This window comes from Sphingobacterium siyangense, assembly GCF_007830445.1.
Taxonomy (GTDB): domain Bacteria; phylum Bacteroidota; class Bacteroidia; order Sphingobacteriales; family Sphingobacteriaceae; genus Sphingobacterium; species Sphingobacterium siyangense.
The window spans coordinates 1-57,671 of the sequence record NZ_VLKR01000029.1 but is presented as its reverse complement, the minus strand read 5'-3'; the positions used below and the strand labels follow the sequence as shown (position 1 = coordinate 57,671).

General features: G+C 39.7%; 52 protein-coding genes and 1 tRNA gene. 19 read left to right on the top strand and 34 right to left on the bottom strand.

What is annotated here, in order from left to right; genetic code table 11:
• The first annotated feature begins 8 nt into the window (after positions 1–8).
• The gene (locus IQ31_RS21130; protein WP_145329929.1) at positions 9–1,523 is read left to right on the top strand and encodes a GH3 auxin-responsive promoter family protein; all 1,515 of its coding nucleotides are present in this window, start codon (positions 9–11) and stop codon (positions 1,521–1,523) included.
• Between the two features lie 192 nt (positions 1,524–1,715).
• Here IQ31_RS21130 and IQ31_RS27410 read toward each other — a convergent pair whose 3' ends face one another.
• Positions 1,716–1,874 (bottom strand): hypothetical protein, encoded by a 159-nt coding sequence (locus IQ31_RS27410; protein ID WP_157698580.1) that lies wholly within the window; start codon positions 1,872–1,874, stop codon positions 1,716–1,718.
• 324 nt (positions 1,875–2,198) lie between these two features.
• Here IQ31_RS27410 and IQ31_RS21125 point away from each other — a divergent pair, with 324 nt between their 5' ends.
• Entirely contained in the window at positions 2,199–3,269 is a 1,071-nt protein-coding gene (locus tag IQ31_RS21125) for a branched-chain amino acid aminotransferase (RefSeq protein WP_145329927.1), read from the top strand.
• A 153-nt stretch (positions 3,270–3,422) separates the two neighbouring features.
• Here IQ31_RS21125 and miaA read toward each other — a convergent pair whose 3' ends face one another.
• Genes miaA through pdxA form a run of 4 tightly spaced genes read right to left on the bottom strand, consistent with a single transcriptional unit; the run spans position 3,423 to position 7,573 of the window.
• Entirely contained in the window at positions 3,423–4,343 is a 921-nt protein-coding gene (miaA, locus tag IQ31_RS21120) for a tRNA (adenosine(37)-N6)-dimethylallyltransferase MiaA (RefSeq protein ID WP_145329925.1), read from the bottom strand.
• 46 nt (positions 4,344–4,389) lie between these two features.
• Positions 4,390–4,983, bottom strand: coding sequence for an IS1096 element passenger TnpR family protein (locus IQ31_RS21115; RefSeq protein ID WP_088163027.1), 594 nt, complete (start codon positions 4,981–4,983; stop codon positions 4,390–4,392).
• A 45-nt stretch (positions 4,984–5,028) separates the two neighbouring features.
• Positions 5,029–6,462, bottom strand: a complete 1,434-nt coding sequence (locus tag IQ31_RS21110) for a CCA tRNA nucleotidyltransferase (RefSeq protein ID WP_145329923.1) — start codon at positions 6,460–6,462, stop codon at positions 5,029–5,031.
• A gap of 55 nt (positions 6,463–6,517) precedes the next feature.
• The gene (gene pdxA, locus IQ31_RS21105; protein WP_070560760.1) at positions 6,518–7,573 is read right to left on the bottom strand and encodes a 4-hydroxythreonine-4-phosphate dehydrogenase PdxA; all 1,056 of its coding nucleotides are present in this window, start codon (positions 7,571–7,573) and stop codon (positions 6,518–6,520) included.
• 81 nt (positions 7,574–7,654) lie between these two features.
• On the opposite strand from pdxA, the gene rsmA reads away from it, so the two are divergent.
• From rsmA to IQ31_RS21090, 3 genes are read left to right on the top strand one after another with little or no spacing between them, the layout of a single operon-like run.
• Positions 7,655–8,434 carry a 16S rRNA (adenine(1518)-N(6)/adenine(1519)-N(6))-dimethyltransferase RsmA gene (gene rsmA / locus IQ31_RS21100; protein ID WP_070560762.1) on the top strand — a complete coding sequence of 260 codons (780 nt, stop codon included), beginning with the start codon at positions 7,655–7,657 and terminating at the stop codon, positions 8,432–8,434.
• Between the two features lies 1 nt (position 8,435).
• A complete protein-coding gene (locus IQ31_RS21095) occupies positions 8,436–9,620 on the top strand; it encodes an FAD-dependent monooxygenase (RefSeq protein WP_070560763.1) in 1,185 nt (394 codons plus the stop codon).
• A gap of 59 nt (positions 9,621–9,679) precedes the next feature.
• Complete coding sequence (locus IQ31_RS21090) at positions 9,680–10,612, top strand: NAD(P)-dependent oxidoreductase (RefSeq protein ID WP_070560765.1); 933 nt, start codon at positions 9,680–9,682, stop codon at positions 10,610–10,612.
• Positions 10,613–10,782: 170 nt separating this feature from the next.
• Here the strand turns inward: IQ31_RS21090 and IQ31_RS21085 are convergent, their stop codons facing one another.
• On the bottom strand, positions 10,783–11,661 hold the full coding sequence (locus tag IQ31_RS21085) for a UbiA prenyltransferase family protein (RefSeq protein ID WP_145329921.1): 879 nt from the start codon (positions 11,659–11,661) through the stop codon (positions 10,783–10,785).
• A 184-nt stretch (positions 11,662–11,845) separates the two neighbouring features.
• Here IQ31_RS21085 and acs point away from each other — a divergent pair, with 184 nt between their 5' ends.
• Complete coding sequence (acs, locus tag IQ31_RS21080) at positions 11,846–13,762, top strand: acetate--CoA ligase (protein ID WP_145329919.1); 1,917 nt, start codon at positions 11,846–11,848, stop codon at positions 13,760–13,762.
• A 48-nt stretch (positions 13,763–13,810) separates the two neighbouring features.
• Here acs and IQ31_RS21075 read toward each other — a convergent pair whose 3' ends face one another.
• The 4 genes from IQ31_RS21075 to IQ31_RS21060 all read right to left on the bottom strand — a co-directional run bounded on the left by IQ31_RS21075 (position 13,811) and on the right by IQ31_RS21060 (position 17,039).
• Positions 13,811–14,809 carry an energy transducer TonB gene (locus tag IQ31_RS21075; RefSeq protein WP_145329917.1) on the bottom strand — a complete coding sequence of 333 codons (999 nt, stop codon included), beginning with the start codon at positions 14,807–14,809 and terminating at the stop codon, positions 13,811–13,813.
• 258 nt (positions 14,810–15,067) lie between these two features.
• Positions 15,068–15,373 (bottom strand): hypothetical protein, encoded by a 306-nt coding sequence (locus tag IQ31_RS21070; protein ID WP_208734343.1) that lies wholly within the window; start codon positions 15,371–15,373, stop codon positions 15,068–15,070.
• 220 nt (positions 15,374–15,593) lie between these two features.
• Entirely contained in the window at positions 15,594–16,025 is a 432-nt protein-coding gene (locus IQ31_RS21065; RefSeq protein ID WP_145329900.1) for a nuclear transport factor 2 family protein, read from the bottom strand.
• Positions 16,026–16,256: 231 nt separating this feature from the next.
• The gene (locus tag IQ31_RS21060) at positions 16,257–17,039 is read right to left on the bottom strand and encodes a hypothetical protein (RefSeq protein ID WP_145329898.1); all 783 of its coding nucleotides are present in this window, start codon (positions 17,037–17,039) and stop codon (positions 16,257–16,259) included.
• 220 nt (positions 17,040–17,259) lie between these two features.
• Between IQ31_RS21060 and IQ31_RS27405 the strand changes: the two genes are divergently transcribed.
• Entirely contained in the window at positions 17,260–17,400 is a 141-nt protein-coding gene (locus IQ31_RS27405; RefSeq protein WP_158638946.1) for a hypothetical protein, read from the top strand.
• 240 nt (positions 17,401–17,640) lie between these two features.
• Here IQ31_RS27405 and IQ31_RS21055 read toward each other — a convergent pair whose 3' ends face one another.
• Positions 17,641–18,558 (bottom strand): hypothetical protein, encoded by a 918-nt coding sequence (locus IQ31_RS21055; RefSeq protein ID WP_145329896.1) that lies wholly within the window; start codon positions 18,556–18,558, stop codon positions 17,641–17,643.
• 248 nt (positions 18,559–18,806) lie between these two features.
• On the opposite strand from IQ31_RS21055, the gene IQ31_RS21050 reads away from it, so the two are divergent.
• From IQ31_RS21050 to IQ31_RS21040, 3 genes are all read left to right on the top strand, one after another.
• A complete protein-coding gene (locus IQ31_RS21050) occupies positions 18,807–19,028 on the top strand; it encodes a hypothetical protein (RefSeq protein ID WP_145329894.1) in 222 nt (73 codons plus the stop codon).
• 15 nt (positions 19,029–19,043) lie between these two features.
• Entirely contained in the window at positions 19,044–19,319 is a 276-nt protein-coding gene (locus IQ31_RS21045) for a hypothetical protein (protein ID WP_145329892.1), read from the top strand.
• 81 nt (positions 19,320–19,400) lie between these two features.
• Positions 19,401–19,742 carry a hypothetical protein gene (locus IQ31_RS21040; protein WP_145329890.1) on the top strand — a complete coding sequence of 114 codons (342 nt, stop codon included), beginning with the start codon at positions 19,401–19,403 and terminating at the stop codon, positions 19,740–19,742.
• A 71-nt stretch (positions 19,743–19,813) separates the two neighbouring features.
• Here the strand turns inward: IQ31_RS21040 and IQ31_RS21035 are convergent, their stop codons facing one another.
• From IQ31_RS21035 to IQ31_RS21020, 4 genes are all read right to left on the bottom strand, one after another.
• The gene (locus IQ31_RS21035; RefSeq protein WP_145329888.1) at positions 19,814–21,184 is read right to left on the bottom strand and encodes a RagB/SusD family nutrient uptake outer membrane protein; all 1,371 of its coding nucleotides are present in this window, start codon (positions 21,182–21,184) and stop codon (positions 19,814–19,816) included.
• A gap of 11 nt (positions 21,185–21,195) precedes the next feature.
• The gene (locus IQ31_RS21030) at positions 21,196–24,369 is read right to left on the bottom strand and encodes a SusC/RagA family TonB-linked outer membrane protein (RefSeq protein WP_145329886.1); all 3,174 of its coding nucleotides are present in this window, start codon (positions 24,367–24,369) and stop codon (positions 21,196–21,198) included.
• Position 24,370: 1 nt separating this feature from the next.
• On the bottom strand, positions 24,371–25,111 hold the full coding sequence (locus IQ31_RS21025) for a TlpA family protein disulfide reductase (RefSeq protein ID WP_208734341.1): 741 nt from the start codon (positions 25,109–25,111) through the stop codon (positions 24,371–24,373).
• A gap of 123 nt (positions 25,112–25,234) precedes the next feature.
• Positions 25,235–25,609 (bottom strand): hypothetical protein, encoded by a 375-nt coding sequence (locus tag IQ31_RS21020; protein WP_145329882.1) that lies wholly within the window; start codon positions 25,607–25,609, stop codon positions 25,235–25,237.
• Between the two features lie 626 nt (positions 25,610–26,235).
• On the opposite strand from IQ31_RS21020, the gene IQ31_RS21015 reads away from it, so the two are divergent.
• The gene (locus IQ31_RS21015; protein ID WP_145329880.1) at positions 26,236–26,481 is read left to right on the top strand and encodes a helix-turn-helix domain-containing protein; all 246 of its coding nucleotides are present in this window, start codon (positions 26,236–26,238) and stop codon (positions 26,479–26,481) included.
• A gap of 311 nt (positions 26,482–26,792) precedes the next feature.
• On the opposite strand, the gene IQ31_RS27400 is transcribed toward IQ31_RS21015, so the two are convergent.
• The 11 genes from IQ31_RS27400 to IQ31_RS20965 form a co-directional block, all read right to left on the bottom strand.
• On the bottom strand, positions 26,793–26,939 hold the full coding sequence (locus tag IQ31_RS27400; RefSeq protein WP_158638944.1) for a hypothetical protein: 147 nt from the start codon (positions 26,937–26,939) through the stop codon (positions 26,793–26,795).
• A gap of 510 nt (positions 26,940–27,449) precedes the next feature.
• Positions 27,450–27,707 carry a Txe/YoeB family addiction module toxin gene (locus IQ31_RS21010; RefSeq protein ID WP_145329878.1) on the bottom strand — a complete coding sequence of 86 codons (258 nt, stop codon included), beginning with the start codon at positions 27,705–27,707 and terminating at the stop codon, positions 27,450–27,452.
• Position 27,708: 1 nt separating this feature from the next.
• Positions 27,709–27,963 (bottom strand): type II toxin-antitoxin system Phd/YefM family antitoxin, encoded by a 255-nt coding sequence (locus IQ31_RS21005; RefSeq protein ID WP_145329876.1) that lies wholly within the window; start codon positions 27,961–27,963, stop codon positions 27,709–27,711.
• Between the two features lie 47 nt (positions 27,964–28,010).
• Entirely contained in the window at positions 28,011–28,598 is a 588-nt protein-coding gene (locus tag IQ31_RS21000) for a hypothetical protein (RefSeq protein ID WP_145329874.1), read from the bottom strand.
• Positions 28,599–28,904: 306 nt separating this feature from the next.
• A complete protein-coding gene (locus tag IQ31_RS20995) occupies positions 28,905–29,345 on the bottom strand; it encodes a hypothetical protein (protein WP_145329872.1) in 441 nt (146 codons plus the stop codon).
• Between the two features lie 93 nt (positions 29,346–29,438).
• The gene (locus tag IQ31_RS20990) at positions 29,439–30,758 is read right to left on the bottom strand and encodes a DUF4302 domain-containing protein (protein ID WP_145329870.1); all 1,320 of its coding nucleotides are present in this window, start codon (positions 30,756–30,758) and stop codon (positions 29,439–29,441) included.
• A 3-nt stretch (positions 30,759–30,761) separates the two neighbouring features.
• Positions 30,762–32,153, bottom strand: a complete 1,392-nt coding sequence (locus IQ31_RS20985) for a substrate import-associated zinc metallohydrolase lipoprotein (protein ID WP_145329868.1) — start codon at positions 32,151–32,153, stop codon at positions 30,762–30,764.
• Between the two features lie 5 nt (positions 32,154–32,158).
• A complete protein-coding gene (locus IQ31_RS20980) occupies positions 32,159–33,646 on the bottom strand; it encodes a RagB/SusD family nutrient uptake outer membrane protein (protein ID WP_145329866.1) in 1,488 nt (495 codons plus the stop codon).
• Positions 33,647–33,657: 11 nt separating this feature from the next.
• On the bottom strand, positions 33,658–37,284 hold the full coding sequence (locus tag IQ31_RS20975) for a SusC/RagA family TonB-linked outer membrane protein (RefSeq protein WP_208734339.1): 3,627 nt from the start codon (positions 37,282–37,284) through the stop codon (positions 33,658–33,660).
• Positions 37,285–37,538: 254 nt separating this feature from the next.
• A complete protein-coding gene (locus tag IQ31_RS20970) occupies positions 37,539–38,696 on the bottom strand; it encodes a FecR family protein (protein WP_145329864.1) in 1,158 nt (385 codons plus the stop codon).
• Positions 38,697–38,742: 46 nt separating this feature from the next.
• Positions 38,743–39,270, bottom strand: a complete 528-nt coding sequence (locus IQ31_RS20965; protein ID WP_070569139.1) for an RNA polymerase sigma factor — start codon at positions 39,268–39,270, stop codon at positions 38,743–38,745.
• A 363-nt stretch (positions 39,271–39,633) separates the two neighbouring features.
• Here IQ31_RS20965 and IQ31_RS20960 point away from each other — a divergent pair, with 363 nt between their 5' ends.
• The 7 genes from IQ31_RS20960 to mnhG are packed head-to-tail and all read left to right on the top strand — an operon-like array spanning position 39,634 to position 45,376.
• Positions 39,634–41,943 carry a putative monovalent cation/H+ antiporter subunit A gene (locus tag IQ31_RS20960; protein WP_145329861.1) on the top strand — a complete coding sequence of 770 codons (2,310 nt, stop codon included), beginning with the start codon at positions 39,634–39,636 and terminating at the stop codon, positions 41,941–41,943.
• Positions 41,944–41,999: 56 nt separating this feature from the next.
• Complete coding sequence (locus IQ31_RS20955; RefSeq protein ID WP_046671608.1) at positions 42,000–42,422, top strand: Na+/H+ antiporter subunit B; 423 nt, start codon at positions 42,000–42,002, stop codon at positions 42,420–42,422.
• Positions 42,422–42,778: a Na+/H+ antiporter subunit C gene (locus IQ31_RS20950; RefSeq protein ID WP_028072046.1), complete on the top strand. Its 357-nt coding sequence runs from the start codon at positions 42,422–42,424 to the stop codon at positions 42,776–42,778. The genes IQ31_RS20955 and IQ31_RS20950 overlap by 1 nt, the downstream gene beginning before the upstream one ends.
• Positions 42,775–44,283, top strand: a complete 1,509-nt coding sequence (locus tag IQ31_RS20945; RefSeq protein WP_145329859.1) for a proton-conducting transporter transmembrane domain-containing protein — start codon at positions 42,775–42,777, stop codon at positions 44,281–44,283. The genes IQ31_RS20950 and IQ31_RS20945 overlap by 4 nt, the downstream gene beginning before the upstream one ends.
• A gap of 1 nt (position 44,284) precedes the next feature.
• A complete protein-coding gene (locus IQ31_RS20940; protein WP_046671611.1) occupies positions 44,285–44,761 on the top strand; it encodes a Na+/H+ antiporter subunit E in 477 nt (158 codons plus the stop codon).
• Positions 44,758–45,033 carry a monovalent cation/H+ antiporter complex subunit F gene (locus IQ31_RS20935; RefSeq protein WP_046671612.1) on the top strand — a complete coding sequence of 92 codons (276 nt, stop codon included), beginning with the start codon at positions 44,758–44,760 and terminating at the stop codon, positions 45,031–45,033. The genes IQ31_RS20940 and IQ31_RS20935 overlap by 4 nt, the downstream gene beginning before the upstream one ends.
• A complete protein-coding gene (mnhG, locus tag IQ31_RS20930; protein WP_145329857.1) occupies positions 45,026–45,376 on the top strand; it encodes a monovalent cation/H(+) antiporter subunit G in 351 nt (116 codons plus the stop codon). The genes IQ31_RS20935 and mnhG overlap by 8 nt, the downstream gene beginning before the upstream one ends.
• A 61-nt stretch (positions 45,377–45,437) precedes the next feature.
• On the opposite strand, the gene IQ31_RS20925 is transcribed toward mnhG, so the two are convergent.
• Positions 45,438–46,529 (bottom strand): lactonase family protein, encoded by a 1,092-nt coding sequence (locus IQ31_RS20925; RefSeq protein WP_158638943.1) that lies wholly within the window; start codon positions 46,527–46,529, stop codon positions 45,438–45,440.
• Positions 46,530–47,011: 482 nt separating this feature from the next.
• On the opposite strand from IQ31_RS20925, the gene IQ31_RS20920 reads away from it, so the two are divergent.
• Positions 47,012–48,361, top strand: coding sequence for a peptidylprolyl isomerase (locus tag IQ31_RS20920; RefSeq protein ID WP_145329853.1), 1,350 nt, complete (start codon positions 47,012–47,014; stop codon positions 48,359–48,361).
• 77 nt (positions 48,362–48,438) lie between these two features.
• Here IQ31_RS20920 and IQ31_RS20915 read toward each other — a convergent pair whose 3' ends face one another.
• From IQ31_RS20915 to IQ31_RS20890, 7 genes are all read right to left on the bottom strand, one after another.
• On the bottom strand, positions 48,439–49,323 hold the full coding sequence (locus tag IQ31_RS20915; protein WP_070569123.1) for a DUF4440 domain-containing protein: 885 nt from the start codon (positions 49,321–49,323) through the stop codon (positions 48,439–48,441).
• 120 nt (positions 49,324–49,443) lie between these two features.
• Positions 49,444–50,910, bottom strand: coding sequence for a cysteine--tRNA ligase (gene cysS, locus IQ31_RS20910; RefSeq protein ID WP_075994298.1), 1,467 nt, complete (start codon positions 50,908–50,910; stop codon positions 49,444–49,446).
• A 21-nt stretch (positions 50,911–50,931) separates the two neighbouring features.
• Positions 50,932–52,233, bottom strand: a complete 1,302-nt coding sequence (der, locus tag IQ31_RS20905; protein WP_070569188.1) for a ribosome biogenesis GTPase Der — start codon at positions 52,231–52,233, stop codon at positions 50,932–50,934.
• A 169-nt stretch (positions 52,234–52,402) separates the two neighbouring features.
• Complete coding sequence (locus IQ31_RS20900; RefSeq protein WP_145329851.1) at positions 52,403–54,124, bottom strand: RagB/SusD family nutrient uptake outer membrane protein; 1,722 nt, start codon at positions 54,122–54,124, stop codon at positions 52,403–52,405.
• Between the two features lie 23 nt (positions 54,125–54,147).
• Positions 54,148–56,577, bottom strand: coding sequence for a SusC/RagA family TonB-linked outer membrane protein (locus tag IQ31_RS20895; protein WP_244294552.1), 2,430 nt, complete (start codon positions 56,575–56,577; stop codon positions 54,148–54,150).
• The gene (locus IQ31_RS27710; RefSeq protein WP_208734337.1) at positions 56,565–57,236 is read right to left on the bottom strand and encodes a carboxypeptidase-like regulatory domain-containing protein; all 672 of its coding nucleotides are present in this window, start codon (positions 57,234–57,236) and stop codon (positions 56,565–56,567) included. Before IQ31_RS27710 ends, IQ31_RS20895 begins: the two co-directional genes overlap by 13 nt.
• A 350-nt stretch (positions 57,237–57,586) precedes the next feature.
• A tRNA-Met gene (locus tag IQ31_RS20890) sits at positions 57,587–57,659 on the bottom strand.
• Between the last annotated feature and the right edge of the window lie 12 nt (positions 57,660–57,671).

The following is a 57,671-nucleotide window of genomic DNA, read 5'->3' as shown; positions in this document are numbered from 1 at the left end:
CTCCCCCTATGGCCTTATTAAACTCCATTTTTACTTGGTTCATGAAAAAAAGAATTCACCAGATTGAACTTTTCATGAAATACCCACACGATGTACAAGAAGAATGGTTTCAGAGTTTAATTGCCACTGCTGAAGCTACTGAATGGGGAAAAAAATACGATTATACAAGTATATTAACGCCCGAAATCTTCAAAGAACGTGTCCCTATACAGGACTATGATGATATTAAGGGCTACGTTGATCGCATGATAAAAGGCGAACAGAATATCTTGTGGCCTTCTGATATCAAATGGTTTGCCAAGTCCTCAGGCACCACATCTGACCGTAGCAAATTTATTCCCGTTAGTGAGGAAGCACTCGAAGAGTGTCACTTCCAGGGCGGTAAAGATATGCTTACAATCTATTGTCATAATAGACCCGAAAACCGCGTATTTACGGGAAAATCTGTTGTTATTGGTGGTTCTTCACAAATCAACAATTTCAGTCCGGATTCCTACTACGGCGATCTTTCATCAATCCTCATCCGTAACCTTCCTTTCTGGGCAGAATTTAAGCGAACGCCCAATATGGAGGTTACTTTAAACCCAAACTTTGAAGAGAAAATTGAGCAGATTGCCCAAATTACACTCAAAGAAAACGTAACGAGCCTAGCTGGCGTACCGACATGGAATATTGTTATGGCCAAGCGTATTCTTGAGATTACAGGCAAAGACAACCTCTTGGAGGTATGGCCAAATCTAGAGTTTTATGGGCATGGCGGAGTGAGCTTCAAACCTTATCGCGAGCAATTCCAAAAATTGATCCCTTCTGACAACATGTATTATCTAGAGAATTATAATGCCTCAGAAGGATATTTTGGTTTACAAGATCAATCGGATTCGGAAGATCTTCTGCTTATGCTAGATTATGGTATTTATTACGAATTCTTACCTACTGAGCGAATGCACGAAGAAAATCCGTCAACCTTACGTTTGGATCAGGTGGAGCTTGGCAAAAACTATGCATTGATCATTTCAACGAATGCTGGTTTGTGGCGTTATAAAATCGGAGATACCATCAAGTTTACATCATTATCCCCTTATCGTTTTCAGATCTCCGGACGTACCAAACAATACATTAACACCTTTGGCGAAGAGGTTATTGTTGACAACGCCGAACAGGCCCTGGCCGAAGCGAGCAAGTTGACACAGGCACGTATAAAAGATTATACCGCTGGACCTGTCTATTTTAAAGATTCCGAAGCCGGAGCACATGAATGGGTGATCGAATTTGAACAACAACCCAATGATTTTAGGCGTTTTTGTGAAATATTGGATGCTAAACTCCGTGAAATCAATTCGGATTATGACGCCAAACGTTTTAAGAATATGGCCCTACGACCACCTATTGTACACAATGCGCCCGAAGATACGTTCTATAAATGGATGAAATCAAGAGGTAAGCTAGGTGGACAAAATAAGGTTCCAAGATTGAGCAATAGTCGCGAATATCTCGACCCGCTGTTGAAAATACTAGCCGAATAATACGGCATACAGACTAAAATATTCCGCACATTGACCGAATAATAGGGGGTCTCCGGCTGGAGATTAGCCAAAATTTTTTGGATTCCCTTATTTTGGCTAATCTCGTATTGCTGAATTTTGTTGTTTTAAAGAACCGCTGTGCGTTCGTCTAATTGGTAAGCTCAAGAAAGCTTAGACTTTAATGGAGGTTTGTTAAGGTTTAATTGCCGTTTTATATAAAAAAACAAAAAAACCAAGGATAAAATTCATAGAAATACCTTTCTTCTGAACTTCAACTTCACCCTGTAACACTGAGCGATTGTCGCCTGATGTTACTTCACTACTTTTGTTAAGACTGTGAGTCAATTCCATACTAAGTTTATTTTTATGATAAGTGATTTTATAGCGTTACTGCGGACCAAAAAGCCCATCTATAGGACCGCATTCTTTATGGCCAAACTTTATGCCATAATATGGAATCACGGTATTAATTAATAAATACTTAACACATTTAATTATTAATACAGTATAGTCGAGAAATATGAAGTAAAATTCTTCCATTTCAAAAAAAGTGTAGTAAAATAGGGAACAACTGTCCGAAATAAAAGGCATATCAACGCGGGTAAATTATCCGGATACACGTGCAACTTATATTTCATTTTTTTCCTAACTTAGCCTAAGTAATTAAAAAATAAGATGAACGCGACAGAGAACTATTCAATTCGCGTAGAGCCAACTCAAAATTCAAGACTCTCGCAAGTAGATTTCGACAATCTAAAATTCGGAAAGATTTTATCCGACCACATGCTGGTCGCAAACTATGATGACGGTGAATGGAAAGATGTCAGCATCGTCCCTTATGGAGATATCAGTATTAGTCCTTCGATGTCCGCTTTACATTATGGTCAAGCGATCTTTGAAGGAATCAAAGCTTATAAATTTGCAGATGGAGCAGTGAGTATCTTCCGTCCGGACAGAAACTGGGAAAGATTCAACAAATCTGCCGCACGGCTTCAAATGCCGGAGGTACCTGAGGAGATTTTTATGGATGGCCTAAGCAAACTATTGGACATCGATCGTAACTGGATCCCGGCAAAAGAAGGTTCATCATTGTACATCCGTCCTTTTATGTTCGCAACAGAAGCAGCATTAGGTGTACACCCTTCAAAGTCATACAAATTTATCATTATCACTGGCCCTGTAGGCGCATATTACAGCAAAGCAATCAGCTTAAAAGTTGAGACCTACTATACGCGTGCAGCAGAAGGTGGTGTTGGCTTTTCTAAAAATGCAGGTAACTATGCATTATCGCTTTACCCTACACAATTGGCCAATGATGAAGGTTATGACCAAATTATGTGGACAGATGCTTCTGAACATAAATATATTGAAGAAGCAGGTACGGCAAACCTTATTTTCCGCATTGGAGATACGATTATTACACCACATGGTGATACAATCTTACACGGTGTAACACGACGTACAATTATGGAATTGGCCGAGAAATGGGGTTATAAAGCCGAGCAGAGAAAGGTATCTATTCAAGAACTAATTGACGGTATTAAAGCCGGTACAGTAACTGAAGCTTTCGCAGCTGGTACTGCAGCCACAATTACGGATATCAGCCGTATCGGTTTTGAAGGAGAAGATTACCACTTGCCACCAGTAGAGGGCCGCGAGTTTTCAAATCGTGTTTTGAATTACCTCAACGACTTGCGCTATGGCAAAGTAGAAGATCCATTCGGATGGAACTATTTAGTAAAGTAGTTTCCAAAATGAAATAGAAAAGCCTTTGTTATTAATAACAAAGGCTTTTTTTATGGTCTATATACGTTATGCACGTTATGCACACCTTGAAAAGCGGTCTATAAACCTCGTTTGAACCTTTGCGGATAACGTCTAGTGTCTACTGCTAGATCCTTAGGAATGCTCTCCTGTCAGCTCCTTTTGAATAAAATCAATTATAGTAGCTGTCTCCTGGGACTGAAACCAATGCGTATTGCCATATTTTTTAAACCATGTAATCTGTCGCTTGGCATAACGTCTCGAATTTTGTTTGATTTTCTCGGTCGCTTCCGTCAAAGACTGCTTGCCATCGAGATAATCAAACAACTCAGCGTAGCCAACAGTGAGCAATGCAGGCTTCGTTCTGAAAGGAAGTAAAGCTTTCACTTCGTCCAGTAAGCCATTTTTCATCATCAAATCTACACGTAAATTGATCCTTTCATACAAGTTCGCCCGATCCATATTCAAGCCAATGGTAAGGATATCAAAAGGTCTTTTCTCGACATCTTTCTTATGGTAAAATGACATCGGTTTACCAGTCGCCTCAAAAACTTCAAGCGCCCGTACGACACGTTGCGGATTATCGATGTCTGCCGTTTCAAAATATGCAGGGTCAATACTTTTCAATCGATCTTTTAAGACCTCCAATCCCAATACTGCAAGTTCATGATTAAGTCGCTCGCGCACTTCATCCCCCGCCTTGGGCAGATCATCCAATCCTTCGCACAGGGCCCGAACAAACAGGCCCGATCCACCTACCATAATTACGACATCATGCAATTGAAATAGTTCTTCTAGTTTCAGTAAGGCCTCACGTTCAAAATCGCCTGCAGAATAATCCTGCGTGATGGAGTGTGAATCAATGAAATAATGAGGAGCAGCAGCAAGTTCCGCTGGATCTGGTTTAGCTGTACCAATAGACATTTCCCGATAGAACTGACGAGAATCAGCAGAAATTATCGCTGTTTTAAAATATTGCGCCAATGAAATAGCCATTGTGGTCTTACCAACAGCAGTTGGCCCCACAATGGCTATCAATGTTTTTTTATTTGCCATAATATAGCACTTCACAGGCTGAAAAAAACCTGTAAAGTCTTGTTAATTAATATTCGTCTTCGTAGCCGTTGGATTCTTCACGCTCTTCACCTTCTTCGCCCTCTTCCTCATCGTCACCATCGCTGTCGAAGCCATCCAATTCGTCTTCATCATCGACGCCATATTGCGTATCGTCTTCCTCCACATAATCGTCCTCTTCAACCGCATCAGACACGGGGAAATTAGCCGCAGTCATAGTTTTGGGAACCTGACCCATAGACTTAAACAGCGCCGGATAGTCTTTTCCATCCTCTTCCTTCAAGATCTTGATCAATTCAACCTGGAAATCATAAGGACGATCAAAATTGTAAACGTAGTAAAATTTCTGATGTGGATCATCAATAAACTTACTTAAACGGATATTCTCCATCAACAATACCTCAGCATCTTTTTTACGTTGTGTAGGCTTGAATGCAATCTCCGTTCCCTTTTTCCACTGATCATTGCTCACATAGAACGAGGAAGATGCATCCGCAGCATAACCTGTTGATTTATGGATTTCCTCATGCAGGTCTATAAATGTACTTTTAGAAGGCATGTCGATCTCACGATATACATCTTCATAATCCTCAAAAGTAACTCTAAATCTATAAATTGCCATCTCTGCTATTTTCTTCTTTTAACCCTCTAAAATTAATACTATATTTTAAGAATTGGAAATTTCCAATGGGATTTCTTGTTTGATCGTCAGGTTCATTTCCCCTGCTTTTTTCACCAAGAATTGATAAGCTTCTACTCTGGAATTTGGAATATCGCCCTCCAGAATAGCCTCACGAATCAAATTTTTCAGCTGGCCTACAGTACGCCCTGGTGCTAAGCCAAATAGGATCATGATATCCTCTCCACTGATCGGCGGCTGCCAGTTTCGAACCTTGTCCCGCTCTTCGACATCCTTCAATTTTTGTTTGACAAGTTCAAAATTCTGACGATATTTTTTCTTTTTAAACTCATTTTTTGTGGTCACATCCGCATGGCATAGCATCATAAGGGCTTCAATATCATCCCCCGCCTCAAACAAGAGACGACGTACAGCAGAATCCGTTACGATATCCTGCGCCAAGACAATAGGCCGAAGATGCAATTGTACCAGCTTCTGAACAAATTTCATTTTCTCATGGAGCGGCAGCTTCAATTCAGCAAAAAGCTTTGGTACCATACGTGCACCACGATCTTCGTGGCCATGAAACGTCCAGCCGAGCTTTTTATCGAAACGTTTTGTTGCCGGTTTAGCAATATCATGCATAATCGCTGCCCAACGTAACCAGAGGTCTTCAGACAATTCACATACATTATCCAGCACTTCCAACGTATGGTAGAAATTATCTTTATGGCCTTTGCCATCAATGACATCAACTCCGTGTAAATTATACATGGCCGGAAATATCAATTCCAGGAGACCGGTATCAAAAAGATATTTAAAACCGACTGACGGCTTAGGTGAGAGAATAATCTTATTGATTTCATCGATAATACGTTCTTTCGAGATAATCTTTATTCGCTCTTTGGTATCGCTAATCGCTTTGATCGCATCAATCGTGATTTTAAAATTTAGCTGTGTCGCAAAACGGATAGCCCGCATCATACGCAGTGGATCATCGGAAAACGTTTCTATCGGATCCAACGGTGTTCGAATAACGCGCTGTTCAAGATCCTGCACGCCGTCAAATGGATCCACTAAAGTACCATAATCCGCTTTATTCAAAGAAAACGCCATCGCGTTGATCGTAAAATCACGTCGATTTTGATCATCGGATAAGGTACCGTCTTCCACAATAGGCTTACGTGAATTGGCACGATAAGATTCCCTTCGGGCACCGACAAACTCCACATTGAGTCCTTCATAAACCAACATTGCTGTACCAAAATTCTTGTAGACAGCAACTTTAGTATGTAGCCTATCACCCAATAAAGTCGCAAATTCAATGCCGCTGCCGACGACAACAATATCCACATCATTCTTAAAAGGCCGCTTCATAATATAGTCGCGAACATACCCCCCAATGACATAACATTCTGTATTTGTTATCTCGGCGAGTTCCTTAATGATTGAAAAGATTGGATGTTGTAAATTATCGTACATAGTCAAAACAGCAGGTAAAAAACCAAACAGTTTGCAAAAGTAACAATTTTTTTCCCTAATCCCTATCTTTGGACAACTTACGGAAAGCAAGTGGATTTTTAAGTAATTCGGCTTGTTCACGACGGCGTTTTACAATATGTAAAGCCGAGAAAATTGCCTCTACAAAAGAGCTTTCAGAAGCTAAGTTTTTTCCAGCAATATCATAGCCTGTACCATGATCTGGCGAAGTACGTACGATAGGTAAACCGGCTGTAAAGTTTACACCGGCACCTTTGGCAATATGCTTAAAAGGGATTAACCCCTGGTCATGGTACATCGCGAGTACCGCATCGAATTTCTCATAAGCACCTTTTGCGAAGAATCCATCGGCAGGATATGGACCAAAGCAGAAGATCCCCTGTTCGTTTGCTTTTTCTACGGTAGGTCTAATGATCTGATCATCTTCGGTGCCAATAATCCCATGATCGCCAGCATGTGGATTTAGTCCCAAAACTGCGATCTTAGGCTTTTCAATCCAAAAATCTTTCTTCAACGAGTCATTCATCAGGGCTAGCTTTTTAAGAATAGCTTCTTCGGTAATATTAGCCGCAACCTCATGCAGTGGAATATGACCTGTTACCACACCAATACGCAATTCATCACAAACCATAAACATCAATACATCATCAGCCTCTACTTTGGCCTGCAGGTATTCGGTATGGCCCGGAAATTGAAATCCCTCCTGTTGAATATTATGCTTATTAATTGGGGCAGTCACTAAAGCATCAATTTTGCCGGCTTTCAGGTCCTCAACAGCTTTCTCCAACGAAAGGAAGGCATATTTACCGCCAATTTCGTTTTCTTCACCCAACGAAATCTTGACGTCTTCCTGCCAGCAATTGATCATATTTGCTCTTTTGGAATGCGCCTGCTCAGCATCATTGATCACGTTAAAACTAAAATCATTTACACCGATCGCTTTACGGTGAAAAGAAGCAACCTTTGTATTTCCGTAAACCACTGGCGTAAAGAAATCGCACATACGCTGATCTACCAAAGATTTAATGATGACTTCAAGTCCAATGCCGTTAATATCGCCTACGGTAATTCCGATTTTTAATTTATCGCTCATTCTATTTAAATGCTTTGATTCAAAAATAGGGATTTTTTTCTTAGAATGACTTTTCACTTATTTATTTTTTACTTTTGCAACATGAGCACAGTAAGAGCAAAAAAACATTTAGGACAGCATTTCTTGAACGATAAAAATGCTGCACAAAAGATTGTGGAAGCATTGGATCCTAAATTGGGTTTTAGCCAAGTGCTTGAAGTAGGTCCAGGAATGGGTGTACTTTCTGATTTTCTCTTGCAAAAAGAGGAATATGAAACCTATTTGATCGATGTGGATGACGAATCCATTGCTTATTTGGACGATAAATATCCCCAATTGGGTAAGCGATTGATCCACGGTGATTTCCTAAACCTTGACTTTTCACAGTATTTTGGTGAGAAAATGGCTGTCATTGGCAATTTCCCTTACAACATCTCCTCCCAGATTCTCTTTAAAATTTTGGATGAACGCCAACGTGTCGTTCAAATGACGGGTATGTTCCAGAAAGAAGTAGCCGAACGTTGTACAGCTAAGGCTGGCAGCAAGGAATATGGTATCTTGAGTGTCTTTTTACAGGCCTATTATAAAGTAGAATACCTTTTTACTGTAAAAGCAGGAGCTTTTAATCCACCGCCAAAAGTATTGTCGGGCGTTATCCGCATGACGCGCAATGACCGTGAACAATTGAATTGTGATGAAAAACTATTTTGGCGTGTTGTTAAAGCGGGCTTCAATCAACGTCGTAAAACCCTCCGTAACTCACTTTCGGGCGTTGTTCCCAAAGATAAAATGTCCGACAATCCACTGTACGAGCTACGCGCAGAACGATTGACGGTAGATGATTTTGTCGGTTTAACAAACGAGATAGCAAACAGTCTTTAATATGCATTCGACGGACAGCACATTTATTATCGTAGGCGGAGGTATCGCTGGATTATGTGCTGCAATAGGGCTTGCAAAAGTAGGTATTGAAGCACATGTCTATGAAAGCGCCATTGAACTCAAAGGCATAGGTGCTGGATTCGGGCTCGCAGCCAACGCCATGCAAGCTTTGGAACATCTCGGATTGAAGGATGAAATCGTTCCGATTGGGCATTACCTTGCATCTTATAATGTCTTGGATCAAAAGGGAAATATTCTTGTTGAACCAGACACCAGGTCAATCAGTCAAAAATATCAACAGGACAATTTCGCTATCCATCGGGCAGATCTGCATCAGTTTCTCTTATCCAAAATCCCCAATGGACAAGTTCATCTCGGCAAACGTGCCGTTTCCTTTGAACGGGAGGGAGAAGATATTCAAGTTTATTTCGCAGACGGAAGCCATGTACGCGGCCAAGCCCTTTTGATTGCCGATGGCGTACACTCAGCATTACGACAACAACTCATACCGGGTTCGGCACCTCGCTATTCAGGCTATACCTGTTGGCGGGCCACCATCGATAATAGCAGTATACAGCTCAGTAAGGGGACAGAAACCTGGGGCAGCAAAGGCCGCTTTGGGATGACCCCACTTGTCAATAACCGCATCTATTGGTACGCATGCATCAATACTGAGGCACAAAATCCGGTCTTAAAAAACTGGAAAACAAAGGAGCTCCTCGAAAATTTTAAAGATTATCATGCCCCTATTCCAACGATTCTTTCGGAAACAAAGGATAGCGAGCTAATTGCAAATGACATCATTGACATCGAACCACTTCAGCAACTCGCTTTTGACAATATCCTATTATTGGGTGACGCTGGACATGCAACGACTCCCAACTTGGGCCAGGGAGCCTGTCAGGCTATTGAAGATGTTGCTGTTCTCGTGGATGAACTCCAGACCGCAGCTTCCGTTAGTTTGGCTTTTCAAGGATTCGAAAAAAGAAGATTGGATCGGGTAAATTACATCTGTAATACTTCCTGGAGGATAGGAAAAATCGCACAATGGGAGAATCCATTCCTGATAAGAATGCGAAATTTTGGCATGAAAATAATGCCTAACCGCATGAAACAACAACAATTAAACAAATTATTATCTGTAGATTTTATGCAGATCAACCATAATCATGACGCTGGGATCTAAATCATCGTACTACACCACAACAGTATTCACTGATCAGTCCCACATAAAAAAATAACTGAATGAAAACTACCATTTTGATCGTCGACGACATTCATGAAATCATGCTTGAGAAATTTGAAGAAGCGGGTATTGCCTACCATTATCAACCGGATATCAGCCGAGAAGAAGCTGAAAAAATCATCTCCAATTACTCGGGGATGGTTATCCGTTCCAAATTTCAGGTAGATAAGGCTTTTTTTGACCTGGCACCAAACCTCCGCTTTATCGCCCGTGCTGGTGCAGGTATGGACAATATCGACGATACAGTTGCTGCGCAAAGAGATGTGCTGTTAATTCCGGCCAATGAAGGCAATCGGGATGCTGTAGGTGAACATATGATCGGTATGTTGCTCAGTCTAATGAACAATCTGAATCGGGGTGACCAACAAATACGATCTGGCCAGTGGTTGCGTGAAGCCAATCGTGGATACGAACTTAAGGGACGTACTGTAGGCTTGATCGGCTATGGGCACAATGGTATGGCCATGGCAAAAAAACTATCCGGTTTTGATGTACAGGTGCTTGCCTATGATAAATATCGAATCGACTACGCCGATCAATATGCATCAGCAGCAGACATGGAAAAGATCTGCAAAGAAGCCGATGTGATCAGTTTCCATATCCCCTTAACGGATGAAACAAAGGGGATGATTGATGTGGATTATCTGGCTAAATTTGAAAAACCTATTTTCTTTTTACTGGGGGCACGAGGCGGTATTGTACAAGTACCCGCAGTGCTTAGCGGCCTTGATTCAGGTTCCATTATCGGAGCAGCATTCGATGTGTTGCCCGTAGAAAAGTTCCCAAAACTCGCTGAACAGAACTGGTATGCAGATCTTATCCGTAGAGACAATGTGATCTTATCTCCACATGTTGCCGGATGGACATTCGAAAGTTATTATAAATTATCGGAAGTGGCTGCCGATAAGATCATCGCCTTTCTGACATCTTAATTTTTACAAAGAGCTATTTGCCAAAATCTCCAATCAATCAATCAATCAATCAATCAATCAATCAATCAATCTAGCAATCTAGCAATCTAGCAATCAATCTAGCAATCTCCTCCTATCCATACACGCTTAGGAGGTTAAAGTAACCTATTGCTCTTGAAACGTATAAAAAATCAGGTTCCGGCACTAAAGATACCGATAACAACAACAATCAGAAACTGAAGCACCAAGCTACCGTCAAGTAGATAAGCATAGTGATAATGATCTTTTGTTTTGAAAACGGCCAATTTTAGCAATGCAAATATGAGCACGTTGGTCAGAATCAATCCAATTTTAATAGGTATCGTATAAGGTACCGTCAAGATCAAAACACAATGGAGGCCCAACAGCCCATAAGTTAGATTTTTAGCTTTTTGTTCGCCCAGCATATTGGGCAAAGTCCGCAGGTGATAATAGGAATCCTGTTGGATATCCCGAATATCAAAAGGCAGGGTACAGATAATCAAAAATATGAACTTCAATCCGCAGAGCGCAATAAAAACCCACTGATCTATTTTGACACCGACGTTGGCCAGTTCCACATAGGGAAGCACCACACTGCTGCAGACCCAGACCAGGGCAATATGAAAAATCTTGGCCCCGGGTATCTGTCTAAGGCCCACTTTGCGGTCACGGAAGGTAAACAGGGGCATTCCGTATAATAGACTCAGGATTCCAATAAAACCCAAAAACAAAAAAGAGTACACATGAATATACCACAAGCAATAACCGAGCACAAGCAAAGCGATACCATTATTTAACCACATGACCCATTCATGATTAAAGATCCAGCGTGTCCGCGGGAATTTTGATTCTTTTGGGTTCTTCGGTTTGGACCACCACAGGCTAAAATTATAAAGCAACAAAGTCGCTGTTCCTTCCACTAAAACAATATACCAATTGATAGGTCGTTCAAATATGATATAAGTCAGCGCGCATTGTGCCATGGCCGCCATGGCGATCAGCAGATTTGTATAGATTGTAATATAGAATAGCTTTCTTAGAAAAGACATCTTGGTAAATCTTGATGCAAGATAACAATCTTATAGATAAAAGTAGTTTAACATTATATTAAACATCAATTTTTTGATAAAATGGGCAAAAACCGCTAAATTGTACACCGAAATCGAAATATCAAAAACGATTTCGCAACGATAACAATATAAATTAAAATAATTCATAATAATCCTAATAACGATGAGCCTACAAATAAAATCATTTGAAGAATATCAAAGTGAATATAAGCGAAGTGTAGAACAACCTGAGGAGTTTTGGGCGAGCATTGCAGATCATTTTTTCTGGAAGAGAAAATGGAATAAAGTGCTGAGCTGGAACTTTGAGGAACCCAATGTCAAATGGTTTGAGGGTGCAAAATTAAATATTACAGAAAACTGTCTTGATCGCCATATTTATGCGAATGGTGATAAACCAGCCATCATCTGGGAACCTAACGATCCAAATGAAGCGCACCGCATTCTTTCCTATAAACAATTACTACAAAAGGTAGAGCAATTTGCCAACGTACTTAAAAATAATAACATCAAAAAAGGAGACCGGGTATGTATTTACTTACCGATGGTTCCTGAATTGGTTATTGCAGTATTGGCCTGTGCACGTATCGGTGCCATCCACTCGGTGGTATTTGGAGGTTTTTCAGCACGTTCTATCGCGGATCGTATCGTCGATGCGGAATGCAAACTGATCGTTACTTCAGATGGTAGTTACCGTGGCAACAAAACCATTGGTTTAAAAAATATTGTGGACGATGCTTTAATGCAATGTGACACTGTTGAAAAAGTAATTGTCTTAACACGTACACGTACACCGGTATCGATGATCAAAGGACGTGACGTATGGTGGGAAGATGAGATCAAAAAAGTAGAAACACAAGGAAATCCGGCATGTCCAGCAGAAGAGATGGATGCGGAAGACAACTTATTCATCCTTTATACATCGGGATCCACAGGTAAGCCTAAAGGTGTAGTACACACCTGTGGCGGTTATATGGTGTATACAGGCTATACCTTTATGAATACGTTCCAGTATAAGCCAAACGATGTATTTTTCTGTACAGCAGATATTGGCTGGATTACAGGACACAGTTACATCGTCTATGGGCCGTTATCACAAGGAGCTACTTCTTTAATGTTTGAAGGTATTCCAACCTTCCCGGACGCGAGCCGTTATTGGGACATTGTTGATAAGTTCAAGGTCAATATTATCTATACATCCCCTACTGCCTTACGTTCATTGATGGCTTTTGGTGACGAATTTGTCGACAAGAACGACCTTTCCTCTTTGCGCGTTTTGGGATCTGTAGGAGAGCCAATCAACGAAGAAGCCTGGAACTGGTTTAACGAAAAAGTTGGTAAAAAGAATTGTCCTGTTGTTGATACCTATTGGCAGACAGAGAATGGAGGCCACTTGATCACTTCTTTGGCGGGAGTAACACCGGAAAAAGCAAGTTATGCGATGTTCCCGATGCCGGGCATTCAACCCGCTTTGATGGATGAGAATGGGAAAGAAATCGAAGGCAATGATGTCACAGGAAACCTATGTATCAAGTTCCCTTGGCCAGGTATGCTACGCACGACATGGGGGGATCATGACAGATGTCGTCAAACCTATTTCTCGACGTATAAGGATATGTATTTTACAGGCGACGGGTGTTTCCGTAGTCCAGAAGGCTATTATAAAATCACAGGCCGTGTAGATGATGTATTGAACGTTTCAGGTCACCGCATTGGCACAGCAGAAGTGGAAAATGCCATCAATATGCACGCTGACGTTGTTGAATCGGCCATTGTCGGATATCCGCACCCAGTAAAAGGCCAGGGCATCTATGCCTATGTGATTGCCAACCACCATACGGATGCCGAAGCAACCAAAAAAGATATCATGGAAACTGTTTCACGCATTATCGGTCCGATTGCGAAACCAGACATTATCCAGTTTGTGGATGACCTACCAAAGACACGCTCAGGAAAAATCATGCGCCGTATCTTACGCAAGATTGCCGAAGACGATATCGCCAATGTAGGTGATACTTCGACACTTCAAGATCCTGCTGTTGTGGAGGGTATCGTTAAAGGCGCTGCAGCTTTGAAAAAATAGTATATAAAGTATCTTTAAAAAAACAGCCTTCCAAATGGAAGACTGTTTTTATATTCCCCTCAAATTTAACCTTATCGGCAACGTATAGCCAACCCTTACAGGTTCACCACGGAGCATACCAGGTTTCCATTTTCTAAGTTTTTTGACGACTTGTATACCAGCAGCCCCTGTACCGAAACCCAAATCGTTCTTTATTTTCAAATCTTCTAATCGCCCTTGTTGATTTATAATGAACGCTATTTCTACAGTACCGCTTATACCATTCATCATGGCTTGTTTTGGATATTCGTAATTTCTTGCCACAAAATACATCATTTCTTTGGTACCTCCAGGGTATTCTGGCTGTGTTCTATAGGTAGTAGAGTCATATGAAATGACAGTGCCGTTTTCTTTTGTTTTAGTACCTGACAGCAATTTATCCTCCTTATAATGCTCGACAAAAGAATCAGGTCCCCTCTTTCCTCGCCACTCCCCCTCGCGCAAATTATTGACCAGCTGACCTTCTTCAGTTTCGTCCTGTTCATCTATACTAAAACGAATAAAACCATTTCCATTTTCTAACTTTTTATTGTTCAAAGAGTCATAATACACCACATAGATTGGCTTCTTTATCAGTAGTTTCTTTTTCTTCACTTCACTCGGATAGAATACAATCATCTTCAACTTACTATTCGGATAGAGATAAAAAGCAGAATCTATCAATTTACTCTCATCACTGAACTTCTCAAGACTCTTCAACGTACCATTTTCATAAAATTCATATTTTTTACCCAAAAATCTGAATGGCGGGTGTCCACTCTCGCTGATCGCATTAAGCTTTAGCGAGTCATTCCGCAGATAATACTCCTCGATTTGATAAACTTTATCCTTTCCCAACGCATCAATATGAATTTCTCTTAAAAAATAAGCCGAGTCTTGCTTCTTAGTCTCCTCCCCATCTTTCCTATGGTAAGTGGTAAAAGTAACTTGAGCAGAAAGGCTCAATCCGCACAGGTTCAATAGAAAAAAACAAATAAGTTTCGTCGAAAAGTCTAAATAATACTTCATAATAATTGTTAATACAGGGGTAATAATAACAAATATCTAGGATAGTTAAAAAATTAATCGGTTAAATAATGTTTATTTCTGTTATGGCCGGCACGGCTGCATACCATTAAGTTTTCCACAGGGTGTTAATAACACTGTTGATAACTTAGAAAACCTACTCACCTTCATCCTCTCGAAGTCTGACAATTTCTTCCAATGCCTGAACATCGATCTGATCCTTTGGTCTATTGATTGCCTTTTTATTAGCGATGAGCTGGTTTATATATAACCTTTCATATCCGTCAGAATGTCCAAGCGAAGCCCATTATTCAAGTGAAAATCTGTCCAGCCAACTACGAAAGGAATAGTTTCCAGCTGTGGAATATCACCAAGGTCAGATAGCCTGAATACTTCCCTTAACCGTTTTCTATTATCCAATGAGTCTTTTATCCAAATATCTAAATCACCAGTAAACCTTTGAAAACCGTGCAAATTAGTTGCATACCCCCCAATCATAATGTACGCTACATTTGATTGCTCTAAATTCTGCCAAAACTCTAAAATTTCCTGATCAAAAATATCCATACACTATTTCTGATAAAAGGGTTTATGAATAATTTTCGCCTTTTTAAGCGTTTGTTGAATTTTATAGAGAAGGGTAGTCATTTCAAATCGCTCCTTATAAGTACGATTAAGTCCGGCCCTCAATAAAGCAATTTCAGATTCGCTAAGAGATTGTGAAACAAAAAAAGCCACATCATCCCGACGTGGCTAAAATAAACATATGAATTTAATTAAACAGTTTCTATTTATACGAGTTTACGGAGCTTGCAACCTTCCAGGTTCCCGATTCATTGATCAATGTCACCAAATCTGTTTTCGTGAAATCCTCAAACTTCATGGTGATACGTGCCACCATATAGTTTTCAGACTCCTCGAGTACTTCGGTACTTGTACTGCAGTTCAATTTTTCACCTTTTTGCCTTTTTAGGAACGAAATGACTTCCGAACGGCTATTGGTGCGTGCAGCTTTTCCCTGAACTTTTTGATTGAATTCGGATGCGAACAATTTTTCTACGCCCTGAGATGCACCTTCTGTCATTACCGACACATAGCTATCGATGGCCAAATCGGCTGTGGAAAGGTTCAATGCTTTACCAGGGTCAGTTGCTGCCATTGCAAAAGTTGATAGTGTAATCAATGCTGCAGCTGCGAATGTCTTTACTAAAGTTTTCATAATACTTTATTTATATTGTTAGTTTTTTTATCTCTTTTCTTATTGTCGCAAGGAAGTTGATTTTGTTGCATCATTTCCTTTAAGATTCTGATTCAAAAGTAAGACAACGCAGCATCCCATTTTATTACATTTAGATCAACGGAATAAAAAAGTCGGTAAATGGAGGTAAAGGAGCGGTAAATGGATATCCGCTCCGGTAGGAAAAAACAAAGGTATGGGTTAACGTTACCTTTATAACTGGAAAGCAGCTAGAATAGTTGCAGGCGTACAATCAACTTCATTCAGCACATTGCACCGTCGGCCATTTTTATGAAGATATATGATCGTAAATCCAACCAGGATGGGGGTACCAACAAATTCCTTGCATGGAATGCTGATCGTCTTGGCCGAAATTGGATCCTGTCCATAGACGATATCAATTTCCCATTCTTCATCTTTTATCTCAGTGAACTCCCTTTCTTTGAAATTGAAAGAAAAGGCATGGAATTTAAAGGCGATAGCATTACAATATTTGGGCAGCAGCAATGCTCGGTTAATGTCAAATATTGGAAATGATATTTCGATCTTGCTCTCCTCGGTTAGGTTAACCATTGGATCGATATTCAGCGCATCCTGCATATGGAAATTTTCGTTGAATTGGAAATTCACCAATCTGTCGAGCTTACAGTTGTTTAGGCAAAGTGTTCCCCTATCGTCATTGATATTTGTCTTCATTGCCCTATAAATCTGTCGATTTAAACGATTGCCCATTTGTCCATCATGCAGTTCCTGATGCACTAAGCCAAAAGCCTGCCTAATTGCGGCGCCCGCGCGACTTGCCTGTCCAAAATCTTTACCAGCATTCTTCGTGTCGACGTTTTGTTTTACACGATGTGGTTTACCTTGAATGTAGTTCTTTGTTCCTACCTTCCTGCTTACCAGTGGGCCAACCAGTCCACGGATATAGCCATTATCATTTATTCCCATACAATAAATATACCACCAAAACGACCCTAAGTCAAGTATCTTGTTCATTTTTAAGGATTTCGAAAGCTGCAGCAAATAGCAATTATAAATTTGAAAATTAGTGATACCTTTTTGGGGATTAGTTATAACCAATTCCTAACCACCTTCTAATTGCAAGTAAGATGCAGACAGGATGTCTGTACAGTGAAAGCACCCTTAAAAGGTGGACTCAACGTGGACTCACTGTGCACACAAGGTGGTTACAGTACGGAGTTGATCGCAAGTTGGTATGGAGTTGGTGTCAGGAAAATATAATTATTTGCGTCGAGCGGCTGTATTGAACTTTGAGAATAATGTAATCACGATAGAGCTTGATATAGACGCCACGAACAAAGAATCGGGAATGGACGATTTCTCATCCAAGAAATAGTATACAGCAGCTGCTATTGAAAAGCAGACAATGAAGGACAATAAAACAAGTATAAATTTGATTTTCATTGGTCAAGGGTTAATATAGTACAACTTAATATACAAAAAAATGCTGAACTTTACTGGAGAAGAAGCCTCAACTTGTTAGCTTAGGTAGGCTCAGCCACAAATTTTGATTTTACATACTAAAAGGGGGAAACGTTTTCCACATTGTTATTAACATCATGTGGAAAACTCAAAATCACCCATCATTTTCGTCCAACAACCATTTCGCAAAATCATCAATTTTATCTTTATTGATCACAAGCTGCTGTTCAAGTGGAAAATCTAATTGCAGTCTAAAGTTTTTATCGCCATTTACTTCATATCCTTTTATAACACTTCGGTGTACCAGTTCCCAGCGAGTGATCTGATAATATTCCTTCGTATCTAACCTCTCGACGAGGTATTTTAACGCATGGCTATCCTGAATAGGTGGATTTGCCGGATTACGTTCATAGATCGTATTCATCCCATTATTATTGCAGATTAAAACAATGTCCAAATCCATCAGTCGGATATCTTTGCCATCACGTATGGTTATGACCGGATTATCCTGTAAATTATTCTGTTTGATAGCTGCTATCTTTCCCTGCTTTTCGTCATTTATTAAAATCTCAACTTCCCCAATTCCAGCCATATATTCTCTATACAATGAAGCCAAACTATAGAACAATGTATAAATCAGTGATATACCCATGGAGAATGGCAATTGAAGAATATTTTGGGGAATCCGAAAAAGAGCGCGATCCGTTATTTGAAGATATAATCGGTCCATACATTCGAGATAGAAAATGGTCGGCAGATAGATAAATATGATCTGAATAAAGAAACGTTTTAGAAATTCGTTGCGCCAAGGTTGCTTTTGATCAAAATATGCTGTCGTCTGCATGGTCCACTCCACCATGACAGAAAGAAAAAAGATACTCCAAAGGAAATCGACATAGAAATTTGTGTTGGACAAGCAGTATTTGTAGATCTTCCATCCCGCACCGATACGATATCCGGCAGAAGCATTATAAAAAGAAAAAATAAGGATCCATATCGTTCTGGATCTCCAATGATTGATCGAGAGGTCCCAATCTCCATCTGTGCTTTCGGTACTTTTTACAGATTCCATAATTTATACAGTTTGGCTAATGGTTAACAGCTAATTAACACGATATACTATAATATCAAAAAAATGCTAAAAAATCAACTATTTAGATTTTTATTCAATTTGATTCATCATTTCTTACACGCTAATTATGAATATCAACCAATAAATATGGAAAAAGATCAAGCTTATATTTCTTTTGCTTTCAGACACTGAGATAAACAGCCGATGTCTTGCATAAATTTTCAAGGTAAAGACATCGCTATCAAAAGATGACGATAATAAATAATAACGAAATGGCGAGCGTACTGCTGTTACATCCACACCGTATTTCCCGACGGGGCGCTCCAGCGATCTTCAGTACGCTTGTGAAGGGTTTGGCGGGATCGCTGGAGCAATATAAAATAGGGACGCGGGTACAGCGACAAAGTGCAAAGCAAAACAGAGGGCAGGCCGCGCCAAGGTTGTGCCGCTGCGCAATAGGTTATGGATAGGTAAAATAAACGGAGATGAAAAGTCTACAAACAGCGAAAGAAACAATCAAACGACTTGGCCTACGCTTAGGGCCAGTGTTCCAGTCCTTATGGATCAGGCTGTTTGGGCGGTTTGTCCTTCCGTTTAGGTATAGTGTCGTTCCTGTGTTCAGGGAGCTATGCTATGCCCCTATCTGTCTATCCTTAGCCCTAAAGAGAGTCGTGGACAAGATGTGGTATCCGCGCAAGTTTGCACTATTCCCGATTATATTGGTCTCCCGGTTTCAAGGAAGTTGGCTGACCTCAACCTAGGATCCCTCGATCGCATGGCTGTGAGGCAAAACCGAAATGCAACAATAACTAATAAAATTATATAAACTTAAAAAGATGCATATGCGCACTTTAAAAATTAACTGGTTACGTACCGGTCTTGTATTATCTTTCTTTTTATTGATTGGAGCCTTTTGGGTAGTAAAGGCGATGGAGAAGAAAGAAGTTGAAGCAACCTCTCAAAAAGAACTGGTTGTATTTCATTACGCTAGTGAAGATACCAGCGAGGGAGCATTTGCTAATCCTGACAACTGGGAACCAGGGATTTCTCCATCGGCATGTGGTACAGGTACGACAAAACCTTGTCAAAAAACAGCTGTAGATGAGAATGATCTTGAGTCTATGCTTTCTGGAAAATCCAATCAAAATATATTGGATGATCCAACTTTTAGCAAGAGAGATTAGCAAAATCTAATCTTTAATTAAGAATAGTATTGGGGGTATATCGCCCCAGTACTATTCTCATATTAAAGGGTCTATCTGGGGTTCTGTTCCATCCCCGTCATTTCCAACACGTCTTCAGGCAAAGCAATTGCATAACGCTTATCATTTGGAAGTAGTACAAAGTCTTGACCACTGATTTTACGAGAAAGTGTTATTCCGGCACCATCTCTATTCAACCGCTTGATATCCGACCAACGCAGCCCACGAAACACTAACTCTTTTCGCCTTTCATTCAAGATCGTACCAAGAGCTATGTTCGCATCAGTGAATACAAAGGGTTTAAAGGTATTTTTATCCCAGCGCTTTATCATCAACTGATTTAGTGTTTCAGCTGCTTTTTCAGGTTCTCCTAAACGAGCCTGACATTCAGCGACAATCAGCAACAGTTCGCTGGACGTGATCCCTGTAATAAGCCCCTGATGTCCCATATGTGTACCTTTAAAAAATACATCGCCTTTATCATCTAGCCTAAAATAGATATTTTTTCGAAGATCATCCGCTGCGTAAAGCAGATAAAGATCTTTTTCTATCCGAGCTATATTTAGGTTAACGATATTGGAGGCATACATCCTTGTAAAAAAGACCACTTCCGCACTTGTCTGATTCGTAGCCGGTATCGGGAAACTTGCAGCGGCGGACAGATCATTAAAATCAATCAAATCTCTATGGAGCTTCAGTGCCTGTTGCCCATTAGCTAGAGCTTTCTCATACTCCCCCATTATTAAATAAGCCCGAGCCAACAAGCCATATGCGGCAGCCTTTGTCGGAAGCGCAGGAGAAGATTCAGCGATAGGTAACAAAGGTAGCGCCGCCTGTAAATCGGATAAAATTAAATCATAAGTCTGCTGTACAGTTGCTCTTTTTGAAGGTAAATTCATATCAGGATCAAGCCGCAATACCATACCCAAATCCTTATCGGCAGTTTTAGCATCATATGCGGGTGCCCATACCTGTACTCCATCCAAATAACGGGCTGCCCTAAAAACTAGTGCCTGCCCCCGGACTTCATTTGCCTCGCCGCTAGACAGACCGTTGTCATCCAATCCCTTAAGTATCGAATTGGACACATAAATACCTTTATAGCAATAATACCATTCATGGCCTCCACCAGATACTGCACGCGTCACATAATCGGGCTGCCAACTGTACAGACGTTTATCACTATCGTAATACAGCCCGTTATAGTCAGCATCTGTCAGACTAAAATCACAACTGCTAGATTCGCCCATTGAGAGATAATTCGAGTTTACAGTTGCCCAATCATTCAATAGTGCCCTATAATCTGCTACCGTTACAGGTATACCTAAACTCTTATCTGATTTTTCCTCTAAAAATTTGTTACAGCTCCCAAGGCAAAAGACAAACAGAGGGAGAAATAAGACTTTATTCCATATTTTTTTCATAAACTTTTTCTTTAAATGTTTGTTTTTATCCCCACTGAATAGCTCCTCGGTACGATTGTCCGACCGCTTCCCAAGTTAAAATCCGGATCAATACCAGCTTTATTAGCCTTCCATAGTATACCAATATTTTGTATGTTAATATAAATATGCAATCTTTTAAATCCTTTGATAGTGGGGAGATCATACCCAAAATTGATATATTGCAATCGAATGTGATCACCTTTTTCGACGAGAACACTGGCTCCTTCATAAAATCGGTCTCTGTTACTATTTGTGGTGTACGGATTAACGGGAATATCTGTAATTAATTCGTCTCCTGGGTTTTGCCATCGATACGCATAATCACTATGACCTTTTCCACTATTAAATAGATTGGTGTAATTAATGGAGGAACGTCGGAACCAATAGCCCAATTTGTAAGTAACGCCAATTTGAAAACTAAAATCTTTATACGAAACCGAATTTTGCAAATTACCAAACAGGGTCGGTATAGCCGACCCATGATAGTTCAGATCTTCCTCCTTAGTACCAGTCCCCGTAATCGCGGTATAATCCTTACTGACCTCACCGTTCAGATACCCTTGTGCTTCGCCAGTATTCGGATCTAGCCCCGCCCATTTATAACTATAGATCGCGTATACCGGTTTCCCCTTTATCCCCGAAATTGGAGGGGTCGCAACATTTACGTATTGCTGAGCCAACGTGCGTGATATCAGGTAATCGTCGATTACATCCTTATATTGGCTCATGTTCAAGGTACTATTCCATTTTAAATGGGTGTGGTCTATATTTTTTGTGGTCAGCTCTAAATCCCATCCCTGTCCATGCATGTTGGCCACATTTCGTTGCATCGAAGTATTTACACCTGTAGTCAAGTCGATCGGAGCTTGGCCAAACAAGTTGCGTCCCCATTTATGATAAAATTCCAATGCACCCACTAAGCGATTATTCTTTGTTCTAAAATCAAGTGCGATATTGAGCATTTTACTCGTTTCCCACCTCAACAGGGGATTATAGAAATTCACAAATGCAGCTGAGGGATCACCTGTAAATACAGAAGGAGAAGAGAAAGCAATGGTATTTACAGCCACCATCGCCGGATCTATATTACCGCTGAAACCATAGGAAGTCCTGAGATTAAGATAAGATACTAAACCTGTGTTGAAGAATTTCTCATTGGAGATTTTCCATGCAGCACCTGCTGACCAAAAAGGATTCCATTGATCATTTGTTTTTAGGCCAAATAGATTAGATGCATCGCGGCGTAGACTACCAGAAAGCGTATATCTGTTGTCAAAACTATACGCCGCATTGGCAAACTGAGAAACAAACCTTGTAACCGTTTCGCTCAGTGTCTGACTATTCGGAACATAGTCCTTAGCACCTGTAATAACAGTCGGATAAGAGGTTTTATAATCTATATTTCCAAATGTTAAATTATCCGGATTGTATCCATAGAACCTGTTGTTGTTCGACTCTTGCCGAGCATCCCGCATTTCAGCACCAGCAATGGCGGTAATCATATGCTTACCAAAACTACGGTCAAAACTGAGCGTCCCACGTAGATTGCTCGCATGCATTAAGGACGCGCTTTTATCAAGTATTCCACCAACGGGTATTATATATTCGACTTTATTGTTCTGAAGCTGTGTAAAACGGTTCACATAATCACGTGCCATATAACTATATTGATCGGCAAAGCTTGTTCCCAAGCCGTGCGCTTGTTCATATTGATAATTTCCGGCTATTTTCAACCCCTTGATAATTTCATAGTTTAGCTCGATGGTCCCTAATAAATCTGTCGCCGGACTTCTGCGTATCTGATGCTCCGAGTCCACCAATGGGTAATAACGCCAATCCAGTAGCCTACCATCCCCAAATGATTCAATAAAACTCTGCCTATAGTTTCGTGGAACCGTTAGAGCCTGACCATTTTGATCAGCAATACGCGTATATGGAAAAAGATTGGAGATATCATTATATCCATTCCGTCCAGACTTTGTATCTGTCTGTGTATAATACAGATTTGTGGCAACAGAAAATTGCTTACTAATCTCATAAGCTTGTTGAAACCGCAAATTGATACGTTCGTAACGATCACCCAGTGTTCCAATATTTCGATCATAGCCTACCGACGAAAGCCAAGAAAACTTTGCAGCTCCTCCCGACCCCGATAAAAAATACTGTTGTTTATAAGCTGGTTTATACACATAGCGATCCAACTGATCACGTACATCAACACCGCTCAATTCATTGATTTTAGACAGAGCTTCCCCCTCGGATATTTTTCCATTATCTGCCAGATCAAGCATATCGATTACAGGACTTAATAACGGTCTACTGGTCGAGCCGATTTTACTTTTATAAAATCCACGACTGTATAATTCCTGTTCTACATCTATAAAATCTGACGACGACATCTGAGGGATATAATAGAGGTCAGGTTTTGCATCCACGGTACTGTTGGCATTGATTTCAAAAGAGATGGGCCTATCTAACTTTCCCTTTTTCGTTGTGATCACAATTACACCATTTGCTGCCCTAGCTCCCCAAATACTGGATGCAGCAGCATCCTTCAGAATCGTTATATTTTCAACACTATTCGGATTTATATTACTGATATCACCGTCATATGGAAAATTGTCAACTACGATCAAAGGATCTTTAGGACCATTGATGGTGCTCAAGCCGCGGACTATGAGCTGAGGACTAGACTGACTTCGGCCAGCATCCATAACAAGACTATTTGCCACTACAGGTAACCTTGAAAGAATATCCGTACCCACCTGTTTGTTAAACAGTTCCTTTCCAACGGTTGAAAAAGAACCCGTAGCCCTTTCTTTCGGTATGGCCTGATATCCTGTCGATACAATAACCTCCTCGAGTTGTGTTGTCCGTGCTTTTAGTTTTACAATGAGCCTAGTAGTTGATGCGTCGAAGGCTACTGTGTGACTGGCATAACCAAGATGCTTAAGAACTAGCGTACCTTGGTGTGCTCTGGTATGAAATTCAAACTTTCCGTTCTTATCTGTTAAAACGCCACTATTAACGTGGCTCTCCTTAACAGATACGCCACTTATAGCCTGCCCTAGACTATCCAACACTGTTCCCTTTATCAAGACTTGTCCTTGTAGATGCGTTCCTAGAATCAACATACTACAAATTAGCATAATAGTTCTTACCATCTTATTTATCTAAAAATGGTGCTACATAATTCCTGTCCAATAGATTACGATAGGATACCGTCTGCAGTATACCATATTTATTGATCCAATAGTACATCGGATACCCACCCGGTTGAAGCAATTGATCCAAATAGCTACTTTCAATTATGGATGAAAATGATTCCAGTCCCAATCCCTGAATCCACTCATTTTTTAGAAAGCGATGGATACTTGAATAATTATTTTTTGTTTTTATACCATTCACCATAACCACTGTCAGTTCATCCTTATAAAGCTGTTTGTAATAGTTGATTTCTTTTTGATGCAGAAAACATGTATAACAGCCAATCATCCAAAAATCGAGCACCAATAGTTTTCCCTTATATTCTTGGAGATTTCTACGCACAGTATCCCCATTGATATAAAAGAGATGTTCTTTCGTCCAGAACTCTTCCGGGACTTTACGACCAACTTGTAACGGCACAATATCGGATTGTTTGGTTAACTGCCCATCGGCCCCGCTGTCCTTGCGGGGCGTCTGAGCTGATAAACTAAACATGGAAACTACTGCGATGCAACAGAGCATTACCCGACCAATACCTGCCGAATTTCTACATTTCATCGGATTTTCATCGGGGCGGCATCGGGTTTTAATCGGTATGGCCCGATGAAATCCTGATGAAAACTCGGAGCCAATAGCATAAAAGGCAGAAGTTGGGGCGAAGTTGTTCAGGCAAAAGACAGAAGAAAGTGGCCTTAACATTCGCTTGATTTGCACAGGCCTTGTTCTTAAGTAGTGCGTGGCAAGCACTTGAAATATATAGCTGATATAAAGCCTTAAGAAGGTTAATAATTTAAGGGTATTCATAATTTTGTTTGTTAGTGGTTATTTCGATAAACGACAGAAAAAATCAACGATTTTTTTGCTCATTTCCAGCTTCTTGGCTATACGCTCCTTGGCTTTTGCCGAGAGTTCGAGCTTAGAGAGAGCGATATGACGATAATTGGCGACACAGTATGCGATCAATACACGATACAGTTCCGTTGCGAACTCGTACATCTCTTCATCTATGTAAGACCAGTCTTTTTGCATTTCGTCATTCACATATGTACCCAATAGCTCCAAGATATTGTCAGATATTGTATCCAGTGCATATCTATTCCAAAACGTTTCGATCTCCTTTATAGGGTCGTAATCGGCCTTGTGAACATCATAAATCAAACGGTCAAAAGCAAATTGTAGCGCCAAAATCCTGTTCATATTTCAGTCTTGCAAACCGCAACCTAAAGCACATAGAGTCCCTTTCCGACCGAAATCAGTTTTTTACGGGGCCTGACTATGCTCAGGTTACATAAGTAAAAATTAATTCATTCTGGGAAGCCAGAGCGCGTTTGATTGAGGGGTCACAAAGGTATATATATTGGCATTACGCGTTCCATGGCAAGGGAAGACAAATCTTATTTGTCCAGACCATCCGAGCTACTCGGGGGCCGCAATGATGTTTTTTGATTGTTGCTTTTTGTTCATAACTCGTTTTTATGGTTAAACGAGTCTTGCTGGAAGGCAGCTAAATTAAAGAGGGGGCTGCATCCCGTGCTCCAAAAGATTCTCAGGCCTAAAGTTGCGCCGGGTGAACAGCAGCCCCACACTTCAATGAATTAAATGCAAAAATAGCACTTTTCATTGAAAGCGTGAGATATTTCTGCTGCCTTGCCACTTGGCCTGAGAATGGAGCTGCAAGACTTTTAAATATCTATATTTTCAATATTTTAATTAAAACTTATATCATATTCTAATTAACAAACTAATGAGACAAATATAAAAAACAACACAATAGTAAACAAATTTGTTGACCATTTTTTTTTCAATATGTCGATTTTAACTAAATGGATCAAAATCAAAAAGCATTTCGCACCAAATTAGGAAAACGTATTGAACAACTTCGAATTGAGAAAAAAATAGAACAGGGAGAGCTAGCTTCCATATTAAATAAAGATAAACAATTTATAAATCGTTATGAACGTCAGGGAGCAAACCCTACAGCATTTATTCTGGTCCAGATATCAGATGCACTTGGGGTGACCCCAAATGATCTTTTAGATTTCTCTAAGGTGGATAAGCCAAGTGATTAACGGAGAGGAAGACAAACTCCATTGAAATTACAAGTTCGACAATTCTTCAAAGACGTGGTAAAGACGCTATACCTCTACCCCTTTAATACTATATACGAAAGCTTTAGTCTTCCTCCTCCATATTTTCACTTCCCCTCTCAAAAGAATTTTGAGTGGTGGCGATAATCAATGATTCTGCAGTGCTGGGATTCAAATATTTGCTTATATATTTTACTCAGCCATCATAATTAGGTAACTGGTTATGATGGCTAAATAAAAAAAAAGCCACTCCCGAAAGAATGGCTACAAAAATATTTTATAAATAAAAAATTCTATTTCAGCTCCTCTACCTGTTCGATAGTCAGCCCTAAAGCCTTAGCAATATCTTCTACAGCTACACCAATTTTCTTAAATTCTAACGCTGATTTAAGCTTTTCAGCTTCAGCTTCGGCCCGCTCTTCCAATCTACCTTTTTCCATACCCCTTTTCAGCATACGCAATCGTAGCGTTATAAACACGTATTTGTTCTAAGTTTGATATGTATGACATCTTCTCTTTCGGCGTTAAATTTGCCAGTTCTCCTATAGCAAAACTAAGCTAAATATCAATACAAAAGAAATTGAAAGATGTCTCATCCAATTGTCTATGAAAGAACATTGATTGATCAAAGTTAAAAAACAGCTAGATTAGTTTCTGCATCTACATGTCCTAGTCTGCAAAAACTGACTACTTAATCCAGTAAAAATAGCTGTTACACAAATTTTTCAGATTAAATATATCGTTGATAAGCCCTTCTAATTTGTTAAACAAGCTTGACAATGTAGATCTTACATTTCAAACATAATTTTTCCGATCTGCGTAGTTATCAATATGAAATTTTACAATAGACAAATTGCTTCCTAAATACCAGATCGAAACACAATGTTTGTCGTTGGAAGATATGTAGGGAAAAAAGTACTGTTCGACTTGATTTAGACGCTCCAATGCGATCAATCATAATGGAACCTGCATTTAGCAATTAAAATCTGGTTTTCCTCGTATTTGTAGATCAGTCGGTGTTCTTCATCAATGCGGCGTGACCAGAATCCGGAATACTTATGTTTTAAGGGTTCGGGCTTACCCAACCCTTCGAATGGGGTCCTTGCGATATCTTTCAACAGTTCGTTGATCTTTTTCAGTTTCTTCTTATCTGTCTGTTGCCAGTACAGATAATCTTCCCAAGATTCATCCACGAAAACATACTTCATATTACTCCTCCGACAACTGCTTCTCAAACGATTTTCCAGCTTTCAACTTTTCAATCGCTGCATCAAGACGCAGTTCATTTGTTCGGGAAGATAATTCATGGTTTGTTGCCATCAAGGAATTATATTCTTCAAGCGACATAACAACAATACCCGAATCTTTACCTCGATTAATAATTAAGGTTTCAAAGTTTTTGGAAACCTTATCCAGATAGCGTTTTATGTCTTTCCGGAAATCAGATACACTAGCAATCAACATAACAAGTACTTTTATCTGTACAAAGATACGTACAAATTATTGACAAATTAAATTTCGTTACGCCATCTTGGAATTAGAAAGAAAAAAGCTATTCCCGAAAGAATGGCTCTGCAATATTTTGTTATCTCATTTCTCCAAAAACCAATTTCTTTATGGGTTACCTGTCGTCCCTCTACTTTTTGATCAATATCCCTTGTTATCAATTGAAGTCCTCCCTTGTCAAGAGCATAACGGTATTTGGAATTTGATTGTCCACCATCATATTTGAACTGAACATTGATAAAATTACCTTCCAATTCGAAGGTACCTCTTGATTCTTCAAGTGACTGGCCCGGGTCTTGAATATGATATTTTTCACCAATTGAGAAAACACTACCACGTTCAGGAGCTATAAATATCACACTATCTTTATCGAAGAAATGTATTTCCTTAACTAACGTAGGATAGAACCCTCGTTCAGACAGAAATTTATTCACATCTACAGTTTCCTCTACTAAGCCATTAACAGGATCGGTGTATTTCATATAAATACTTTTAATTTTCCAATCGCCCAAAAGTGGATTTAACTCGGCTTTTTCTTTCTTACATCCTAGAAAGAAAACAATCAGGGGAACAATAAACAATAATCTTTTCATTGTTTGTTTGGTTAAATACATTGTTTTCTAATTTACCAATAAATGCTTCTGGTAAATACAAATAATTTAATTGGCGGATACAGTTAATTTGAACCAACAAAAGAACATTCAAACTTCACTAATTTCAGTTCCCTTCAAACTAATACGATCTAACAACAATCATCTAATAATAGACATAATTGGGGTCACTTCCTCTTCATAATCTAAGTAAGTGACCTCCAACTAATACGCTTTGAGATTGTCTAAATACAACTCGTCATTTCTATCCAACAGAGTACCCCAATATACTCCAATTAATAAAGACATTTAATTCACAGCTGTTAAGACGCCATTATTCCAATTATTTAAAACTAAGTTTCCCCATTCGGAACCTTGTCCGTAGTAGATTGTTCCTTCAAAATGTGAAAAAGTAGATGTTTCAAGGGCCAGTTCTGTCGGCAGAGGCTGCCCAGGTAAAGGGAACTCTAAATTTTCCTGTATTGGGCCTGATATACTTCCAACTAACTGCCCCGAAACTGAATTGACGGGAAGCATATAATATAATCCTCCCCCATTAGGTATAGAATAGGATATCCATCCTCCTTGAAACAATTGAGTATCTTTATCGAAATACAATTCCCCTGTTTTCCCCTCACTATCAAACGCGATCAAAATATCGTTAATAGAACCTGAACCAGGTGTTGTCTGGCCCTTCACACCGAAAAAGGTTCCTATTGCCAACATTAAAATTAAGATTACTTTTTTCATAAAAAAATTTTATTAAATGGTTAAAAAATGACGTTAAAAACGGTCATCGTCAACTTCTATTCTGATGACCGTTTCTAAAGATTATTATATAAACTAATTTCCTAGTTTACCATATAACATATTCAATGGATTAGAAGCTGATATTATTCCTGCAATAGGATAGACTATAGTCGCATTCTGACTTGAAACCCAGTCAATAAGAAATTCTCTTTCATCGCCCGTGCCAAACAAATTATCAACAGGTGCAACCTGAACCGCTCTAGTATTCCAATTATTTCCACCGTCAATACCAATTCTCTTTAATTTAAGTTTATTTCCATCTTGCGTATATTGATAACTAGCAGAAGCTACAAATGCTGATGCTCCCGAATTATATCCTATATAGAAAATTGCTGTCGTACTATTTGTAAATGCAAAATACATTGAAGTAATATTACGCCCAGAAGCTGTAAATAGCTCTCTTACTTTATTAAAAATATGAACATTCGCAGTAACGCCGGGAATTGCGTCTGAAGTAATTCTTTTATTTGCTTTGTTGTAGCCGAAAGTCGTTAGGATCGGTAGGATAGGGACATCGTTACTCTTAACTTCTGTTTGTTTGCCTTCTACATCAATTAATAATAACTTATTATCTTTTATAACTCCATTGATAAAATTAGAAGTTCCCACCTGCATGGCAATTGGAAAAGTGAATCCATATATGTCAAAACCAAATTTTCCTACAAGTGAATTTACTTCTCCATCACTACCCATAAATTCTGCACTAACTTTCTTAGAATTGTTATCAACGACAAAACTAATCTTGTTTTGAATACCATCGAGTTGGATATATGGAAATTTAATTGCAGAAATCAATGACGTATTATCTGATATTACTGAAGTATATGAGTTGATAAAAGTCTGTTCTTCATCTTCTGACAACCTAGTCAATACAAAATTATTTTTATATCGCTTTCCTTTCAAAAAAACGGAGTCCTGGCTCGAACGCACATACTCAAATTCTACATCACTCTGTAAACCATTGGCAGCAGTTGCTCCGAGCACTTTAGCACCAGGATCACTTAACAGTGAGATATAATTATACGTATCGAAAATCAATGAGGCATCCATCACCCATTTTGTTCTATACGTTGATGCTTTCATTGTTCCTGAGGTTGTACTGTTAATATCAGAAAGCATTTGTATTGTATTATCTTCATTAAACTTTACATAGAAAGAATATCCTCCTCCCAAAGAGGTAGTCAGTACACCTTTCCATCCGTTTACACCTGAGACCAGCTTATCCTGCAATTCAGCCAATCGTTCTCCTGCTCTTGCTTCGGGAGAAGCATCAAACAATTCCTGCACTTCAGTTTTTCTACAGGAAGTCAGTGCCCATACGGCTATAAATAATATTAAAAACCTTTTCATCATCTATTACTTATTAATAACACCAAAAACATAATTATCCGGGGCTCCTTTTACATAAAAACCACCAAAAGTCATAAAATCAGCAGCCTCCACATCGTGATGGATCCAGTCTACCACAAAGGTATTCGAGGTCAGATAATTCTGTAGTACGGTCACCCCCGCGCCTATCACCCCTGCATTCCCATAAACACCATCAGTTCCACGCTGAGCAACTTTAGTAAGCGTCATCTCGTTAGCAGCGTTGATTGCATAGGTATATGAATAATTAGCATAATAAGTGGTATTGGCAGTATTGGTGTATTGTACAACAAGCTCCATCTGATTTCCAGAAGAAAATTTGAATTCGATATTATCTAGTCTTCTATTCGCTCCTCCTACAGCTGCAATACCTGATTTAACGGCTTCATAAATACTGTTAAAGGCTGTAGATGTCTGGTATTTTGAATTGTATATAGCTAGAGGATCTACTTTTATACCTGAGACCAAGGTACCTTTACGCATCCAGTATCCCAACGAGAATGCGTCCTTCTCGTTATACTGATCTATCACCACCCGGGCAAACTCCTGTTGCAACGCTCTAAAATCGATATTGTAAAACTCCTTAAAGTAATCGACGACAAGTGCCTCTTTACGCTTTAATTTTGCGTACGCATCGGCACCGGAAGCTTTTGCATAATCGTCATAATACATTTGCCCTTCCACAATAAGATGCGCAACTACTTCAGCAAAATCCTCCGTATAGGCACTTCTGGCATATCGGGAAATAAAACCAAGCGATCTTGATATCGACTCCGGGTTAGTCGTCGTATTAGTCCAATCGGCCTCATAGTCTGCTTTGGTAACCTGCTCAAAAGACGGTGGTATAGCAATCATCTGGTTGATAATATGCGTAAATTCATGATGAATGGTTCGCATTTTTCTTCTGATATCAGACGAATTGTTAAAATCCAACTCGTTCAATTCATACAGGACAACCTTTCGTCCACCTTCCGCAGTTCCCAAAGTAATACTGCCATTTGTATTGTAAGATGGAGAGCCATAAAGTACAAACTGCTTCGGTGTATACGTTTTAATGAATGTCGGGCCTGCCACCTTTTCGTAAACCTTTATATAGGTATTTAAAATAGCCTCAGCAGTGGGCTTTACTCGGTCAAGTTCAATCGGCGATATATTTCTGGCAGGATCAGTTTCGTTCCTGTCAAAACGATAGACCAGTTCGATATTATAAGGATTGGTCAAACTCGATGTTATCCAATTATCCAACTCAGATTTGACCGGTGAATCAATATTATATTGTGCCAAATCCACATGCAACGTCTCGTCCTTCCGACAAGATTGAAAAGCTGGGATACATAAAATCGCACAAACTGTTTTTATTAAGATACTTTTCTTTTTCATAACTATTATCTAGGATTTAACTCAATACCAGCCAAAGTAGCTTGCTGTGGAATCTGAAACAGACGGTGGTTGTCTTCCGGCTTTAATTCAACATAAGTTTCCGTACCATCTGCCGCAATTAAATTGTGCTTCACAGTAATTTTATGGCGAAGGATATCCATCCAGCGAATACCTTCCAATAAAAACATTTTCTTTTTGATATCAAGTAAAGATGCAAGCATCGCACTTTTATCATCCTCCAGACCTGTGAAGGTTTTTGCTTTATCTAACGTCAATCCATTACTTGTAACATTGAAATTAACAATCCGGGAACGACCGATCACGTTTAAATCATTGATCGCATTAGTATAGTCACCTTTTTGGATATAGGCTTCAGCCCGGTTGGCCAGCGCTTCATCAGTCGTAAACAGTGGCATCATGATATACGGGTACCCAATCCCTGCGGCCACATTAGAGTAATGAAAATATTCTTTGTACTTATTGGGTGTATAGTGTGGGGCTCCCCAACTTCCTAGTCGGTTTCTAAATGCTGGACCGAAAGGTGTATTTCCCGCCCATTCATTTTTCTTTTGTTCTCCGAATCCATATAAACATTTTCCAAATCCACTATCCCGATGATAAGTAGAATAACAATTGGCCAACAATAAATTAAATGGCTTTTCAGCTTTTGTATATTCTTGACTATGTTCAGCATAGGACAAATTGTAAAGATTACCAGCATATTGTCTGATATTATCGTAAAAATTATTGTCCGGAAAGATTGCTGAGACATGTGTAATAACCTTATCCCAATCTCCTTTAAATAAATAGAAACGCGCGGCGAAAGCATGAGCAGCCTGTGGGTTAAAATGATATTTAGGAACTTGCCATACCCCGCCCGCCAACAATGGTAAACCTTCTTCCAAATCCTTTTCTATTTTAGCATATGTGGCAGCTACAGTTTCCCGTTCATATTGCCCCATAACAATCGTTTCAGGTTTCGTGACATAAGGAATTCCGGGGCTTTCATTATTACCATTGATCTCGTAAGCTTTTGAAAACAACGTTACCAGCATAAAATGTGAATATGCTCGAGCAACTAAAGCTTCTCCCTTATATTGATTGATCTTCTCAGGTTTAAAACCACCTTCTTCGATTGATTCCAATGCCTGATTTGCTGCAGCAATCGCCTCATAGCAACCGTTCCAGTATTGTACGGGCGTACTGTTTCCAGAACCATCGGGGTCCTTCCATAAATACAAATCAATCATAGGCTGATTCAAATGTGATCCTTGTCCTGGCCCCTTATCTTCGAAATTGTCCGTTGCAGATTCCGTAAAAAAATAGCTGTAGCCAGGATACGCCGAAACCAACAATTGAGCTACTTTGTCGACTGTATTAATTTCTGTTCGCATATCGGGATTTTCATCCAAAAACTTATTACACGAGCTAAATAATAGACATCCCATTGTCAACAAAAGGGCTCGTTTTATATAATGTTTGTTCTTTTTCATTTTTATCACTATTAAAATCCTAACTTAAGAGATATTGTGTATTGCTTAGGGATGGGCATTGCCACACCACCATTGTTGAAAAACTCCGGATCAGCACCGTTTAATTTTTTATCTGAGTACAGTAATGCGATATTATTACCTACCACAGATATCTGGGCACTTGAAAATTTGTATTTCGTTACAAAAGATTTAGGTAATGTATATGAAAATGACACATTTTTCAGACGAATAAAGTCACCTTTTGCCACATTTTCTGTTGAATAATTGTAGGCATTGTAAGGATAAACCGCATTTACATTCGCTCCGTTCTCATCTTTCACATCATTCGTTACTGTCAACGGATCGATTAGGGACGGAATATTGGTAATCTTTTCATCTCCGGGTATCATCCATCTGTTATACATATTTTTCGACATTGAGTACATGTCTGAGTAAGATGCCGAAAATGCGGGTTGCTTACGAACATAATTACCCGTCGCAAATGTAAATAGTGCTGATAAGCTGAAATTTTTGTATTCGAATCTATTATAAAAACCTCCTGTCAGCGTAGGATCTACTGGACCATGATAAGTCAGATAGTCCACTACTTCATCCTGTAATCTCACATAAGTAGTTTTTTTACCACTTGTTCCGATAAAAGTAGGATAGCCATATTGCGGATCTAAACCGTCGAATGTAATAGAGTACAATCCGCGTTGTGGGCCGCCAACCATCTGGCCTCCCTCTGCTCGAACCATATTCCATATATTCGGATTTACTTCTAAGCGTGTAATTTCGTTTTTGTTGTAGCCAAAATTAAAGGATGACCTCCAATTAAATCCATCTGTACGCTTTAAGATATTACCTGCTACTGTCAATTCGACACCGTGAGCCTTCATATCCGCGTAATTGGCATTCTTACGATACTGACCACCAATACCTGAAGTCAGAATCTGACCAATCAAATCAAATTGATTTCTTTTATACCAATCAAATGTAATATCAAGTTTATTGAATAGGGAAAGATCAGTTCCGATATTAAGTTCATACATTTTCTCCCACGTCAATTCAGAGTTCTTTAATCCAGAAATATAAACACCCGCTTCTTTTTCACTTTCATACGGACGATAGGTGATCTGATTGTAATAAACAGGGGCAGAGTTCGCAACATTACCCATACTTGCTGTTAACCCATAAGTACCGCGTATGGCTGCACCTGAAACAATATGGGATATATTCTCAAAAAACTTTTCCTGATCAATGTGCCATGCGCCTGACACGTTCCAAGTTGGTAACCAACGTGCAACATTCGATTTTCCCATTTTGTTTGATCCGTCATATCGCCCTGTGGCATTTACACTATACTTTCCTTTATATGAATAAGCGGCTCGTAACATAAATGCTGCAAATCGGTCATAATTATAATCCATACCGAAATAGGGATCTCCTCCTTCGATCATTTTCTTGAAATAACGGTAATTCGGATTGACCAGCCCACCGTTTTCATACTGATAACCAATCCCTTCGTAATTTGAATTTTGCCGATCCGTATATCGGACTTCCATAGATCCAAAGATATTTAAACGATGGATATCACTAAATGTATCATCATACTCTAGGTTCTGTCTGAAGTAATAATTTTTGATGTTATTAGTAGTGGTATTAAAAAAACCACCGTCGGGAAGAACAACAACCGGTAAGCTATTGGGATCATCCGGATCCTTGTACAAATTAATATTTCCGTTGGCTATTGTCGCATCATAATCGGCTCGGAAAGCTTCCGCCATATTAGATCCTTCCAAAATATAATGCTGCCGTGTCGAATTAGCATACCTATAGGCTCCATCTGCGGAATAAGTCAATTGCGGGATAATTTTATATTTGATACCTCCCTGAACTTTCAAATCCAACATATTCAACTTTAAATAATTTTTCTCCAGTTCGTTGAAAATATTGAACGGCGCATAATTCCTAACAAAATATTCCAATTCTCCGTTTTCATCATAGGCCGTCATCATACGGCTTGTGTTTAAGGAATAGGAATAAGGATTAATATCGAAGTCTCTACTATAAGATCCATATACAGGATCGGATTGACGTGTCAATGTTCCGGGAGAACGTTGATCACGAATCGAACCAGTAACCAAAAATTCAGCGGATAATTTATCCGAGAACTTAAAATTATTACGAAAGTTGGCTGTATAACGACTAACGTTATCACCGAGCGTCATTCCATTATCCTTCATCAACGAAGTTGAAAAATAGGATTGGGCTTTCTCCGTCCCTGAATTTACGCTCACAGAATGTTCCTGCAATAATGAATTCTTGAATAACAAATCAAACCAATCTGTATTGGCATTTGCATATCGAGATAAAAAATTTAATCGATCTTCTTGCGTATTTTTTAATTTATAAGTATCTGTTAAGGGATCATAATCATATAACTGATTGTACATTTTATAAAAAACACCACCATCTTTACCTCTTGAAGAACCACTATGGGTATAATAGCCTTTGTTTTGAAGTTCCAAAATAACTGACATCTGATCTGCTGAATTCATAATGTCAAATTGGGAATAATTTGGTTTCAAATAAGTCGTAAAGTTTCCAGTGTAACTTACACGTGGCTGACCATCTGTATTTCGTCCCTTTTTGGTATTGACGACGATAACACCATTCATTGCTCGCGCCCCATACATAGCAGTCGCCGCAGCGTCCTTGAGTATTGTAAAATCCTGAATATCATCAGGGTTCAAGCCCGCCACCGAAGATCCTATCAATGTATTTGCATCACCTGTGGAAAGTGCCTCATTAGAAATATTGACTACATCTTCTAGAATAATGCCATCTACAACCCACAATGGTTTATTATCTCCTGAAAGAGATGTTGCTCCACGGACCCGCACTTTTGGAGCAGCTCCAAAAGTGCCGGAAACGTTTTGAACGGATACACCAGCCGCCTGTCCTTCTAGCATTCTAGTAATATCTGGCACACCGTTACGTTCGGCATCTTTCGCATTGATCTTTGATGTCGCACCAGTAAACAACTTACGGTCAATATTTTGATATCCCGTCGAAACGACATCAACGACATCTAACTGATTATCCAGAGGCTTTAATATAATAGGGACAATAGCACGTCCCTCTACAGCAATTTCACCTCCGGCATAACCTATATATCGGACAACCAAAGTAGAAGTTAAAGGAGCATTGATCTTAAAACGTCCTTGTTCATCCGTTTGGGTAGAAACAGATGTTCCTTTGACTGTTACTGTAGCCCCGCTCAACCCTTTTCCGTCTTTATCTTTGACCGTTCCATTGATGGACTGCTGTTGGACTTCTTCAGGAAGCGTTAAATTGACGTTCTTTACATTACTATTGACCGAAATGGTATTAGCAATAATTTTGTATTCAATATTATTGCTTTTCAGAACAGCATTCAGTGCTTCCTCAACGGACGCATTCTTAACGTTCACCGAAATCCGAGCCTTAGTATTCAAGTTTTCACTATACAACACACGTAGATGGGACTGCTTGGAGATAGCAGACAACGCTTCTTCAATACGGGCATTTTTCATATTCAACGTGACTTTTTGTGCCGTGCTCTTAGCGTGCACACCCGTCACAAATGCGAATAGAAGACATGTACTAATTTTCATAATACGTAATGGTTTGCAAAATCGTGGGTCTTGAGGGATCAAGGACCACCTTTTGCTAAGTGGTAAGTTATTCATACATTTACACTTTGTGGTTAATTGGGATTTAATTGTTCATTTTAGATTTAGGACCTGATGATCACATCTTTTTCTGAACAGGGATGCTGCAACATTCCTGTTCTCTTTTTTTAGGTCATTGTTGTTGATGTATTATTTTATCATAGGCGCGCTATTTTCTTTTTATAAATTGTTAGTCCTTAACTTTTGGTAGCAATAATCAATTTATTACCTTCTACTTCAAATTTTAGGTTACTGACATAGGATAACATCTCCAATACTTGAGACAATTTTACATCACGCTCGATACTTCCGGTATACTCTTTGTCCAGCTGCACATCACCTCGGAAGGTAACATCTAGATCATACCAACGTGATAATTGATGTGCTATATTCGTTATCGTTTCCTTTTTGAAATAAAATTCATTGTTGTGCCAAGCAAGATCATGGGCCAGATCTGCTTTTCCCTTAACTAAGTTGTCTTTAAAAGAAGAAGCATATTCACCAGGAAATAATTCTACCCGTTGATCATTTTGACGTACCTCCACTCTCCCCTCTGCTAAAGTTGTTCGAACATGATCCGAATAAGAATTAATATTAAAATGCGTTCCGAGCACTTTAATTTCATTACCTTTCGATTCCACAATGAAAGGTTGATCTGACTTGGGGGTAACTTCGAAATAGGCTTCTCCATCCAAAAAGACTCTACGTTCTTTCGGTGAAAACTGCGCAGGAAATTTCAATTGAGATAGCGCATTTACCCAAACTTTTGTGCCATCAGCCAAAGTCATCTTATAGAAACTTGCTTTTGGCACAATCAAAGAATTATACTGCAATGGGATCGCTTGATCTGTTTGCTTAACGATCAGCTCATTGCTATTACCGATTAGATTATTGTTTTTAGTCAAGGTTTTAGTGGAATCACTATTCAAAGAGAGCCTGGAGCCATCAGCCAAGACTAATACTGCACCACTTGTTGCCGGAGCAATATCTTGCTTTTTTGAAACTATTACACTTTTATCACCCGAAAAGAATGAGGTAAAATCACCTTTCCATAATAGAAAACCACCTAACAAGAATACAATAGATGCTGCAATGCTTAAGGACCATTTCCGAAAAGATCTCGCGCTGTTAGATTCTTTACTTTTCAACCGCTCCCATGCTTGATTTACATCCAACTGCCGAATAACGGCTAAATCTTCTGCTATATTTTCCGCTTTTCGGAAGGACTCTAAAAGCTGCTTATTTTGTGAACTGGCATTGAGCCATTCATCAAGCTGCACTTGTTCCTCTGCTGTCAATTGACCACAAAGGAATTTCTGTATTAAATCAGTGATATGTCTTGTGTTTTCTTTCATCAATTACCATAAAGAAACTTAAGACGAAGAAAAGGGTGACAAGAATTTAAATATTTTTTAACAAAAATATAATAAGGGGTATAAACTCGGGATTCAAACGTTTGAGCAACATTTTCATGCCTCGTTGCTTTTGTGTTTTTACAGTATTGATACTAATTTGCAGCTCCCGTGTAATTTCAAGATTGGATAAACCTTCAAGATAACCAAGCCGAAAAACTTGTTGACAGGCGAAAGGCATTTCCTCAATAATTTTATATATTTCCTGAATGACCTCACTGTGAATCATATTCAATTCAAGCGCAGTATTATCTTCTTCGGTAAAACCTACAACATTCCAATATTTTTGACGGACCTTTTCATGACGGATATGATTATAACAAGCGAAACGCACAGAACTATAGAGATAGTTCTTTATTGCAATCTCATTATCACTGACATGATCAGTATTTTTGAAATAAGCAATAAAAGAGTCTTGTACCAGATCTTCTGCTAGAGAAAGGTCACCCACAATCTTCCAAGCAAAATGGCAAAGTCCATTATAGTGTGTCTTAAACAATACTTCTTCTTTCTGCATAGTTAGATCTCTTCCACACTCTGATTCTATTATTTTTATAGATGAGATTATTTAGGGTAAAAAACACATCCAATTGAGGATGTTTAATAATTGTATCGTAAAAATGCTCTTTTTTTTGTCAATCCCAAATAATAATTCTAAACCCGAATTTATTCATCTCTAAATTGCTAAACTAGTTTTGTTTTTTTTCCGACAAACAAAACAAAATTCCTGCTTTTATCATTTATAGAGAGAGAAAACGGTCAAAAACTAGCATTTTTTCGCTTTTTTTTACTATATTGTAAACTTTCAAAAAACCTTCATCGCCGTATAAGCATTGGCAACGATGAAATGTAGAAGGTTAAAAATTAAAACAAAGACTACATGCTATTTACTGTTCTTTCAGGACTAATAACATCGAGCCTTATTGTTCCATTTGGTCGATTCCTAAAAACCAAATGGGGTTTTATTCTCGCATTCTTACCGGTACTTCTATTTCTATACTTTACGCAATATATTGTACCTATTGGTCAAGGCTCCTATTTCGTACAATCAACATCGTGGGTGCCCTCCTTAGGCATCAATCTGGATTTTAAATTAGATGGACTGTCGCTACTTTTCGCCTTATTGATTACTGGGATCGGATCCTGTATATTCTTTTATGCGAATGCCTATCTCAAAGGTCATCGGTATATCGATCGATTCTTTGGCTACCTCTGCCTTTTTATGTCGGCTATGCTGGGGCTTGTCCTGTCGGACAACATGTTACTATTGTTTATCTTCTGGGAACTGACCTCGATCAGCTCATTTTTTCTCATTGGATTTAACAATGACAAAAATGATTCTCGCAAAAGCGCACTGACTGCACTATCCATTACTGGGTTGGGTGGTTTTTTTCTACTGGCAGGTTTTATTTTGCTGGGTAATATTGCCGGTACTTACCATATTACAGCACTCATCGGCAAAGTATCAATCATTCAGCAACATCCACTCTTTCCCCTGGTCTTTGGCCTCGTAGCACTTGGAGCGATTACGAAATCAGCACAATTCCCTTTCCATTTTTGGTTACCCGGTGCTATGAAGGCGCCAACACCTGTGTCAGCCTACTTACATTCGGCAACCATGGTAAAGGCCGGAATCTACCTTTTGGCCCGTTTTTCACCGATACTAGGGGGCAACCCGATCTGGATGTATTCCCTCATGGCCATTGGTGGCCTCACGATGCTTTATGCCGCATTCCATTCGCTTTTCAGAACAGACCTCAAGGGAGTACTCGCTTATTCAACCATATCCGCCCTCGGTATTTTGGTTTTCTTATTGGGACTCGGTACCAAGGATGCTATTATCGCTGCAAGTGTCTTTATACTCGTACATGCCCTATATAAAGCCGCATTATTCTTGATTACGGGGATTATAGACCATGAAACGGGAACGCGAGATCTTACAGTCTTGCGGGGGCTACGCAAGGTATTAATGCCTGTCGCTATCGCAGGTCTCCTAGCGGCACTTTCCAGTGCAGGTATTCCACTTACATTTGGATTTATTGGAAAGGATCTGATTTACGAGGCAACACTACATGCCACACCCGATTTATTTCTCTATTTGACCCTCGCTGCAGTAGCAACCAATATATTATTGGTCTCTGCCGGATTTATGGCCGGTATCAAACCTTTTATGGGTAAGCTGCCCGAGCAATTTAATACAATCCACCTGCCCTATAAAGCCATGTGGATCCCACCTTTACTTTTAGCTATATTAGGAGTTGTCTTTGGATGCATCCCAGGACTTGTCGGCGAATGGATTGCCGGACCTACCGCAACAAGTATACTCGCAAAACCCGAAACTTTTCACCTGAAAATCTGGCATGGCTTTAATTTGATCCTCCTATTAAGCGCTATTACAATTGCTGCTGGCACCTTACTTTATTTCGCAAACAGGCCCAGCGATAAAAAATTGGCTTGGATTGCAAATTTCAATAAGATTTCTCCTGAATATATCATCCAATTATGTGCGCAGGAAATTGTTTTGTTCTCTACTTTCTTCACCAACAAAATGCACAACGGCTATTTGCGTTCGTATCTGTTGAAAATTATCTTATTTGCCGAATTATTGATCGCCTACCAGTTATACCTGGGGGGACCGCTCCATATCAAATGGGAAACCTTATCTCCAGTGAGTTTCTACGAAGTCACCACAGTCTGCATTTTGATTGGCGCCATTGTACTCACCATCCGCACCTCATCCCGTTTAACAGCCGTAGTAGCCACCAGTGTTGTAGGCTATGCCATATGTCTTATTTTCGTGTTTTACAGTGCACCGGATCTAGCGATGACGCAATTCACCATCGACACCCTAACGGTGGTACTCTTTGTGTTGGTACTCTTTAAACTCCCTTCTTTTCTGAATTTGGCCAACCGACGCACCATCATTCGCGACGCCGTGGTCGCTATCGTTTTTGGAATTTTGCTATCCATGGTCGCACTCCGTGTACTCCATGAACCAACAACAACTAATATCAGTGATTTCTATGGCGATTATGCTTATGTGCTTGCTAAAGGAAAAAATGTCGTCAATGTATTGCTTGTCGATTTCAGAGGTTTTGACACCATGTTTGAAATCGTCGTATTGAGTATTGCTGCATTAGGGGTATATAGCTTATTAAAATTACGTTTAAAATCCTCTGATAAAGAATAATGATAGATAAAGGTTATGCACAAATGAGCTAATAACTCCTTGCTAAATAGTAACAAATGAACAGTACAATATTACAGACCGCTACGCGGTATTTATTACCGATACTCTTACTTTTCTCGGTGTTCCTTCTACTCAGGGGGCATTATTACCCCGGCGGAGGTTTCGTTGGCGGCTTGGTTGCTTCGATTGCCTTTGTGCTGCATAGTTTTGCCTTTGGCCCTCAAAATACCATGAAACTGATTCAGTACAAACCCTTGTCACTTATCCCCATAGGATTGGGGATTTCGGCCATAAGCATGTTCTTACCGGCATTTTTTGGCTACCCCGTCATGACCGGGCTTTGGCTGGAAGAGAAAATCCCCGTTATCGGGATGATAGGAACCGCCTTATTTTTTGACCTTGGTGTATACTTTGTTGTCATAGGTGTCGTCCTGACGATTTTATTTACAATTGCTTTAACTACTGAAGAAGAAGAATAATGGAACTGGTACTCGTACTATTGATCGGCATCCTTTATGCTGCCGGAATATACCTCATCTTGCGTCGAAGCATGGTGAAATTGTTGCTGGGGATTATGTTACTGGGCAATGGTACCAATATATTGATCTTCTTATTGGGAAACATTATTAAAGGTAAACCACCTATCATTGGACCCGATCTGAAGGTATTCACCGATATTTATGCGGACCCGATTCCGCAAGCACTTATTTTAACGGCCATCGTGATCAGCTTTGGCCTAACCTCCTTTGCCATCGTTTTACTCAAGCGTGTATATGCATTGCTGGGTACAGATGATCTGGATGATTTGAACACGCCTGAGGAAGAAGATATATGATAGACAACCACATTATTGCCACGATTATCGTGCATTTATTTATTGCTATTGTCCAACTGATGTTGTGGCGCAAATCCACTGCACAACGTTTTCTGAGCGTTGGCGGAAGCTTGCTCGCACTCATTCTTGCCTTTAAACTGTTCTTCAAAGTTTATGATGGCGGTATTTTGACCATGAATGCAGCCAATTGGAAAGCTCCTTTTGGGATCGTTTTTGTTGCCGATCTATTCAGCAGTACCCTTGTTCTCCTCACTTCTATCGCAGGTCTGGCGGTCTCTATCTTTTCCTGTGTCGGTGTGGGGCGCCAGCGCATACTCTATGGTTATTTCCCGATCTTTCACTTTTTGATGATGGGGCTCAATGGGGCTTTTCTAACCGGTGACATCTTCAATCTGTATGTATGGTTTGAAGTTATTATTATTTCCTCTTTTGTGCTGATGACTTTGGGGGGCAGAAAATCCCAGTTGGAAGGTGCCGTAAAATATATGGCCATGAATATCCTGGCCTCCACATTTTTCTTAACAGGAATAGGTATACTTTATGGTATTTCAGGCTCGTTAAACATGGCCGACCTGGCCCTCCGTATTCCTAAAATACAAAATCAGGCTTTAGTAGAAATTACAGCAACATTTTTCCTGATCGGTTTTGGGATTAAATCCGCTGTATTTCCACTCTATTTCTGGTTACCGTCCTCTTACCATACGCCACCTTCGGCCGTAGCAGCGACATTTGGGGGCTTATTGACCAAGGTTGGGATTTACGCCTTGTTCCGGGTATTTTCCTTACTATTTATTCCCAATCATTTTACCAAGGAACTCCTTATCGTAATAGCCATATTGACAATTCTGACGGGCGCTTTTGGTGCATTGATCAAAACCAATATCCGGAGGTTGTTTTCCTATTTGATCGTTTGTCATATTGGTTTTATGATTGGCGGATTGGGCCTGTATAGCAAATGGGCTTTATTGGGGGCAGTATTCTATCTGATCCATGATATCATGGTCAAAACGAATTTATTCCTCATAGCCGGTGTTATACGGCAACTCCGCGGCACCATGGATATGACTAAACTGGGTGGACTTTATGCCCAATACCCAAAGATTTCATTACTTTTTGCCATTGTTCTTTTTTCACTGGTGGGCATCCCGCCTCTCTCGGGCTTCTGGCCTAAAATCTATCTATTCAAAGATGCCTTCCACTTAGAGAAGTATGCTTTCGCGGGAGCCCTGATTATCGGCAGCTTTATCACCTTGTTTGTCATCGCCAAAATGTGGGCGCAGGTATTCTGGAAAGATGCACCTGATCCGGAAATCATTGAGGACAAATTTGCGGGTATGATCGGCTATAAAAGAACAATGCTCATACTCCCTGTTGTTATTTTGGCATCTGCATCCCTGTATATCGGACTCAACGCCGAAGCGATTATCCATGTCGCGGATCAGATCGCTACACAATTATTGGACACATCACCTTACATAAACGCTGTATTAGGAGGGCAGAAATGATATGATAAAACAGTTTTTAATGAACCTCATGCTATCCTTCATCTGGGTCGCTTTGACGGGATCGATGTATTACACCAACTTCCTTTTCGGCTTTATGTTGGGATTCGGTATCCTCTGGCTTATGAACAGGAATGAGGTGGACCAACGCTACTTTTATCGGGTCCCCAAAACATTGAGTTTTATTCTTTTTTTCCTGTGGGAAATGATTGTCGCCAATGTGCAGGTTGCCTACGACGTGATAACCCCCAAGTTTTTTATCAAACCTGCGATTGTCAAGTATCCCATGGATGCAAAAACCGATTTGGAAATTAACCTGCTTTCAACCTTTATCTCCTTGACACCCGGCACACTCATCCTCGACGTAAGTGAAGATAAAAAAACGCTCTTTATTCACGTCATGTACATGAAAAGCAAGGAACAGTTTGTTTCTACCCTTAAAAATAATGTTGAACGAAGACTTTTAGAACTCTTAAGATGACTTTAAATAGCTATTTTGATTATGTGATCCTTCCGATCTTGACTATCTCAGTCATACTGGCTTTTATTCGTCTGTATAAAGGTCCCCAGATATTTGATCGTGTTATTGCCCTAGATCTCATTATCACCATCGGAATTGGCATTATTACCGTTTATAGTATACGAACTTCGCAGGAAGTGTTTTTAGACATTGCCATGATCTTGGCACTGATCGCATTTCTTGGTACGATCGCATTTTCATTTTATTTAGAAAAACAAAGCAAAGATGATTGATATTACTTTAGCCATTCTCAGTACCATCGGGGCCTTGGCCATACTATTTGCGTCTATTGGCATCTTGCGGATGCCGGATTTTTATTTACGTCTTTCGGTTACTGTAAAAGCGGCAACGCTGGGTGTGGGACTTTTACTTATCTGTGCGGCAATGACCTTCCCGGATGTATCCGTAACGACCAAGGCTATAGCTATTGGATTTTTTCTGATCCTAACGGCTCCGGTTGCAGCACACATGATTGGAAGGGCTGCCTATATACAGCGGGTAAGAACATGGAAGGGAACCACCTTAAATGACCTTGAAAAGGAAGGTAAATTAGATTGTAGAAAAGAAGATTTTTAAGAAAAAACGCATACGGTTTTTCCTAAAAATCTTCTTTTCTTATTCGAACTTCTTTTCTGGATTAGAAGATAATGCAAACTGGTGCTGGTACAGCAATTTCTTTTCCAGTATCTGTCAACAAACCCGTTTTAGCATCCCGGCTAAACAAAACAATGTTGTTGGTATATTGATTGGCGACCAAAAGATATTTCCCATCCGGAGAAAGGTTGAAATTACGCGGACCTTTACCTTTTACAGAAAGATTTGCTATTTTCTTCAATTCCCCATCCTTCTCTACCGAAAAAGTAGCTATCGTATTGGCATCGCCACGGTTGGTCGCATACAGGAATTTTCCATCAGCAGAGATCTTCATATCAGCACCGCCGTTAGTTCCTTTAAAACCTTCGGGGTTGATATCGAAAGTACTTTGATACATCCATGCGTCGCCATCTTTCTTATACGATGCAATTTGACCGGTCATTTCCAATACGACATACAGGAATTTCTCTTTCTTATCAAACACGATATGACGCGGTCCCCCTCCTGCTGGTGTAAAGATATCTTCTGATTCATCTGCAAGACTATAGGCATTTCCCGTTTTATTCACCGGATAAATAGAAATCTCATCCAAACCAAGATCTTGGACGTACAACTTATCCCCTTTATTGGAGAAAAAAGTAGAATGTACATGTGGCTTTTCTTGGCGTATGGGATCCACCCCCTTACCCTCATGTTGTATTAATCGCGCTCTTTTGCTTAAAACACCATTACTTTCTAAATCAAACAACGCCGCAGAGCCGCCCGTATAATTTGCTACAGCGAGCAAGATACCCTTAGGATGTACTTCAACAAAACAAGGCGACTCTCCTCCGGAAGGAAGTGAGTTTAGAAAAGTTAAATGACCGTCCTTAAAAGAATAGGCAGAAACAGTCCCCTCTTGATTTGGAACCTCATTAACGGCATAAATAAAGTTATTATTTCGCGCTAAAAAGGATGGATCTTTACTTTCTTGCGTGCTCGACAAGGTTGTTTCACCAGTTTTAACATCAAAATTATAAATATAGATGCCCTTGCTCGCGGTTTTGCTCGTATATGTGCCCACAAACATGGGAATCTGTTGCGCAAAACTAGCCAGAGGTAAAATTGTCATCAAATAAATAAATGCTTTTTTCATTGAAATTATTTTATAGATGTAGCTACTCATTTGTTGAATGAGACCGTTACACCAAGTTTGTTGCTAAATTATACAGGACTCCAATTAAATCCCTCCATTCATTCCTCCGTGTGAGGATCTAAAATCCCTCCATTTTACAGGCGTAAATATCGTCAATAGACTTGTTAAATTTGGTTAAAACCGTCCTTTCTAATAGGCAAATGCGTATTTTAGCACATCAATTTTAACAATTCTAAAATCACCCATTTAAAATATTGGGAATACAAAAATATTGTTAAATAAAAGTACGAATAATTCATATAATCTGATAATTTTGTGCTGTTGTTCAAAAAAGTATATATTGAACACAATTACTACGTATACCGCCGAAGGCAGCGTGAATGCTTGTGACAAAAAAATAAATGATGAACAAATAACCGAGTGAAACGAGTTCATTTATACAAATGAAGATCACTCATAAATATCATAAATAATTTATACGGATGAAAAAAAACATTTATATATTGTTTTTATTGCTGTTTGCATCAATTCAGGCCAGTCTTGCGCAACGTCAAGTTATTGATCGCGTTGTAGCAACGGTTGGATCGGGCATTATCTTACAGTCCGACGTGGATATGCAATATTCTCAATGGTTAGCGCAAGGGAATAAACCTAATGAAAATTTTAAATGCGGCGTACTTGAGCAGTTAATCATTCAGAAGCTGCTTTCCCAACAGGCAGTAATTGACTCTATAGATGTAACGGAAACCGAAGTTGACGATAACCTTAACTCCCGCCTACGTCATATGTCACAACAGGCAGGGGGGCAAGAACGTCTTGAAAAATTCCTCAACCGCTCTTTATTGCAATACAAGGAAGAAATGCGTTCAAGTGTTTTTGAGCAATTGAAAGCTAACAAAATGCAGCAAAACATTGTTCAAAAAGTAGACGTAACACCATTGGAAGTAAAGCGTTATTTTGAAGGCTTGAATAAAGACAGTCTGCCTTACTTCAATACCGAGGTAGAAATTGGTGAGATTGTGATGATGCCCAAATTGACAGATGCAGAAAAAAAAGAGCAACGAGATAAGATTGAAGGTATCCGCAAGCAGATTGTAGATGGCTCGGACTTTGGTACAATGGCTCGTATATACTCGCAAGATCCGGGATCTGCCCCTTATGGTGGTGATTTAGGTTTCGGCACACGTGACAACTACGTAAAGGAATTCTCCGCGATGGCTTTTAAATTAAAACCGGGAGAAATTTCACCAATTGTAGAATCCAAATTTGGCTTTCATATTATTCAGGTACTCGAACGACGGGGCGAAGAGGTGCATACACGCCATATCCTGATGAAGATCAATCCTGGTGCAGCAGCGTTGGAACGAACCAAAAATAAATTGGACAGTATCTATAAACTGGTTGTTGACAAAAAAATGGATTTCTATCATGCTGCTACAAATTATTCAGATGCAGAGGAAAGTAAATTCAATGGGGGTATGATCCTAAATCAAGAAGGCTCAAGCCGCACAACCGTAATTCCTATGGATGGCTTGGAGAAATCAGTATTCACAGCAATCGATCCCCTAAAACCAGGGGAATACTCCAAACCAGAGCAATTTACAGACAAAATGGGCGATGTTGGCTACCGTTTCAATTACTTGAAAACACGTATTCCGCCGCACAAAGCAAATTTGGACGAGGATTTCACCAAAATCAAAGAGGCTGCCAGACAAGATAAAATCAATCGCAATCTAAGTAAATGGTTCGATGATAAATCGAAAACAACATTTATCAATATCAGTGACGAGTTTGGTTCATGCGATGAATTGAAAAAATGGAAAAAACAATAAGTCTACAACACTTATCCTATAAAAAAGGGCTTGAATAGTATATATTCAAGCCCTTTTTTTATTTGGCAATCGTCATGCTATTTCTCAAACATCATCTCGATCAGAATATTCCAGTTCGCTTTCTTCACATCATCCTTCGCCAATTCGCTCAGTTGCCAGATACGAATATAATTATACTTCACCACCTTATCCTTTTGTCGTACCGTTGCAGTTCCTTTTGTATAGGCAAAATCGCCACTATACGAACGTTTTACTTCTTCCGGGACTGTTTCTATCGTCATCCGCTGTTTTTTGAGATAAGCCATCATTGTGGCCTTTCCTTCCATCGGACTGGTCCAAGGGAACAAAAAGCGGACATCCTCGCTTAAAAACTCCTTATATGCGGTTGGGTTATCGGCCTTCAGAACTGTTGACATCAATTTGTCTGTTTCCAGGACAATATCTTCACGCTGATTTAATCGCACTTTAGAGCGATGCTTCAGATACCACGAATCGGTAGGTTCGATATATTCAAGATCAAATTCCCCATCCTTCCCGTTGTTTTCAACTTCGGCCCGAATATCGACCAGCCACTTACCCTTTTTGTTGCGTTTCCAGACAGTCAAGTATTCTCCATGACGCAATCTTGCACCTACTTTCTGAAAGTCCATAGACCCCGAAGTCACACCAAACTCCTGACTTTTAGCAATCAACGCAAACGTAGGTTGCCAATTTAAGACATCGGGAATATTTGGTCTATTATTAAGATAGTTATAAGCATTTACTGCCGATGGGACATAAAACGTAGATTCCTTATCAATGATCGAAAGAAACGCTTGATGCGGTGTAGAGGCTTTAGCCAGTGCAGCAGCATCCTTATCGGCCTGCAATAGGCTTCCAACTTTCTCAGGTATCTGCGCATAAAGTGTTGTACCAGCAACACTCATGAATGCGACGACGGATAGCCTATTCCAAAAATTCATATGCAAATTGATCTTTCTTTTAAAGGTTACATGGAATATCCATTGGTTTCCACGATAATGTGTTTTCCCAATAGGAATATTCCATTTTATTCCTCTTTTATAAATTCGATTTCTTATCTATCAAATCTTATTCCAAAGTGTTCCTTCTTTGCTATCTTTCAATTGAATTCCAATAGAATTAAGCTCATCACGAATACGGTCAGAGGTGACGAAGTCTTTATTTGCTTTGGCTTCATTACGTAGTTTAATGACCAGATTCATGACGTCATCGATATCATCGGATGCTGAAGTCTGATCGTTTCTAAGCCCTAGGATATCCTCAACAAATTCTTTCATGAATACTTGAAGACCTTCCAATCCCTCAGCTGTTACTTTCGCTTTACCATCATAAATCGAGTTGATGATACGTACTATTTCAAACAATTCGGCAATGAGTACAGGACTATTAAAATCGTCATCCATAGCTGCGTAACACTTGCGGCGGATTTCAGCTAAATTGAATGAATCAGCACCTTTCGACACCTTCAATTTGTCTAAAAGACTGATCGCAGTCATGAGTCTTTTATACCCCTTGTCGGCCGCATCCAAAGCCTCATTGGAGAAATCCAGCGTACTTCTATAATGTGCCTGCAACATAAAGAATCGTACGGCCATCGGCGAATAACCTCTATTCAATAAGGGATGATTTCCAGTAAATAGTTCGCCCGGTAAAAATCCATTTCCGGCAGATTTGGACATACGCGCACCATTTACAGTCAACATATTCGTGTGCATCCAATATTTGGCAGGGCTCGTATGGTTACATGCTTCTGATTGTGCAATTTCATTGGTATGATGTGTAGCTGCCAAATCCATTCCACCGCCATGAATATCAAACTGATCACCTAAGTACTTTCTGCTCATGGCCGAACATTCAATATGCCAACCTGGGAAGCCAACACTCCAAGGTGCAGGCCAACGCATAATCGTTTCAGGTTTTGCTTTGATCCATAAGGCAAAATCCAAACGTCCCTTTTTCTCATCCTGACCGCTCAATTCACGGGTATTATTGAGCATATCCTCCAATTTACGATTGGTCAATATCGTATAATCGTATGTTTCAACGTATTTTTCAACATCAAAATAGACTGTACCGTTGCGCTCATAGGCATAGCCATTCTCCATAATCTGTTCGATCATTTCAATCTGCTCGGAAATATGTCCTGTCGCAGTAGGCTCAATACTGGGCGGCAACGTATTGAAAAGACGCAATACGTCATGAAAACCTATCGTATACTTTTGAACAATTTCCATCGGTTCCAATTGTTCCAATTTTGCTTTTTTTGCAAATTTATCATCCCCTTCATCACGATCGCCTTCCAAGTGTCCCGCATCGGTAATATTGCGCACATAACGCACTTTATAACCAAGGTGACGCAAGTATCTAAAAATCAAATCAAAAGACACAAACGTCCGACAGTTCCCCAAATGCACATCACTGTACACTGTGGGCCCACATACATACATACCAACAAGATTGGGATGAATAGGTTCGAATTTTTCTTTTGTTCGCGAAAGCGTATTGTATAAATAGAGATTATGGTCCATGTTTAATCGCTGCTTGGAAATCTATTTTTGTCTGAAATATATTTGAATTGGCACACCTGTAAAGTCAAAGTTCTCACGCAATTTGTTTTCAATAAAACGTTTGTACGGATCTTTGATGTATTGTGGCAGATTACAGAAGAATGCAAACATCGGTGTCCGTCCTGGCAACTGTGTTGCATATTTAATTTTGATATATTTACCCTTTAAGGATGGCGGTGGATAATTCTCGATAATATCCAACATCACTTCATTCAATTTGGAAGTAGGGATCTTTTTGGTTTTGTTGGCATATACCTTGTCGGCAACTTCCAACACCTTAAGAACACGTTGTTTTTCAGTTACGGAAGTAAAGATAATAGGCACATCTGTAAATGGTGCTATTTTCTCTTTGATGCGATCTTCAAAAGCCTTCATTGTTTTGTTGTCCTTTTCGATCAAATCCCACTTATTGACAACAATTACGATACCTTTACGGTTCTTCTCTGCCAGGTTGAAAATATTAACATCCTGCGCTTCTAATCCATCCTGTGCATCCAACATTAAAATCGTCACATCAGAATCTTCCAAGGCTTTGATGGTACGCATCACCGAATAAAACTCAATATCTTCATTTACTTTGGACTTACGACGAAGACCTGCAGTATCGATCAATAAAAAGTTATGTCCATATTGATTGTAATGTATACGGATTGAATCACGTGTTGTCCCTGCCATTGGCGTTACAATGTTGCGATCTTTACCGATCAAAGCATTTGTCAAAGAAGATTTACCTACATTCGGGCGGCCTACGATGGTATATTTAGGTAAGGATTCTTCTTCTTCCTCCTCCACTTCGAAATGAGAAACCACAGCATCCAACAGTTCACCTGTACCCGATCCTGTAGCTGACGAGATATTGAAGACCTCTCCTAAACCAAAGGCATAAAACTCTGCCGATTCATGATGCAATTTCGCGTGATCGACTTTATTGGCCACTACATACACAGGTTTGGAGCTTCTTCTCAGAATATCAGCGATTTCGTCATCCAAGTCGGTAATACCAGTTGTGACATCCACCATGAATATAACGACTGAAGCTTCTTCAATAGCGATATAAACCTGATCGCGAATAGCCTCTTCAAAGACATCATCCGAACCATGTACAAAACCACCTGTATCAATTACTGTAAATTTCTTTCCGATCCACTCGGCTGTTTCATAATGACGGTCGCGCGTCACCCCGCTAAAGTCATCAACAATCGCTTTTCTACTTTCTGTAAGACGATTGAATAAGGTAGATTTACCAACATTTGGACGACCAACAATTGCAACAATATTTGCCATATTTATTTTATTTGATCCACCCACTATCACAGCAGGCGGCACTTTTATGCTAAAAATATACTTAAGGGAACAAAGATACGGATTCGAAAGGGATTATCGCGACACAAAAACAAAAATGGCTTTACCGTGAAGTAAAGCCATTTATAGGGTTTAAATTATCAATATTCGCCTAGTTAGACGTTGGATTCTGAGTCAATTTGCCCGGATATGAATTTATCGCATCCTGAGGAATAAAATAAGTTACTCTAAAATCTGTTGGTAGAATATCTTCAAATTGTTTCTGTGGCCCCGGATATGTACGGTTTAACGGGTCTCCGTTACGGAACACATCGTAGCTGCGTTCAGCCTGATAAGCCAATTCCAACTGACGCTCTTTGTCAATCAGTTTGCTTGCACTGGCCGCATCAATTGAAGTATATCCACCATTGACAATAGATCGATTTCTGATGGTATTTAAATCATTTAGCGCTGCACCATAATTACCTAATTTTGCATTAGCCTCTGCGCGGTTTAAATAAATTTCACCCAAGCGGCTGATTACAGGGGAGTGCAGTTGAGACTCCTCACCTTCACGTGAGCATTTCACAATATAAAATTGTGGATAAGCCCGGTTCAAGGAAATATAGTAATCAATCATACCTGTATATGTTTTACCATCTGCATAGGCAATTTTATAGGTTTGTTGTGCAGCATTGACAGCAGTTAATGTATAGACATTATCACCATCTTTACAAGTCACGGTATTCCCGTTTATGGTAGCAGGAGCCTGTACATAGCTTAGCGTAACCGGATCGCCTGCATTTTTGGGTACATCTTGTTTAATAAACCGAAAAACAGTTGTGTATTTTCCCGCATCATCTTTTGAATAAGTAGGTTCAATAAATGCTGCACGTGCGTCGACAATCGTATAATGATCAGGTCTCCAGTCATTGCGACCAGTTTCATTCAATAAATCAATGTATTTGGCGCTGGAATACATCTCACCCCAGCCCATACCACCAATATTGGAATACATACCTCCAATGCCATAATAATGGTCATCGCCCGAAAATTCAGAAGCCACACGTTTCACCGCAAAGATGGTCTCCTTGTTATCTTCAGGTCTAAACGTATTGTATTTCATGAATTGCTCACGGCCCAACAGGACATATTTACCTGAGTTAATCACTTTATCCGCATATTCTACAGAAAGACGCGCATATTCCGCATTTGGATTTTTATACGTACCACTCATATACAGATATATACGGGAAAGCATCGCTTGCGCTGCACCCTTAGACGCATATGCGGCCCCCTTATCAAGGGTCATTAAAGCTTCTGCTTTTTTCAGATCACTGATCGCTTGCGCGTAAGTATCTTTTACAGACGCACGGTCCGGTAAGTTCAAATCATTGAAAACATCTTCAGGTGTACCATTGACAATCGGAACGCCTAAGTTTGTTTCTGGACTTTGGTAGTAAGGCTTCCCGAATGCGCGACAAAGGTAAAAATACATCATTCCACGGATGTAATAACATTCACCTATTTTATTGTCCATTTCTGGACTCTGACCTTCAGCAAACATCTTAATGACGTTCGAAGATTGCGCGATAGCTTTATAACCGCTATCCCAGAAGTTCTGCAAACGGTAATTATTAGGTGTTCTCGCATAGGAGATAAATTTGTAAAATGCGTCTGTCGATGACCCGCGGATCATCATATTATCACCAGCGTATTCACCAAGACGGTGCATTGGGTCAGACCAAGCTTTTAACTGCGCATAAGTACCTGTTACCATGGCATCAGGATTACTCACAATATTCTCTTCGTCCATCGAAGTATAAGGAAGACGATCGATATCGCAGGAGGATACTGCCGATGCGATCAAAAGTCCGATTAATATCTTTTTCATTATTGATTTTCTAAACGTTAAAATTAAAATGTCACACTTGCGCCGAACATGTATTTACGAACCATTGGATATACAGAGACGCCTGTAGATCTGATCATTTGACCACCCCCGCCTTTACCATCTGGTTCAGTCAATGGAAGCTCCGGATCAACACCCGAGTAGTTTGTAATCGTAAACAAATTCTCTCCAGCTAAGAATACACGTAAATTTTTGATGTTATACTTTTTCAGATCGAAGTTGTAACCCAAAGTCAAGGATCTCATTTTTAAGAAATTGTTACTTTCCAAGAAGCGTGTTGACGGTGAATTACCTTTATCTTGGTTATCGTATCTTGCTATCGGATGAGTAGCAACATCACCGGGTTTTTCCCAGCGGCTCCAACCATCCTGTAACTTCATCTGATTACGATCGGTATAAGTTCCATCCGAGTCAAATTCTTGGCGCGAATAATTATACAACTTACCGCCCAAAGAGAACCCGAACACGGCATTTAGATCAAACTGCTTATAACTTAAGGCTGTACTGAAACCGCCAAAGAGATCTGCATTTCCTTTTCCTGCATTGCGGAAAGTTGCATTGGAATAGTTCGACGTCGTTGTCCTTGTTTCATTGCCATTGGCATCTGTCTCGTATCTGTACCACATTGGCAAACCATTATCAACGTTGACACCAGCCCATTCTTTTAGATAATAGGTATCTACCGGATAACCAGGTTGAAGCAAACGTTGCGCCGATCCAGCTATCCCTGATCCGTCCCCTGCGATAATTGGTTTCGAAACAAGATTACCATTGGCATCTTTTGTCGCAAATAGCTCGGTCAATTTATTCACATTGTGACTTAAATTAACATCCAAACTCCAATGTACATTGTCATTGCGAACGATATCACCACCGATGGTCAATTCAATCCCCCGGTTTTGCATCTTACCAATATTTTTCCAGATAGAAGTGACACCTGTCAGACCACTGATCGGCACTTGATAAAGCACATTATCAGTCTTCTTATCGTAATAATCAACATTAAGTCTTAGCCTATTCTTAAATAAGGCTGCATCCACACCAAATCCTGTTGTGTATGTTTTTTCCCAAGTCAGATCTTTATTACCGATTTGGCTAATTAATGCCCCTGGTATTCCATTATAGCTTGATGATGCCGATACCGAATAAAGGCTATATTGTGGATATAATGAGCTCGGTCTATTACCTACCGATCCATAAGCCGCTCGCAGTTTTAAGTTATCTACCCAATCAGCCTTGAACCACTCTTCCTTATTGATATTCCAGCCACCACTAACGGAAAAGAAGTTTCCATATTTTGCATTGGTACCAAAATTGGATGCTCCATCACGACGGAACGACACCTGTGCCAGATATTTATTATCGTATGCATAGTTTGCATTCGACAAGAATGACTGTACTGCCCATTCGGAAATTCCGCCTTTCGTACGTTCTGGCTTTGCAACAACATCCAATACCTCGAAACCATTGACAATACCCGTTCCGTAAGCATCTAAAGTTTTTGTCCAGTAGTCGTTAAATTCGTATGCAGCCAATCCATTCAGGCTATGTTTATCCCAGGTCTTGTTGAAACGCAAGATTTGGTTGGTATAACGACGCGCAAACTCCATGCGGTAATCCGTCACACGCCCAATTACACTTTCACCGCTGTTTGATCGCGGATCTTGATAACCATTATCAGAATAACTATTGTAACGATAATTGTTAACAGAAGAAAACGTCAACCAATCTGTTAATTTGACATCGAAATCTAAGTTACCCATAAATTCATAATTGGTATTGGCACTATGATTCCATTGCAAGTCATACAAGTAATTCGTGCTTGCATTATTGACCCAGCCACTATAACGGTGTGGCACCAAATTTCCATTTGCATCGTATGGACTATCCCAAGGCAGGTTTCCATACATGGCATTGACATCATATTGACGATCATCTACCGCACGTCTCGAACCGGCAATAGATGGCTTGATGGTCAACCAGTCAAAAGGCTTATAGTTGGTACGTAATCTAAAGTTATAACGATCGTAATCATACCCTTTTACCGCACCGGCTTCGTTGTAGTAACCTAAAGACAAATAAGACTGTAATTTATCATTTCCTCCCTGAATGGATAAATTGTGATTTTGGACAAATCCGGTCTTTGTTGCCAGCTTCCACCAATCAAAGTTGCTATTGCGCAAGTCCGAATTCCAACGCGGGAATTTGATATCAGCGGGATTCGAAAATGAAGCAAAGTAGTCATAAAGTTCAGCCCCGTCCATCATTTCCATGTGTCCATTGGAAAGTTGGTTGATACCCATTTTTGTAGAAAAGCTAATGCTTGTTTTGGAAGCCGAAGGATTTTTTGTTGTAACGACAACAACACCATTTGCACCCTGAGAACCATAAATAGATGTTGAGGCAGCATCTTTTAGGATAGTCAATGATTCAATGTCATCTGGATTGATATCACCTGGGCTTGAGCCAACGATAACACCATCAATAACCCCAACGGACTCGTCGTACCGCTTAGGGTTGCCTGACCACGAATCACAACACCACCATTTGACCCCGGTTTACCAGCCCCTGGTGCAACATATACACCGGCAGCCTTACCATTCAGCATATTCTCAACCGACGGCGTAGTGACATCACGTAATTTGTTTCCCTTAACAGCCTGAAGGGCACCAGTTAAACTTTCTTTTTTCTGTTGTGTTCCATACCCAACGACAACAACTTCCTGAAGTGCTTCACTATTGGACTCCAGATTGATGTTAACAACCGGTCCTGTCACCGTCACTTCCTGTGTTTTATAACCAACACTTGTAACGACCAGTACATCACCATTTTTAGCATCTATGGTAAACCGTCCATCTACTCCCGCAGATGTCGATTTAGCGCTCCCCTTAACACTAATGGTTGCTCCAGCCAATGGGCCGTCTGTAGACTGCACTTTTCCATTCACTTTTTGTTGATAAACCGCGTCATTCAACAAAATATTGTTGTTTGGAAACGTAAGACCATTAGCATTAGCCGAGTTGTGTGTACTTGCAATGAGTAAAGCTAATGATAACAGACTCAACTTGTGATTGTCGAGAATCTTTGAAATCATAATATTTAATAGTTAGTTTAAAAATTGATTAGCGTACTAATCAAAATTTAGGTACATGAATGCTAAATCTAAAGCAAGATGATAGTATATCAAAATTTAGCAACAACGAAATCGATTGCGCCAATTAAACAAACGATTGCATAAACACACATTTTACAGCGTAATCCAATATCAAAAAATTAGAACGATTAAATAACAGCAAAAGACCGTTTTTCAACAACCTCACGACAATCGATAAAAAGAAATTTACAAGAGTAGGAAAAAAGATGATCCTGAAAAACAGGCGGTATTATAGCGTAAATTAGGACACAAAAAAAGCCAAGATATTCACCTCGGCTTTTTTCTTTTAGTAGCGGGGACCAGACTCGAACTAGTGACCTTCGGGTTATGAGCCCGACGAGCTACCAACTGCTCCACCCCGCAATGTATTTTAAA

Coding starts and splice junctions, on each gene's coding strand:
- rsmA (WP_070560762.1), top strand. CDS start 7,655: ATGAGCACAGTAAGAGCAAAAAAACATTTAGGACAGCATTTCTTGAAC.
- IQ31_RS21125 (WP_145329927.1), top strand. CDS start 2,199: ATGAACGCGACAGAGAACTATTCAATTCGCGTAGAGCCAACTCAAAAT.
- IQ31_RS20985 (WP_145329868.1), bottom strand. CDS start 32,153: ATGAAAAAGAAAAGTATCTTAATAAAAACAGTTTGTGCGATTTTATGT.
- acs (WP_145329919.1), top strand. CDS start 11,846: ATGAGCCTACAAATAAAATCATTTGAAGAATATCAAAGTGAATATAAG.
- IQ31_RS20965 (WP_070569139.1), bottom strand. CDS start 39,270: ATGCAGAAAGAAGAAGTATTGTTTAAGACACACTATAATGGACTTTGC.
- IQ31_RS20935 (WP_046671612.1), top strand. CDS start 44,758: ATGACTTTAAATAGCTATTTTGATTATGTGATCCTTCCGATCTTGACT.
- der (WP_070569188.1), bottom strand. CDS start 52,233: ATGGCAAATATTGTTGCAATTGTTGGTCGTCCAAATGTTGGTAAATCT.
- IQ31_RS21070 (WP_208734343.1), bottom strand. CDS start 15,373: ATGGATATTTTTGATCAGGAAATTTTAGAGTTTTGGCAGAATTTAGAG.
- IQ31_RS21030 (WP_145329886.1), bottom strand. CDS start 24,369: ATGGTAAGAACTATTATGCTAATTTGTAGTATGTTGATTCTAGGAACG.
- IQ31_RS21010 (WP_145329878.1), bottom strand. CDS start 27,707: ATGAAGTATGTTTTCGTGGATGAATCTTGGGAAGATTATCTGTACTGG.
- IQ31_RS20990 (WP_145329870.1), bottom strand. CDS start 30,758: ATGATGAAAAGGTTTTTAATATTATTTATAGCCGTATGGGCACTGACT.
- IQ31_RS20940 (WP_046671611.1), top strand. CDS start 44,285: ATGATAAAACAGTTTTTAATGAACCTCATGCTATCCTTCATCTGGGTC.
- IQ31_RS21115 (WP_088163027.1), bottom strand. CDS start 4,983: ATGGCAATTTATAGATTTAGAGTTACTTTTGAGGATTATGAAGATGTA.
- IQ31_RS20950 (WP_028072046.1), top strand. CDS start 42,422: ATGGAACTGGTACTCGTACTATTGATCGGCATCCTTTATGCTGCCGGA.
- IQ31_RS21035 (WP_145329888.1), bottom strand. CDS start 21,184: ATGAAAAAAATATGGAATAAAGTCTTATTTCTCCCTCTGTTTGTCTTT.
- cysS (WP_075994298.1), bottom strand. CDS start 50,910: ATGGACCATAATCTCTATTTATACAATACGCTTTCGCGAACAAAAGAA.
- IQ31_RS27405 (WP_158638946.1), top strand. CDS start 17,260: ATGGAGTTGGTGTCAGGAAAATATAATTATTTGCGTCGAGCGGCTGTA.
- IQ31_RS21110 (WP_145329923.1), bottom strand. CDS start 6,462: ATGTACGATAATTTACAACATCCAATCTTTTCAATCATTAAGGAACTC.
- IQ31_RS21050 (WP_145329894.1), top strand. CDS start 18,807: ATGACGATAATAAATAATAACGAAATGGCGAGCGTACTGCTGTTACAT.
- IQ31_RS21045 (WP_145329892.1), top strand. CDS start 19,044: ATGAAAAGTCTACAAACAGCGAAAGAAACAATCAAACGACTTGGCCTA.
- IQ31_RS27710 (WP_208734337.1), bottom strand. CDS start 57,236: ATGATTTCAAAGATTCTCGACAATCACAAGTTGAGTCTGTTATCATTA.
- IQ31_RS20920 (WP_145329853.1), top strand. CDS start 47,012: ATGAAAAAAAACATTTATATATTGTTTTTATTGCTGTTTGCATCAATT.
- IQ31_RS21095 (WP_070560763.1), top strand. CDS start 8,436: ATGCATTCGACGGACAGCACATTTATTATCGTAGGCGGAGGTATCGCT.
- IQ31_RS21055 (WP_145329896.1), bottom strand. CDS start 18,558: ATGGAATCTGTAAAAAGTACCGAAAGCACAGATGGAGATTGGGACCTC.
- IQ31_RS20945 (WP_145329859.1), top strand. CDS start 42,775: ATGATAGACAACCACATTATTGCCACGATTATCGTGCATTTATTTATT.
- IQ31_RS27410 (WP_157698580.1), bottom strand. CDS start 1,874: ATGGAATTGACTCACAGTCTTAACAAAAGTAGTGAAGTAACATCAGGC.
- IQ31_RS21130 (WP_145329929.1), top strand. CDS start 9: ATGGCCTTATTAAACTCCATTTTTACTTGGTTCATGAAAAAAAGAATT.
- IQ31_RS20995 (WP_145329872.1), bottom strand. CDS start 29,345: ATGAAAAAAGTAATCTTAATTTTAATGTTGGCAATAGGAACCTTTTTC.
- IQ31_RS20915 (WP_070569123.1), bottom strand. CDS start 49,323: ATGAATTTTTGGAATAGGCTATCCGTCGTCGCATTCATGAGTGTTGCT.
- IQ31_RS21040 (WP_145329890.1), top strand. CDS start 19,401: ATGCGCACTTTAAAAATTAACTGGTTACGTACCGGTCTTGTATTATCT.
- IQ31_RS21085 (WP_145329921.1), bottom strand. CDS start 11,661: ATGTCTTTTCTAAGAAAGCTATTCTATATTACAATCTATACAAATCTG.
- IQ31_RS21015 (WP_145329880.1), top strand. CDS start 26,236: ATGGATCAAAATCAAAAAGCATTTCGCACCAAATTAGGAAAACGTATT.
- IQ31_RS20975 (WP_208734339.1), bottom strand. CDS start 37,284: ATGAAAATTAGTACATGTCTTCTATTCGCATTTGTGACGGGTGTGCAC.
- miaA (WP_145329925.1), bottom strand. CDS start 4,343: ATGGCAAATAAAAAAACATTGATAGCCATTGTGGGGCCAACTGCTGTT.
- IQ31_RS20980 (WP_145329866.1), bottom strand. CDS start 33,646: ATGAAAAAGAACAAACATTATATAAAACGAGCCCTTTTGTTGACAATG.
- IQ31_RS21065 (WP_145329900.1), bottom strand. CDS start 16,025: ATGAAAACTTTAGTAAAGACATTCGCAGCTGCAGCATTGATTACACTA.
- IQ31_RS20970 (WP_145329864.1), bottom strand. CDS start 38,696: ATGAAAGAAAACACAAGACATATCACTGATTTAATACAGAAATTCCTT.
- IQ31_RS21005 (WP_145329876.1), bottom strand. CDS start 27,963: ATGTTGATTGCTAGTGTATCTGATTTCCGGAAAGACATAAAACGCTAT.
- IQ31_RS21025 (WP_208734341.1), bottom strand. CDS start 25,111: ATGTTAAGGCCACTTTCTTCTGTCTTTTGCCTGAACAACTTCGCCCCA.
- IQ31_RS21060 (WP_145329898.1), bottom strand. CDS start 17,039: ATGAACAAGATACTTGACTTAGGGTCGTTTTGGTGGTATATTTATTGT.
- mnhG (WP_145329857.1), top strand. CDS start 45,026: ATGATTGATATTACTTTAGCCATTCTCAGTACCATCGGGGCCTTGGCC.
- IQ31_RS20955 (WP_046671608.1), top strand. CDS start 42,000: ATGAACAGTACAATATTACAGACCGCTACGCGGTATTTATTACCGATA.
- IQ31_RS20925 (WP_158638943.1), bottom strand. CDS start 46,529: ATGAAAAAAGCATTTATTTATTTGATGACAATTTTACCTCTGGCTAGT.
- IQ31_RS27400 (WP_158638944.1), bottom strand. CDS start 26,939: ATGGAAAAAGGTAGATTGGAAGAGCGGGCCGAAGCTGAAGCTGAAAAG.
- IQ31_RS21020 (WP_145329882.1), bottom strand. CDS start 25,609: ATGAACAGGATTTTGGCGCTACAATTTGCTTTTGACCGTTTGATTTAT.
- IQ31_RS20960 (WP_145329861.1), top strand. CDS start 39,634: ATGCTATTTACTGTTCTTTCAGGACTAATAACATCGAGCCTTATTGTT.
- pdxA (WP_070560760.1), bottom strand. CDS start 7,573: ATGAGCGATAAATTAAAAATCGGAATTACCGTAGGCGATATTAACGGC.
- IQ31_RS20900 (WP_145329851.1), bottom strand. CDS start 54,124: ATGAAAAAGATATTAATCGGACTTTTGATCGCATCGGCAGTATCCTCC.
- IQ31_RS21000 (WP_145329874.1), bottom strand. CDS start 28,598: ATGAAAAGATTATTGTTTATTGTTCCCCTGATTGTTTTCTTTCTAGGA.
- IQ31_RS21075 (WP_145329917.1), bottom strand. CDS start 14,809: ATGAAGTATTATTTAGACTTTTCGACGAAACTTATTTGTTTTTTTCTA.
- IQ31_RS21090 (WP_070560765.1), top strand. CDS start 9,680: ATGAAAACTACCATTTTGATCGTCGACGACATTCATGAAATCATGCTT.